The following is a 57,671-nucleotide window of genomic DNA, read 5'->3' on the forward strand; positions in this document are numbered from 1 at the left end:
AAAAATGAGAGATACCCTAAAAGAAAATCGCTTGGCTATGAGGACTTCCTTACCTGAGANNAAGCAGGCCGAAGCCTGGCTTGAAGGCAGGCTGCCTACCCCCGAGGCGTTGCTTTTTGAGGCCCGCCAACTCACCAACCCCCTCTTGCGCATGCAGGTTGCCCTGCAGCAAAAGGTGGTGCAGCTTGTAGGGCATTACCACCGCAGGCAGCTAAAGCAAGAGCTGGAGGTCGTGCAGCAGAAGCTCTTCAGCGATCCGGCCAAAAAGGAGTTTCAGGACAGCATCTATCACCTTTTCCCCCTTCCCGGCGATGATACAAGCCAGCGTAATTCCCATGGTGATTGACAACAACGGCGGCCGTGGCGAGCGGGCCTACGATATCTACAGCCTGCTGCTCAAAGAGCGCATCATCTTTCTGGGAAGCCAGATCAACGATGCGGTGGCCAATGTGGTGGTGGCACAGCTGCTCTATCTCAACAGTATTGACAGCAAGCAAACCATCAACCTGTATATTCACAGCCCGGGCGGCTCTGTCTATGCCGGCCTGGCCATTTATGATGCCATGCAGATGATCTCCGCCCCGGTTTCTACTGTATCGGTGGGTTTTTCGGGCAGTATGGGCACCTTTCTGCTAACGGCCGGCACCAAAGGCAAGCGCTATGCCCTGCCCCATGCCACCATTCACATGCACCCCACCGGGGGCGGCGCCCAGGGCTATACCGAAGATGTACGCATTGCCACCCGGGAGCAGGAGCGCCTGCAGGCCCAGCTCTTTCACCTGATGGGCAAAAATTCCGGTCATAGCTGGAAAGAAATTGAGGCCTTCTTTCTGCGCGATAAATTCCTGAGCGCTCCCGAAGCCAAAGATTTTGGCCTTATTGATGAAGTGCTGGGCGATATCAGTGATGTGATCATGCTCAACAAGACCGAGCTGGACATTAGCCTGCTGGCCAAGAAAAGCTAAGCAAGCAGCTTCCCGCTGAATTGTTTTTCCTGATCCTGTCTCAGCCGCTGCTAGTCCACCCCTTGCTGGTAGCGTACAGAAAGGAGAAGGGGGTGCAGGCATGCTGTAAGGCAAAAACCCTTTTGGCTGCAGGTGGGTTGTGTAGGTGTTTTTTACCCGAACGCCATGAACATCGTTTTTTTTAGCACCAAAGCCTACGACAAAGAATTCTTTAGCCGCGCCAATGCAACTCATGGGTTTGCGCTCCATTTTCTAGAGGTTCCCCTTAATCCCACTACCGCCCTGCTGGCGCAGGGGCATGAGGTGGTCTGTGTATTTGTAAATGATGTGGTAGGGGCCGAAACGCTGAACGTACTGGCCCGCCAGGGGGTAAAACTGCTGGCACTGCGCTGTGCCGGCTACAACAATGTGGACCTGAAGGCTGCCTCTGCCCTGGGCATACAGGTGGTACGGGTGCCCGCCTATTCGCCCCACTCGGTGGCAGAACATACGCTGGCCCTCATCCTGACGCTGAACCGCAAAACACACCGGGCCTATAACCGGGTTAAAGAAGGTAACTTCTCCCTGCACGGGCTTATGGGCTTTGACCTCTTTGGCAAAACCGCCGGCCTTATTGGCCTGGGCAAGATCGGGCTGGTGACGGCCCGCATCCTGAAGGGCTTTGGCTGCCGGGTGCTGGGCTACGATATTCAGAAGCCCCAGGAGGCCGATGCCATCGGCATTGACTTTACCTCCCTGGAAGCGCTCTATGCCCAGTCGGACATCATCTCGCTGCACTGCCCCCTTACACCGGATACCTACCACCTGATCAATGAGGAGAGCATCCGGCTGATGAAAAAGGGGGTAATGTTGATCAATACCAGCCGCGGGGCCCTCATTGACACACGGGCGGTCATTGACGGCCTCAAAAGCGAGCACATTCGCTACCTGGGGGTGGATGTGTATGAGGAAGAAGCCGATCTGTTTTTTGAGGACCTCTCCAACCGGGTCATTCAGGATGATGTGTTCATGCGCCTGCTTTCTTTCAACAATGTGCTCATTACCGGGCATCAGGCTTTTTTACCAGCAATGCCCTCAGCAGCATTGCCGAGATTACCCTCCAAAATATTGCCCAGTACAGCCGACAGGAGCAGCTGCAGAATGAGGTTACGGCAGGCTAACGTTTACCCAATCCCTGATACCCCCTTGTCATGGCCTACGTACTTGCGCTGCTCCCCATTGCCCTGCTGATTGTGCTTTCGCTGCTGCGCAGTGTAAAGGAGGCTGTACTGGTAGCGGCTGGAGTAACCAGCGGCCTGTTCTTCTACTGGGGTGCCGACCTTTCCCGTTTTATCGGTACGGTGGCTGTAGCAGCAGTTACCAGTCTCAACATTCTGATGATCGTTTTTGGAGCGGCGTTCCTCTACAACATCATGGACAAAAGCGGGCTTATTGGCCAGATCAGCCACTCGCTCGATGGGCTGCACCCCTCCCGGGAGATCCGCTTCTTTCTGCTGGCCATTTGCCTTACGGCTTTTTTTGAAGGGGTGGCCGGCTTTGGCACGCCCGGGGCCATAGTTCCCCTGCTGCTCATTGCCATGGGGTTTAATGCCGTACTGTCGGTATGTGTGGTGCTGCTCTTTGATGGGCTTGCCGCTCTCTTTGGGGCCGTAGGTACACCGGTGCTCATAGGCCTGCAGCTGCCCCTGGGCCTGGATGCAGCACAGCTGCAGCAGATCAGCCTGCTATCGGCCGGGCTGGGGGTGCTGGCGGCCGGGGCCATGCTTCTCTTTATTTTTCGCTTGTTTGCCCGCTACCAGGGGCCTCTGCAGTATAAGGGGACGGTTGTGCTGCTCTACCTGTTTTTTGCGCTGCCCTTTTGCCTATTGGCCTACTGGGTGCCGGAGCTGGCAACGGTGCTGGGTGCCCTTAGCATGCTGCTACTCTCCATCCTATTTCTGCGAAGGCCCGGCAGCCGGCTGGAACTGGCACCCTGGCTTCCTTACGGACTGCTGGCCATGCTCCTGCTGTTGCCCAAGCTTTACAACCCCCTCAGCCGCTGGATCGGCTGGGACATTGGCCTGCCCAACCTCTTTGGCAGTGGCATCAGCACCTCCTTTAAACCCCTGCAATCGCCGCTTATTCCGTTTTTGGTGGTGGGCCTTGGGGTAGCGCTTTATAAAAGAATTCCCTCGCTTTACCTGGGCGATGCGCTGCAAAAGATTCTGCGGGTGGTGGTGGTGCTCTTTCCCTCCATTCTGGTAGCTCAGCTGATGATCAACAGCGGCCAGACGCAGCCTTCCATGATCGGGCATATCTCCGAACTGCTGAGTGGCCTGGGCTCGGCCTACCCCCTGCTGGCCCCTTTTATTGGGGTGATCGGCGCCTTTATTACCGGCAGCACTACCATTTCTAATGTAGTGTTTGGTGCCTCCCAGCTACAAACTGCCCAGCTGCTGGGGCAAGACCCAGTGGTACTCCTGTCGCTGCAGCATACGGGGGCGGCCGTGGGCAATGCCATCTGCCTGTTCAACATAATTGCAGCGGCCTCTATCGCCAACCTGCAAAACTATAAAGAGGTGCTGGCCCGCAACCTGCTGCCGGCCCTGAGCGCTGCCGGGCTGGCGGGAGTGCTGGGCTGGGCTCTGCTGCTCTGGTGGTAAGCGGCTGGGCCGTGTAGGCATGCCCGTTCCGTTGACTTACTACGAACAGGTGTTGTGCAGCACCCCAACATTGGGTATCTTCCCCTTTTAGCAAATACTATGACCCCAGCCCCTCAGCTTCATATACTCACTGGCGATGCACTGCTCGAGGCGTTTCCGCAGGAGGCATTGCCCGGCAAACGGCTGGTTTTTCGGGAATGCCTGATCGAAGGCCCCCTTGAGATAAGCAGCGAGCAGACCTTTTGGCAGGAGCGGGCCCGCTTTCTACAGCGGGCCTATGGGGTAGCTCCGCAGGAGTATGAACAAAAAACCGTGCAGGAGCTTCGGCAGGTAGCGAATACCGCGCCCGGAAGTGAGATCAATCTGTGGTTTGAAGATGATCTTTTCTGCCAGGTAAATTTGTGGTTTTTGCTATCCTACCTGAAAGCCAGAGGGGTAGAAAAACAGCTATACAAGGTATTTCCCCTGCAAAAGAGAGGGGAAAGCCCCTGGGCAGGCTTTGGTTGGCATAGCGCCGAAGAATTGCAGCAGTGTTATGCCCGGCGGCTGCCCCTCAGCTCGCAGGAGTTGGACCTGGGCATCGCCCTCTGGCAGGCATATGCCCGGCAGGATGCAGCGCAGCTAAAGGCTCTGTCCAGCCAGCCAACGGCGGCATTTCGCCAATTGCCGGAGCTGATCCAGGCCCAACTTGCACGAAACCCGGAGGGCGGGCTGCCTGGCCTCCCCCAACAACAGCTGCTGGCGCTGCAGCAGGAGGGGTATTTGGATTTTCCAGCCCTGCTGCAGGAGTTCAGCCGCCGATACCCGGTCTGGGGTTTTGGCGACTGGCAGCTTAAACGACTGCTGGTTAGCCTTCCCCCCAAAGGCAAAGAGGCGGGGCGTATATAGTACAGAGAACACTTCTTTTTAGAGAAAAAAAGCATGCGGCAGTTCTCCCCTCCAGGTGGGAATACCTGCCTCAGCATAGGCACTTCCAGCCCAATTTTTCATACTACTCCACAATTCTTTTCCAGAATCTCACTTATTGATAAGTTGGTTAAAGTCGTCATTCCGGCGCAGGCCGGAATCTCTCACTCTCTGAAGAGAATAGGCTCTATTTATCGCTAGAGCAGGCTGATTCCGACCTACGCCGGAATGATGGGATCAGGATTGCCACTTAATGGATTGGTTTCAAATCAGGGTGATAAAATAGCTTAGAGAGATTTTTTGCAAAATCATTAGGAAAAATATAAGGAAAGAACGATGTTTGATGAAATTACTTAAGTTAAACTTTTTCATCTAAACCTTACATTGATTTTTCCTTAGGTGTCAGGTAAAAAGATGAGTGTTTACAACAGACATACAGCGCCAGATCTCTCCAAAAAATAATACGCATTCCGGCTACAAATTCTTTCGTTCAATGCAATCATTCTCTTACCACACCGCCGAGAACTCTTCTGCGGAAAGCGAACAGTCCACAGCTTTCCGGCTCAGGAGGACGGGCAAGCCCCATCCGCAGGTAGTCAGCGATCCTGCCCAGCTTAGGCAGATTCACCTGAGGCTGCGCTACCACATCTGGAAGCTGGCCCTGCAGCAGATGGCAAACCCCTTTAAGGCCTATGCAGCGATACAGAAGGGCCTTGGCCTGCAGCTGGCCTCGGGCAGTGCAGCCGGCAAGATCGCCCGTATTGGCAACAGCTTTCAGGCAAGTTTGCTGAGCCCCTCCTGGCCTTCGGCTGCCTTTGATGCCTACGTACGCGCCCAGCTGCAGGCAGGCAGAAGCTGCAGCAGCGCCACAGCCCCTGCCGTAGCCAGCCTGTCGGTTACCCAGCACTGCTCACCCTTTTGCCAGCCCAGGCCGGGGGGGCAGGCCCAGCCAGATCCATCGCTGGATAGCTTGAAGAAGCAGATACAGAAACTTCAGAAAGAAGGTGTACGCCAGATAGAGCTTTGCGGGGGCGAACCGATGCTCCGCTATGCCGACCTGCTGGAACTGCTGCAAACTGCCGCTGCGGGCACCGATTTCTGGCTGAGCACCTCCGGCTGGGAGCTTAGTCCCGAGCGGGCCCTGGCCCTAAAAGCCGCCGGCCTGCGGGGCGTACGCCTCAACCTGGACCACAACGACCCGGATAAGCACAATGCGCTGCGGGGCTACAAGCACTCCTATGGCTGGGTAATGCGGGCTGCCGAAAGTGCGCGCACTGCCGGACTGGGGCTGTGCCTGAACCTGTGCGTAACCCCGGACTTTGTGAGTGACGAAAATCTGATGGCCTATGCCCGCCTGGCAGCCCAGCTGGGGGCCTCCTTTATACAGATACTGGCGCCACGCGCAACAGCAGCAGGGTATGATCATGAGCTGGAGCTAAGCCCCGAGCAGATCAGCGAGCTCAATACCTTTGCCCACCGCCTGAACCACACAGCAGCCTATGCCAGCTGGCCGCTGGTAGCGTATCAGGGCTGGGTACCACAAAAAGCTGTGAGCGCCGCCTCTGGCAACCGCGTTCTGCTGATGGATGCCCAGGGAAACCTTCGCGCCTGCCGGCACTGCCAGTCCTACGACCGGCCCTATGTAAAGGACCGCAGCCCCCTGCGTAAAACCGCCTGGGCGCCTGCCGGTACTACACAAAGCCAGCCGCACCCCTAAAGACTAAAGTGCCCTGGATTGATGCTCCGGTACCCCTATACAAAGACCACCCCATTTGGCGGGGTGGTTTTTTTGTTTGTCGGGCCAGGCTGTACGCAGCCCAGCAGGGGGCTTTCCACAAACTCAAGGAAGTATAAAAACCGCCTGCGAGCCCCCTTCCGTACAGACTGGCGTTCGCACCAGCATCAGAGCGTTCTGGAGGAGGTAGCAGCTACAGTTTCCTAAATTTTCTATCTTTAGGCATGCCATCTGCTGCAGCCCCCTCTCCTTCCTCACCAGTACCGCTCAAAAAGCTGGGGGCTCTTATGCTCGGCCCGCTGTTGTTTGGGCTGGCCTGGAGCATGGAAGCACCTGCGGGCATGTCGGCCGAAGCACAGGCTGTACTTGCCTGCACGCTCTGGATCGCCAGCTGGTGGATCACCGAAGCCATTCCCATAGCCGTTACGTCCCTGCTACCGCTGGTGCTGCTGCCCCTAACAGGTGCCCTGGGGCTGGAGACTACCAGCGCCTCCTATGGCAACCCGGTCATATTTTTATTTCTGGGAGGGTTTCTGATTGCCCTGGCCATGGAAGAGTGGAACCTGCACAAGCGCATTGCCCTCTCCATCATTGCCCTGGTAGGCACCAACCAGCCGCAAATGGTGCTGGGCTTTATGCTGGCTACCGGCTTTCTGTCCATGTGGATCTCCAATACGGCTACGGCCATGATGATGCTGCCCATAGGGGTTGCCATTGTAGAGCAGCTAACCGAATTTACCGGCAGCGGAAGCCTGCAGCCCAAAAACCGATTTGGCATTGCCCTGATGCTGGGCATTGCATACTCGGCCTCCATAGGCGGACTGGCTACCCTTATTGGCACACCGGGCAATGCCATTTTTGCCGCCATCGTTCAGCAGCTGTGGGGGGTAGAGATTACCTTTTTCCGCTGGCTGCTGCTGGGCATGCCGCTCTCTTTTCTCCTGCTCCTCATCTGTTGGGCCTTTTTGGTTAAACTGGCCTATCCCCTTGAAAAAACCGATAGCGGGGGTAGCAGCGAAATTCGCAGCCAGCTGCAGGCACTGGGCCCCATACAGCAGGAGGAGCGCTGGATCATTGGCTTGTTTCTGCTTACGGCCGGCGCCTGGATCAGCCGCTCCTTTTTGCTGAACCCCCTGTTGCCGGCCCTGGACGATAGCATGATTGCCATGGCCGCCGCAGTGCTGCTGTTCATGATCCCTTCCCGGCGCAGCGGCTGGCGACAGGGCCTGCTCACATGGGAGATCTCCCGAAAAGTACCCTGGGGCATTCTGTTGCTGTTTGGTGGCGGCCTTGCCATAGCCGCTGCCTTTAAGACTTCCGGCCTGGCAGCCTACATTGGCGAAAACCTGCAGCTGCTGCAGACCCTTCCCCTCCTCCTGGTGCTGCTGGCCATTATTGCCGTTATCAACTTCCTGACCGAGCTAACCTCCAATGTGGCTACAGCCACCATGATGCTGCCCATACTGGCCTCGCTTTCCCAGGCCATTGGCATTCACCCCTTTGGCCCTATGGTAGCCGCCTGCCTGGCCTCCTCCTGCGCCTTTATGCTGCCCGTGGCAACGCCGCCCAATGCGGTGGTCTTTGGCACCGGCTACATCCGCATGCGGGACATGGTAAAGACCGGCCTCTGGCTAAACCTGATCTCCATTCTGCTCATCACCCTTTACCTGTACCTGCTGCTGCCCCTGCTCTGGAAACTGGACCCCCTGGAGTTTCCCCTCCATTTTGACTAAACAGCCCCGCGCCAGGGCCCTCCCTGCAGAACCCGGTTAAACAGTGTTCCGCCTAAACAGGTTAAAAGGCAGAACACCCCCTGGAATGGAGTACCAACAGCTAAAAAAGATCAATGCACTTCTGTTTTTTGGATTTGGGGTATGGGCGCTTCTCTATTATGGATCGGGCTTTCTGATACCGGTTACCTTTGGCATCTTTCTGGCAGCCCTGGTAAATCCGGTTCATGGCTTTCTGATGCATAAGCTTCACCTGGGCAAGATTCCCTCGGCCCTGCTCAATACCCTGCTGGTATTTGTGGTAGCCGGAGGGGTCACCTACCTTTTTCTGTACCAGCTTAGCCTGTTTGCCAGCGACTTGCCGGAGCTTAAGGAGGAGTTCAAAGGGTTTATCGCCCGTCTGCAGGATGCCCTGTCTGAGTTAATCGGCGTCTCGCAGCGGGACCAGCAACGCTTTATCTCCGAACGCTCCGATAGCCTGCTGAGCTCGCTGGAAGAGGAAGTCACCCTGCTGCTGGGCAACATGCTGGCCGTTACCCTTAAGTTTCTGCTGGTCCTCATTTATCTGTTCTTATTTCTGCTCTACCAGGACCGCTTTAAAAAAATGATCCTGCGTTTTACGGGGAAGGAGCAGGACGAAAAAGCCCTTTCCCTAATGGACAAGGGCAGTGGGGTGATCCATGCCTATCTTTGGGGCCGCCTGAAGGTAATGGCTATTCTGGCCGTGCTGTACCTGCTGGCCTTCTGGTATTTTGAGGTGCCCTATATGGTGCTGCTAACGGTCTTTGGGGCGCTGGTGACCATTATTCCCTACATTGGCCCCTTTATCAGCGGCCTTGTGCCGGTGTGCATGTACATTATCTTTGGTAATTCCGGATCTGATATTTTATTCTTTGCCGGCGTGGTGCTGGTCATACAGCTTATTGAAAGTTATGTGCTGGAACCCATCATCATCGGCAAGGAAGTATCGCTAAGTCCGCTGGCCGTTATTGTGGCCATTCTCATTGGCGGAAGTGTATGGGGCATGGCCGGCATGATCTTGTTTGTTCCCTTTTTTGCCATCCTCAAAATTGCCATTGACCACAGCAGCAAACTACGCCCGCTGGGGCTGGTGCTGCGCAACAAGTAGGCCTAATGGGACTATAGCCCCATAAAATAGCACCCCTGCTGACAGGCTCATTTTTTTTAAGGCCGGATGCTGGTTTTTGTATGTCCATTCGCAGGCAAGGCTATTGGTATACCGCTTCCGGGTAGTATCTTAGCTGAGTGTAACCATGAACGCGTCGGTTTGGCACCTTTTTCTTCTACGATAGACCCCCAACTGCTCCAGGAGCTTTATATGCAGGCCCCTATAGCCATAGGGGTATACATAGGCCAGGAGCATGTGATTGAATTTGCCAACCCCATGATGTGCCAGCTCTGGGGCCGCAGGCTTGAGCAGGTACTGAACAAACCCCTCTTTAAGGCCCTGCCCGAGGTGGGCAGCCAGGGATTTGAAGAAGTACTGGCCCAGGTGTTGCGAACTGGTGAGCCCTTTACCGGCCAGGACCTGCCCGCTACCCTTACCCGCAACGGCAAGCTGGAGCTCTGCTATTTTACCATATTATACCAACCTCTGCTGGATGAAAAAGGCCGTATACGCGGCATCATACAGACCGCCACCGAGGTAACCCAGCAGGTTAAAGCGCGCAAAGAAGCCGAACAGCAGGAAGAAATTCTGAAAATTGCTCTGGAAAGCGGCAAACTGGGTACCTGGTACCTGGATTTTGTGCAGAGCACCTTCAGCAGAAGCAGTGAGTACGACCGTATTTTTGGCTATCAGGAGAATTTGCCGCTCTTCGATTTTGATGTGTTTCTGGAGCATGTGCTACCCGAAGACCGCAAATATGCCCGGGCCAGCCATGAGCAGGGCCTGAAAAAGGGCAGCCTGCACTACGAGGTGCGCATTCGGCGGGTAGACGGGCAGGAACGCTGGGTGCAGATCAAGGGCGAAACCTCCTTTAACCTGAAAGGACAGCCCATGACCATGTCCGGCATTATCATGGACATTACCGAACAAAAACAGATTGTGCTGCGGGAACGTCAGCTGGCCGTAGAGCGGGCAGCCCGCAGTGAATCGGAGCGGCAGGGCAAAATGCTCAAGAACCTGTTGATGCAGGCACCTGCCCTCATCTGCACCCTGCGCGGGCCCGAGCTGACCTTTGATCTGGTAAACCCCCAGTACCAGCAGCTCTTTCGCGGCAGGCGCCTGGAGGGCAAACCCCTGACAGAGGCCCTTCCGGAAGTAAAAGACCAGCCCATTTACACGATACTGCGCAATGTGTATGAGACTGGAGAGCCCTTTTCTGGCAGTGAGATCCCCATGGATCTGGATCACAGCGGCAGCGGCCATCTGGAGACCAGTTACTTCAACTTTGTGTACCAGCCCATGCGGGAGGCCGATGGCAGTGTGGAGGGCATTGTGGTCTTTGCTTACGATGTAACCGAGCAGCTGCTGGCCCGCCAGCAAACCGAACATAGCGAAAATAACCTGCGCATGGCCCTGGAGGCAGGCAAAATGGGCACCTGGCACCTGGATCTGCAAAGCGGACAGGTTACCCATTCGCTGCAGCACGACCATATCTTTGGCTACAGCAAGGCCGTAGCCCGGTGGAACTACCAGACCTTGCTGGACCATCTGCTGGAAGAAGACCGGCAGATGGTAAAAGACCAGTTTGCGATGGCCCGCAAGTACGGCGATCTGCGCTTTGAGGCCCGTATAAAGGGCGCGGATGAAAAGCTGCGCTGGATACTGGTAATGGGCCACACCTACCAGGAGGGTGAGCAGCCCAGCCGCATGGCCGGTGTGATCATGGACATTAGCGAACGCAAAGCAGTAGAAGAAAAGCTAAAGGAGCTCACCGAAGAGCTGGCCTCCAATAATGAAGAACTGCAGCTGGCCAACCGGGAGATCCAGACCCATGTGCAGGAGCTTTCCCAGACCAACCACCAGCTGCAGCTTATCAATGCCGATCTGGACAATTTTATCTACACCGCCTCCCATGACCTAAAGGCGCCCATCTCCAACATTGAGGGCCTGATGCACCTGCTGATCCGCCACCTGCCCGACAAGGACCTGAAGGAAGAGATGGTGAAAAAAACGCTTGACCTCATCAGTGCCTCCATTGAGCGCTTCAAGCTTACCATCCGGGACCTGACGGATATTGCCAAGTTGCAGAAAGAAGCTGTTGAAACCTCACTCATCAACTTTAGCGAAGTGCTGGAAGAGGTGAAGATGGATCTGCAGTCCAAGATTGATGAGGCCGATGCCCAGCTGGACATTGATATAGAAGAGTGCCAGTACCTGATCTTCTCTCACAAAAACCTGCACAGCATACTCTACAACCTGCTCTCCAATGCCATAAAGTACCGCTCACCCGAGCGCAGGCCGCTGGTGCGCATCCGCTGCACAAAAAAAGGGGGGCAGATTGTGTTACAGGTGCAGGACAATGGCCTGGGCATGAAAGAAAAAGACCTCAACAAGATCTTCTCCATGTTTACCCGCCTGCATACCCATGTAGAGGGTTCCGGTGTAGGCCTTTACCTGGTGAAGCGCATCCTGGACAATGCCGGCGGCAAGCTGGAGGTTAGCAGCGAGCTGGGCCAGGGCACTACCTTTACCGTGTATTTCCCCCCGCAAAACCAGGTACACAGCTAGTCAACTATAGCCCGTTGCCCGTTTTCTCATGCCCAACCTGGTAGTATACAAAACAGGCTGGGCATCTCCCCTTTGCTGCCTTCTTGCATTAACAAATAATAACTTATAATTCCTTACATGAAGAGAAAGGCGTAGCGTTATCTATAGGCATAAGTTTTACTTTTAGCCCCTGCTAGCCTATGTAGCCCCTTTCTTTTCACCAAAACTGCGTTCCCATGCACCTCAAAGGCCTTACCCACCGCAACAGAAAGGTATTCATTGCCGCCTTTCTCGGCCTCACCCTCCTGGTTTTGGCCCTGTTCTACTTCCGGAGCCCCAAGCAGGACAGCTCGGCTTATGCCCTACCCGAAGAAGCCGCCTATAGCGCCTACATCTCGGCCTATACCGTAGGGGTGATCTCGGCCGAATCGGCCATACAGGTACGCTTTACGGCCGATATTGCGGCCGAAGAGCAAATTGGCCTGGAGCAGGAAGGCAAGGTTCTGGAGCTAAGCCCCAGCGTACCCGGGCGTGCCTACTGGGTGGATAGCCGCACCCTGGCCTTTCAGCCCGAAGGCCGCCTGGCCTCCGGCACCCTCTACCAGGCAAGCCTGAAACTGCACAAATTGATGGCAGTGCCAAAAGAAGCGGAGGTATTTACCTTCCCCATCCGCACCATGGAGCAGAACTTTGAGGTAGCCGTAGAGGGCATGCGTCCCTATGACAAAAAGGACCTGAAGAAGCAGAAATTCCTGGGCCAGATCCAGACCGCCGATGTGGCTAGCCCCGAAGCAATCGAAAGCGTACTGTCGGCCACACAAGGGGGCAAAAAACTGCTCACCAGCTGGACTCATGATGATGACCGCCGCACCCACTACTTTACCATTGAGGGGGTAGCCCGCCAGGACCAGCCCAGCGAGGTGGAGCTTAGCTGGGACGGCAAGCCCATGGGCATCAGCAAGGCCGGCACCAGCAAACTGGAAGTACCCGCCCTGGGCGATTTCAAGCTCATGGAGGGGAAAGTAGTGCAGGGAGAGGAGCAATACATCTCCCTCCAGTTCTCTGACCCCCTGCAGGAAGACCAGACCCTGACCGGCCTGGTTAAGCTGGAGGGCAACCCCAGCATGCGCTATCTCATTAACGAAAACGAGCTGAAAGTATACCCCTCGGTGCGCCAGACCGGCTCACTGCTGCTGGAGGTATCGGCCGGCATCAAAAATATACTGGGCTATAAAATGAAGGGCGGCCATGAGCTTACCCTGCTGTTTGAGCAGATGAGCCCCGCCGTTCGCCTGGTAAAATCGGGCACCATCCTCCCCTCTACCGATGGGCTGGTGCTGCCCTTTGAAGCCGTAAGCCTTAAGGCGGTAGATGTGCAGATCGTCCAGATCTTTGAAGAGAACATTGGCCAGTTTCTGCAGGTAAATGCCCTGGATGGCAAGCAGGAGCTCAAACGGGTGGGCCGCCCCCTGGTGCAAAAGACCATACCCCTCAATGCCTCGGGCATACCCGACCTGGGCCGCTGGAACCGCTTTCAGCTTGATCTGTCTGAATTTATCAAGACCGAGCCCGGGGCCATCTACCAGGTATCGCTGGGCTTTCGCAAGCAGCATTCTGCCTTTTTCTGCTCCGAAGGGGGCGATGCCGGCGAGCAGCTCACCGAGTTTGCCGCTACCGACAATACCAACTGGGACGAGGCCGACCGCCACTATTATGATGAGTATTACGACGAGGACTACTATTACGATTCCGACTACCAGTACAGCCAGCGGGACAACCCCTGCCACAGCTCCTACTACGGCCGCCGCCGCACCATCAGCACCAACATTCTGGCCTCCGACCTGGGCCTGATTGCCAAACGGGGCGAAGGGGGCAAGCTGCTGGCCGTTGTTACCGACCTTAAAACCACCCAGCCCCTGGCCGGAGTAACTATAAAAGTGCTTAACTACCAGCAGCGGGAAATCACCAGCGGCACCACCAACAGCGATGGGCAGGCCGAGCTGGCACTGGATAAAAAACCCTTTTTGCTGGTAGCTTCCTACAACGGGCAAAAGGGCTATCTGAAGCTTGATGATGGCACCGCCCTCTCCCTGAGCAATTTTGATGTGGCCGGCGAAAAGATAGAACAGGGCATTAAAGGCTTTCTCTATGCCGAGCGGGATGTATGGCGTCCGGGCGATTCGCTTTACCTGAACTTTATCCTGCAAGACCTGGAGAAGACCCTGCCCGCCAACTATCCGGTAGTGCTGGAGCTCAGCAACCCGCAGGGCCAGCTGGTGCGCAAGCTGGTAAAGGCCAATCCGGTGGGCAGCATTTATGCCTTCCACACGGCCACCAGCCCCGATGCGCCCACCGGCAACTGGACCGCCCGGGTTAAGGCCGGAGGCGCCACCTTTACCAAAACCCTTAAGATTGAAACCATCAAGCCCAACCGCCTCAAGATTCGCATGCGCCTGCCCGAGGGCCAGCTGCGGGCCGGGCAGTCTAACCCGGTAGAGCTGCAGGCCAGCTGGCTGCATGGGGCCCCGGCCAAAAACCTGAAGGCCGATGTGGAGATGTTCCTGATCCCGTCCAAAACCGAATTTAAGGGCTACAGCCAGTATGTGTTCGATGATCCTACCAAACGCTTTGAGTCCGAAAGCCAGCAGGTGTTTGATGAGCGGGTGGATGAAGCGGGCAATGCTACCTTCCGCATCAAGACCAACCGCCCGGCCGATGCGCCCGGCATGCTCAAAGCCGTACTGAAAACCCGTGTGTTTGAAGAAGGGGGTGATTTCAGCATCGACCGCCTCAGCTTCCCCTACCAGCCTTATGAAAGCTATGTAGGCATTATGGAAGTGAAAAAAGGGGGCGGCTACGAGCTGCTGGAAACCGGCAAATCGCACGAAGTGCAGCTGGTGAGCGTAGATACGGCCGGCCGCCCCGTAGGGCGCACCAATATGGAAATAGAGGTGATCAAGCTGGACTGGCGCTGGTGGTGGGACCAGAATGAGAACAACGCCAACTACATGAGCCGCCAGTACCAGAATGTGTATCAGCGGGGCACCGTAAGCACCGTAGGCGGCAAGGCCAAATGGGAGTTCTCTGTAGGCCATAACGACTGGGGCCGTTACCTGATCCGGGCCAAAGATCCTGTATCGGGCCACACCACCGGCAAGATCATTTATGTAGACTGGCCCAGCAGCTATGACCGCTCCAGCCGCCAGAACCCCGGCGGGGCCGCCATGCTGAGCCTTTCCATGGGCAAGGAAAAATACGGGGTAAAGGAAGAAGCCAGCCTGAGCTTCCCCTCTCCTGCCGCCGGCCGGGCGCTGGTAAGCATCGAGAATGGTAGCCGCATTATCCGCACCTTCTGGGCCGAGGTGCAGAAGGGCGAAACTACCGTCAATTTTCCCGTAACGGAGGAAATGACCCCCAATGCCTATGTGCATGTAACGCTGCTCCAGCCCCACAGCCAAACCACCAACGACCTGCCCATTCGCCTCTATGGGGTGGTGCCGGTGCTGGTAGAAAATGCTGCCACCCATCTGCAGCCCGAGCTCCGCATGCCTGACAAGCTGCAGCCCGAAACCCCCTTCAGCATACAGGTGAGCGAAAAAAGCGGCCGCAGCATGAGCTATACCCTGGCCGTGGTAGACGAAGGCCTTCTGGACATAACCCGTTTTAAAACCCCCGAGCCCTGGAAGGCTTTCTATAAACGCGAGGCCCTGGGCGTAAAAACCTGGGACATGTACCAGCATGTGATCGGAGCCTGGGGTGGCCGCATTGAGCGGCTGCTGGCCATTGGCGGCGACGAAGAGGGTCGTAAGGTAGAAGGAAGCAAAGTAAACCGCTTTAAGCCCGTGGTGAAATTCCTGGGCCCCTATACCCTGGACGGGGGCCAGACTAAGACCCATACCCTTGCCCTGCAGCCCTACGTAGGCTCTGTTCGGGTTATGGTGGTAGCTGCCCAGGAGGGCGCCTATGGCCAGACTGAAAAAGCCGTGCCCGTTACCCAGCCGCTGATGCTGCTGGGCACCCTGCCCCGGGTGCTAGGCCCCGGCGAGTCGGTGCGCCTGCCGGTGAGCGTATTTGCCATGGAAGAGGGGATCAAAAACGTAACCGTAGGAGTAAAGCAAAATGAATTTCTCAGCCTGAATGGTCCCTCCAGCCAGCAACTGGCCTTCTCCCGTCCGGATGATAAAACTGTTTATTTTGATCTACAGGTGAAACCCCTTGTAGGAGCCGGCAGCGTACGCCTGCAGGCTTCTTCCGGCAGCAACAAGGCGGCCTACCAGATCGATATCCCCATCCGTAACCCCAACCCGCCGGCTACTGAGGTCTACCAGACCATCATACAGCCCGGCCAGAGCTGGAACCAGGCTTTCGCGGCCCTGGGCATGGCCGGCACCAACAGTGCCGTGCTGGAGGTGTCCAACATGCCATCGCTCAACCTGGGCAAGCGCCTGCAGTACCTGATCCAGTACCCCTATGGCTGTATTGAGCAAACTACCTCTTCGGCCTTTCCGCAGCTCTATGTGCAGGTTACTACCGAGCTAGATGCCAAAACCAAAGCCCAGATGGAGCGCAACATCAAGGCGGCCATTGACCGCCTCAGGGGATTTCAGCTGGCCGGCGGCGGCTTTAGCTACTGGCCCGGCAACCAGCAGACCGACGACTGGGGCACCAGCTATGCAGGCCATTTCCTGCTGGAAGCGGCCAACCGGGGCTATGCCGTACCGGATGAGCTGCTGAAACGCTGGAAAAAACACCAGAAGCAGCGGGCCGAAAACTGGAAGAAAAGCAGCCAGTACAACGATGACCTCAGCCAGGCCTACCGCCTCTATACCCTGGCCCTGGCCAAAGCACCCGAAGCCGGCGCCATGAACCGCTTCCGGGAACAGCGGGGCCTGAGCACCGCCGCCCAGTGGCGCCTGGCTGCCGCCTATGCCCTGGCCGGCCAGAAAGAAGTGGCTACCAGCATGGTAGCCAAACTAAGCAAGGAGGTGCCTGCTTATACAGAAGCCGGCGACACCTATGGCTCCGCCCTGCGGGACCAGGCCATGATCCTGGAAACGCTGCTCCTGCTTGATAAAGAAACCGAAGCCATGGACCAGATCATGCAGATTTCCAAAGCCCTAAGCGAAGAGGGGTGGATGAGCACCCAAACCACTGCCTACTGCCTGATAGCCGGCGGCAAGCTCTACGAAAAGAATGCCCCTGCCGGAAGTATTGAGTTTGGCTATGCCCTGAATGGAAAATCAGAAAAGGGCGCCACACAACTCCCAATGGTACGCAAGGAAGTGCCTGTAGCCCAGCAGGGCAGCAACCAGCTGGCGCTTTCCAACACCGGCAAAGGCAAGCTATACGCCCGCCTGCTGGTAACAGGCACCCCCCTGGCCGGCCTTGAGACCAGTGCCGATAATAACCTGAGCCTGACGGTGGTATACCGGGATATGGCCGGCACTGTGATAGACCCCGGCTCACTGGAGCAGGGTACCGATTTTATGGCCGAAGTAACGGTAAGCAATCCCGGCCTGCGGGGCAACTATACCAACCTGGCTCTTAGCCAGATCTTCCCCTCCGGCTGGGAGATCCACAACACCCGTATGGACGAAACAGAAAGCGGCAGCAAACCCTATGACTACCAGGATATCCGGGACGATCGGGTGTATACCTTCTTCAGCCTGGGCGCCCGCCAGAAAAAAGTGTTCCGGGTACTGCTGAATGCCAGCTACAGCGGCAAGTTCTACCTGCCGGCCGTAAGCTGCGAAGCCATGTACGACAACAGCATCAGCGCCCGCAAAGCCGGCCAGTGGGTAAGCGTTGGAAAACAGGGCCTGGCCGAAAACTAAGCATCCCTTATATGAACCAACTACGCACCCTTGCCCTTTTGCTAGCGCTACTGCTGCCCTACCCCATGCTGGGCTGCGGAAATGAGTACCGGACCCAGACCCGGCCCGATGGATCCAGTATAGCCCTGTACCCGGATGAGGGCGCCACTACGCCCGGCCTGTTTCAACATGGCTTTGATACCGCCCGCCTGAACCAGCAGCGGGATTTGCTTCAGCTCCGGCTGGCGCAGGACTCCAGCTATCAGGACCTCTCCGATCTGGCGCTTATTGAACTGAAGATTGGGGATAAGTACCTGGGAGTGCAGCTGCTCGAGAAGCTGTACCAGCGCTACCCAAATGAATACCCCATTGTAGCTAACCTGGGCACCGGCTATGAACTTATCGGCAATACCGAGCTTGCCTACCGCTTCATTACCCAGGCCCTGGAGATCAATCCGGATGCTCACCAGGGGTCTGAGTGGATTCACCTGAACATTCTGGAGCAGAAGCTCAACCCCTCACCCGACTGGGCTGCCATCCTGAACCTGGAAACCGGCAGCAGCATTACGGCTTATTTTAACGGGTTGGTAGAGGAGGAGCTACAGCCGCTGCATACGCTTAAAGTACAGCTGATCTACCAGCTGCAGGAGCGCATGGCCTTTGTGGCGCCGGAAGATCCGGTCATTGGCCAGCTGCTGCTTGACCTGGCCGATCTGGTAGCCCTCACAGAATCTGTGGAGCGCGCCGCTCCCCTCTACCGGCTGGCCCGCGACTATGACCCGCGCCTTAGCCTGGTAGACAGCCGCCTGCAGGAGCTGGAAAACGCTCAGTATGTAAACCCCTTGGATGCCTACTGGCCCTGGCTCCTCGCAGGGGCCGGCCTGCTGATTGCCGGGCTCTTGATCATTTCGGTGCTGAACCGGAAAAAGAGAAAACAGGGTACCACGCGTCAGCCTGCCTGATAGACTTAGCCAGGTAGCGTATGTACCCCTTCTCCTGCACCAGCCTAAGCCGTTGTCTACAGGTGAAGCACATACATTACTAAACATAAGTAAGATTATTGTAACAATAACATGCCCCTTACCCTTTACCCTTGGACCAAGCGCTTCCGCTGGAAGTACCTGCTGGGGATAGCCTTGCTGGGGGGTGGGCTGTTTTTTGCTACTCCTCTTTCCCTCTTTCGGGTACCCTATGCCACGGTTATCACCGATGCAGAAGGCAGCCTGCTGGGAGCACAGATTGCCCCGGACGGCCAGTGGCGTTTTCCGGCAGCTGCAGCAGTACCGGATAAGTTTGAACGTGCACTGCTCACCTTTGAGGACCGGCACTTTTACCAGCACCCGGGTTTCAACCCCCTGGCCATGGCCAAAGCCCTGCGGGATAATCTCCGGGCCGGAAAAGTAGTGCGCGGGGGCAGTACCATCAGCATGCAGGTAATACGGCTGGTCCGGCAGGGGCAGCCGCGCACCCTGGGAGAAAAGCTACTGGAACTGCTGCTGGCCATAAAACTGGAGCTGCACTACTCCAAGGCCGAAATTCTGCAGCTCTACGCTACCCACGCTCCCTTTGGTGGTAATACGGTGGGCCTGCAGACGGCCTGCTGGCGCTACTATCAGCGTCCGGCCGAGGCCCTCTCCTGGGCCGAAGCAGCCACCCTGGCGGTACTGCCCAATGCGCCCGCCCTGATCTTTCCGGGCAAAAATCAGCAGCTGCTGCTCCAGAAACGCAACCGCCTGCTGGGCAGCTTGCTTGAGCAGGGTGCTCTGGACAGTACCACTTACCAGCTGGCCCTGGCCGAACCCCTGCCGGGTACTCCCCATCCCTTTCCCGCAAGCGCCCGCCATCTGCTGCTGCGCCTGCTGAAAGAAGGCCGGCAGGGCCGCCTCACCCAAACCACCCTGCAGGCGCCCCTGCAGGAGCAGCTGGTAGCCCTGGCGGACCGCCACCAATACCGCCTGTCGGGCAACCAGGTGCACAATGCCGCCCTGCTGGTGCTGGAAACGGGCACCGGCAATGTCCTGGCCTATGTGGGCAATACCAGCACCGGGACTGATCTGGAACGGGGGGCCGAGGTAGATGTGATTGCCGCCCCCCGCAGCACAGGCAGTATCCTCAAACCCTTTCTCTATGCCGCCGCCCTGCACGAAGGCAGCCTCCTGCCCGGCATGCTGCTGCCCGATGTACCCTTTTACCAAAGAGGATTCAACCCCCAGAATTTTAACAAAAGCTTTGAAGGAGCGGTGCCGGCCAACCGGGCCCTGGCCCGCTCTCTGAATATTCCCTATGTGTACCTGCTGCAGGAATATGGGGTAGAGCGTTTCCACCACCTGCTGAAGCAGGCAGGCATGACCACCCTGAAGCAGGGCCCCGGCCATTATGGGCTGGCACTGATACTGGGCGGGGCCGAAGGCACCCTTTGGGACATTACCGGCATGTATGCCTCCATGGGCCGCAGCCTGCAGCATTTTGAAGGCTACCGGCAGCAGTACGATCCGGCCGACTACCACCCTCCTACCTACCTGCAGCAGGCACAAGTACCTCCCCAGCTACAGTACAGTACCCCCCTGAACGCAGCGGCGCTCTGGCATACGCTTGAAGCCCTAACGGAGGTAAACCGCCCGGAAACGGAAGGGGCCTGGAAACAGTTTTCTTCCTCCCGCCGCATTGCCTGGAAAACCGGCACCTCCTTTGGCTTTCGCGATGGCTGGGCCATAGGGCTTACACCTGAATATACCGTAGGCGTGTGGGTAGGCAATGCCAGCGGCGAAGGACGACCGGGCCTGACCGGCATTGAGGCGGCCGCCCCCCTGCTCTTTGATGTGTTTTCCATGCTGCCCCCCACCAGCTGGTTTACCGAACCAGGCGGGGAGCTTGAAAAGAGCTGGATCTGCCGGCAAAGCGGCCATAAAGCAACCGAGCTCTGCCCTGATAAACAAGTACAGGCCATTCCCCCTTTAGGGTTGCAGTCACCCCCCTGCCCCTACCACCAGCTGGTGCACCTGGATGCCAGTGGGCAGTACCGCGTAAACAGCCAGTGCGAGTCCATAGCGCGCATGCAGCACCAGCCCTGGTTTGTGCTGCCGCCGGTGATGGAGTGGTTCTACAAAAGCCGCAATGCGCACTATGCCACCCTCCCCCCTTATAAGCCTGGCTGCGAGGCCCATAGCCAGCATAGCATGCAGCTGATCTATCCGGCTAAAGCCTCAAAGATTGTGGTGCCCCGGGAGCTTGACGGCGCCACCGGACGCACTGTATTTGAGGTGGCGCACCGTCAGCCAGGGGTTACGCTTTACTGGCACCTGGACCAGCACTATCTGGGCAGCACTACCAGCCCTCATCAGATGGCGCTACACCCCTCCGATGGCCCCCATTTGCTCGTGGTTACGGACGAGCTGGGCGAACGCCTGGAGCACCGCTTTGAGGTACTGGCAGGAGTTCGGTAAGGCCGAGTCATAAAAAAGGCTGCCTGAGGCAGTACTATAGTGCTGAAAATGGATAAAATAGCATAGCCCGATTCCGCAGATAAACCAGGGCGTACGTTCCAGCCCTTCCTACTAAAATATCCAGCCAGATGCTGTAGCCTAATTGTCTGCAGGCTTAAGCATGTTGCGCTCATTCTTAACGGGTCCGCTCTCCAATAGAGCGTGGTTCGATCAATTGGTTCTGACATGCAATGGGGTGCCCTTTCTATACACTGCTTCTCAAAAACAGGGTACATTTAAAATTTCAGGGAAGGTAAATTGGAAATAAAAAGAGCTCTGTATGCCTTCATCAGCTTTTTTTCCCTGCGGTGTCACTGGTACTCAGCAAGGGGGGGAGCGCCTTCCGGAGCGGAGTGTGTGGCCACTCAGTGAGGCCCATCCCGTGGCAATCTGGTTTGCTGCCAACAGCTCGTCAGAAGCTTACCTACGGGCAATCCATAGCGCTCCATCAAAAAATCTGTCGATTGTCTCCCTCTATGCGTCCAACATCGCCAACTTTTTCTAGGAGCATAGGGGCTATCCGCTCCCAGTCAACATCACTGATTTCATAGCGGCTCATGAATCGCTTTGGTAAAGCCAAAGGAGGAGGAATGGCGCACATTCCTCAGAGGCAATGCCCTTTTCAACTGGCTACTACTTAGAATAAAGTGGGGGATAATAGATAGCATTCTACAATATATGTATCATCTTAGTGCATCTGTTCAATAAGCTAAAAGCTGCATTTTCAATTAAACTGCCTCAGCAAGCAGTTTTAAGCACCTTGCTTGGCTAGTCATGGCTCATTATCAATTCAAGACTACCCCCCTGCTTCTACTACTTTTTCTTCTACTTGGCCATTCATCTTACAGCCAAAGGGATAGCACCCGCCACCAGTTGACCCTTTCGGGATATACAGATGTGTATGTGGCTGCATTTTCAGACTCCTTAGGCCCTAATGCGCTGCAGGCGTTTACAACTGTATCGCCCCGGGATGAGCGCTTTGGTTTAAACGTAGCCCAAATCAGTGCAGATTATCAATCTGAAAGGGTCAGAGGCAGGCTCACCCTGCACTGGGGGGATATTGCTCAAGCAACCTGGTCGGAGGAATTCAGGGCAGTACAGGAAGCACACCTAGGCTTGCTGCTGGCTAAAGACTTATGGCTTGATGGTGGCTTTTTTCACACCCATATCGGCACCGAAAGCTTTCTGCCTAAAAACAACCTGCTTTCTTCTACGGCTGTAGCCACCTACAACGAACCCTTCTTTCAAAGCGGAGCCCGGCTATCGTATGAGGGGAGCAAACGATGGGATGTTGCCCTTTGGATAGTGAGCGGATATAACTTATATCTTGATGTGAACGATGCCAAGTCTGTAGGACTTCTCCTGTCTTACAGGCTTAGTGAGCGAACGGACCTTACCTACACCAACCTTTTTGGGCGGGAGTCGCTGGATGGGGTTCAACCCAGGCAGTACCGTAGCTATCAAAACATGTATCTGACAAGCGGTCTGGGAAGTAGAATTAGGTTGATTGTGGGAGGAGATTTTGGAAGTCAAAGCCATAGCAAAGGCACTGCATTATCGCAGACAGCGCTGATGTACAATGCGCTGGCAACGATCCGCTATCAGCTACGCCCAAGCTATTCCCTTACTACCCGAGCAGAAGTTTTTCAGGATCGGGCAGGCTTTATTTCCGGCCTGCTCCCAAGCACAAACGGCAGGCCTGAGGGGCTGCAGTTGATGGGTGTAACGCTGGGTGGCGAGTACATTCCGCAGCCGGGCGCCTACCTGCGTGCAGAGATCCGGTATTTGAGAACGGCTGATCATCAACCAATCTTCTATACCGATGGGCCCACCTCCCAGCGCTGGGAGGCAATGATTACCATGGGCTATACTTTTGAAAAGCTAGTCCGTTGGTAGGGCATTACCAGGCTGTGTTTATAGGGTAGTAGTTGAAGAACCATGGATGAGGCTACAGGGTCAAATGCCAGGTAGCTATCATCCATTTTATCCTATCTGGGTAGTTTGACTGTAGTTTTCATACGGTTAAGGAACCGTTCTACCTTATCTCTGTCTTCATATACACTTTTACACAGTGGCGAAAGCCCTGATATACCCCATTCAGTTGCCCTGCCAAACTGGTAAATCCTCCCAGGGAGTTTCCCTCGGGCAATCCACGGTACGCTAATTTTAGAACTGTAGAGTGTCTGCTACTTTACGTCCTACTTCCCTTTCTCTCTCAGGGAGCATAGGTGCTATCTGCTCCCTATCTACGTACCTAGATGTAGAGCGTCTGAAGAACGGGTTTTTAGAAAACTTAAAACCCTCTAAATCATGTAAATCATGCTATTCGCAAGCAACCTCAGCTGCACAACCCAGTGATCAACCATCTTAAGATTCAGGATGATGCATGTCTGCGTGGGGGTGCATTGGTTTAGCGCCTTCCTTTCCCTTCCATATAATCCAGGGTGAGCCCCGTAAGGGTTTTAACCCCCAGGCTCAGGCCACTATCATCAATGTAAAAATCAGGGGTATGGTGAGGGGCTACCTCCGATGGCTGCTTGCCCTTTTCCATTCCCCCCACAAAGAGGTAGAGGCCTGGAATCTTTTCCTGAAAGAAGGCAAAGTCTTCGGCACCCAGTACCGCATCTGTAAGCACCACCTGCTGCTTTCCGGCTATGTGCTCCAGGGTGGGCAGCATGCGGCTGGTCAGGGCAGGATCGTTGTAGGTGATGGGGGTCATGGGTACAAACACCACCTCGGCTGTGGCGCCGGCACTCTCGGCTATTTTGGTGGCCGTGCGGCGTATGCGCGCATGGATATCTTCCCGCATCTTGGGGTCCAGCGTACGTACCGTTCCCTCCATCTGTACTTCTTCGGGAATAATGTTATTGCGCACCCCTCCATGAATCTGCCCTACGGTAACCACCGCTGCTTCTTTGGTGAGCTCGGTCTGCCGGCTGATGATGGTCTGCAGGCCGTTGATGATCTGGGCCGATACCACAATGGGGTCGGTGCCATTCCAGGGATAGGCGCCATGGGTCTGGCTTCCTTTTACCGTTATGCGCATAATGTCGGCCGCCGCCATGGTACCGCCTGGCTTGTACTTAAGTGTGCCTACCGGGGTCTGGGAGTTGATGTGCAGCCCAAAGATCACCTCAGGAGCCGGGGCTTTGGTGATCACCCCTTCCTTTACCATCAGCGAGGCACCGCCTTCTTCTCCGGCTGGAGCTCCTTCTTCGGCGGGCTGAAAGATGAACTTTACCGTTCCCTTCAGCTCGGCCTTCATGCTCACCAGTACCTCGGCGGCGCCCAACAGCATGGCAATGTGGGTATCATGCCCGCAGGCATGCATCACCCCTACTTCCTGCCCGTTGTACTCCCCCTTCTCCTTGGAAGCAAAAGGCAGGCTACTGCGCTCGGTTACCGGCAGGGCATCTATATCGGCCCGAAGGGCAACTACCGGCCCGGGCTTGCCACCCCTGAGAATACCGATTACCCCGGTTTTGGCTACGCCGGTCTCCACCTCTATGCCCAGGGCTTTTAACTGCTCGGCAATTCGGGCAGCCGTATTTACCTCCCTGTTGCTGAGCTCAGGATACTGATGAAAGTGGCGGCGGTTCTCGATCACCTTGGCGTTGATTTTATCGGCCATCTGGTTGGCCCGGGCAATGAGCTTGCTATGCTGGGCCAGCAGCGGAAGGGTGCTGCCGCCCAGCAGAAGGGCTACGGTCAACAGGCTTTTGAGTAGGGTATGGGGAGTGAGCATGGGTAAATGTAGATTCGATCTGAAAGGGGTAAATTAAGAAAAAGCGGAGAGCAAACCAGCAGCCTGAAAACAGTTAGCGAACGATTAGTATATAACTTATTAGCGAAAAATAGCATTTTTCAAATACAAGCGATATCAACGAGTGTTCTGCCATTCGTATTATATCTTAGCGATAATTTTTAAAAGCCCTATTTTTCCAATTTAATTCTAATTTAATTCGGCTTTAACGCCTCTTTAAGAATAGGATTTAATCTTTGTATCATAAACAAAGCGCTCCTATGCTTTTCTCCCCCTCACTCCGCTTGTATACCCCCCTTCTGCTGGCTGCATGCCTTTTGCTTGGCACCTCCTGTGCCAGTCTTAGGGATTCGCTGGCCTCCAAGCGGTATAAACAGACCGTAGCCGAACGCGATGGCCTGCTGGCCGACAAAGCCCTGTTACAGGCCGATACCGCCCGCCGAGGCAGCCAGTTCAGAACGCTTAGCACTGAGCACCGGCAGCTGCAAAACCGCTACAGCAAGCTGGACCAGCAGTTCCTGAACCTGAACCAGGACTACCAGGCCCTGATGAGCTCCAGCACCTCCAAGGCCGACCAGCTCAATACGGCCCTACGCCAAAAGCAGCAGGAACTGGACCGCAAAGAAGGCCTGCTGAAGGAGCGGGAGAAAGCACTGGCCGACATGCAGCTGAAGATGCAGCGCCAGGATTCGGTCACCAATGCCCTGAACAATCTGGTAAAAGGTGCCCTGCTTGGCTTTAAGGCCGATGAGCTATCTGTAGAGCAACGCAACGGTAAGGTATATGTCTCCATGTCGGATAAGCTGCTGTTCCAATCCGGCAGTGCGGCAGTAGAAAGCAAGGGCCAGGACGCCCTCAAGAAGCTGGGCGATGTGCTGGCCAAGCATCCTGACATAGACATTCTGGTAGAGGGACATACCGATAATGTACCCATTAAAACGGCCCTCTACAAAGACAACTGGGACCTGAGCGTAGCACGGGCAACCTCCATTGTACGCCTGCTAAGCAGCACCATAGCCCCCACCCGCATTACGGCCTCGGGTAAGGGCGAGTACTTTCCCATGGCGGCCAACGATACGGCAGAAGGCAAGGCCCGAAACCGCCGCACCGAAATTATCCTGTCTCCTAAACTGGACGACCTCTTCAAGCTTATTCAAAAATCTTCCTTATAAACTCACAGTAACATGATAGCAGAAAACAAAATCAAAGCAGTGGCAGCAGGGGTTACTGTAACCCTTTTCGCCTCCCTCATCGGCACCGGCATTCTTTACAGGGACAATTCTCTGCTTAAAGAGGACTTTATGGCTGAAAAAGTGCGTACCGAAAGCCTTACCGCCGAGCGAAGCTCCCTGAAAAAAGAACTGGATGCCCTGCGCACCGATCTCTCAACCTATACCATTAAAAACGGCGAGCTGGACCTGGCCATCCGCAACGCACAGCAGCAGCTCAGCGAGCGCGAGGCCAGAATAGCGCAGCTCAGCAAGGAAAACGCCAGCATTGCCCAGCTGAAGAAAGAAAATGCCGCCATCCGCAAGATTCGCCAGGATCTGGTGAGCCAGCTGGAAGGCATGCGCAGCAGCAACAGCCAGCTACAGGCCGAAATTGCGGAACTGAACCGCACCATAGCCGCCCTTCGCAGAGAAAATGACAATCTGTATGCAAAGGCCCATGCCAAAACCAGCATGGCCTACAACTTCCGCACCGAGGTGGTGAAAAAACGCAAAGACAAGCTTACGGTACGGGCCAAACGAGCACACCTGGTGAAGATCAGCTTTGATATGAGCAATCCTTCCGAGCTCAGCGGCGAGCTATATGTAAAGGTGCGCTCTCCCAAATCGCAGGATGTTGCCGGTGATCTGGTAATACTGGAAAACAGTGTGCTGCAGCAGGATGTGCTTACGGCCAGCATAGACGGCGGCTGGTCTGCCCCCACCGACTACCGCCGGGTAAGCCTGAGCTTTGATCCGGCCGACAAGCTGGAGCAGGGTGTGTACCACATCATGGTCTACAGCGGCAACAACTACCTGGGCAGCAGCCAGTTTAGCCTGGCAAAGTAAGCCGCCCCCTGCATTGTTCTTCTCCTGCATATCCATACACATATCACACCTTTTCTCTTAGCAGAAGCAGCATCTTTATGAGATGCTTCTTCTTTTTTTATAGCCCCGGAGCCGTGCACAAAAGCGAATAATTTCTTAATCTTAAGGATAGATTACTGGTTTTCTGCGGAGTTCCGGCGCCTCTACCCCAAAACGCCAAGCAATATACCCATGCCTACTGTAAAAATCCTGATTGTTGAAGACGAGCCAAAAGTAGCCAATGCCATCCAGCAGGGCCTGCAGGAAAATGGCCTGAAAGCTGATGTGGCCTATGATGGCCTGGTAGGCAAAAAAATGGCCCTGAGCGGCGGCTACAGCCTGGTGATCCTGGACATTAACCTGCCCCACATCAATGGGTATGAGCTTTGCCAGATCATTCGGGCGCATGATCCGCGCATCCCTATCATTATGCTTACGGCCCTGGGCGGAGTAGATGACAAGATTCAGGCCTTTGGCACCGGCGCCGATGATTACCTGGTAAAACCCTTTGATTTCAGGGAGCTGATGGCCCGAATTCAGGTATTCCTGAAACGCTCCAGCACACCGGAAGAGACCACCAAATCAGGCAATATTTTGCGGGTGGGCGATCTGGAGATTGACGATAACAGCAAAACCGTAGTGCGGGGCGGACAGCAGATTACCCTTACGGCCAAAGAATTTGCCCTGCTGGTGTACCTGGTGCGCAACAAAGGGCGGGTGGTCTCCCGCTCGGACATTGCCGAGAAGATCTGGGACATTACCTTCGATACCGGCACCAATGTGATCGATGTGTATGTGAACTTTTTGCGCAAGAAGATCGACAAGAATTTTCCCACCAAGCTCATACATACCCGCCAGGGAATGGGGTATATGGTGAAAGAAGAATAACATGACCATCCGCACCCGCTTAACCTGGCAGTTCACCATTATCGTAACAGCCATTGTTCTTCTGTTTTCGGTCTTCATTTACGTTTTCTATGCCGAGTTCCGCCGGGAGGAGTACTACAGCCGGCTGGAGAAAAAGGCCCTTACCACCGCCCGCCTGCTCATAGAAGTAAAGGAGATTGATATGAACCTGCTCAGGATCATCGATAACAATGCCCTTAATGCCCTGCACAATGAGCGCATCATGATCTTTAACCTGAGCAATGACCTTATCTATGCTTCAACCGATGATCTGGACCCACTGCCGGTAAGCCCCGAACTGCTGGACCGGATCCGCAGGGAGAAGAACCTGGAGTGGATCCATAACACCAATGAAACCCTGGGCCTTACCTATGACGAAGGAGATACCCATTATGTGGTGATCGCCTCGGCCTTTGATATCTACGGACGCCGCAAACTGGTGAATCTGCGTTTTATTCTCCTGGCGGGTTCGCTGGTAAGTATTGTCATCGCCTTCCTGGCGGGCCGCCTGTTTTCAGGTCAGGCCCTGCGCCCCATTACCAACATCAACCGGGAGGTATCCCAAATTAGTGGCGACAACCTGGATACCCGGGTGAACACCGGCAACGGACAGGATGAGATTGCCCAGCTGGCCACCAACTTCAATAAGATGCTGGACCGCATTGCAGCTGCTTTTTCACTGCAGAAAAATTTTGTTCACAATGCCTCCCATGAGCTGCGCACGCCACTGGCATCCATTATCAGCCAGATACAGGTAAGCCTCTCTAAAGAGCGTAAGGAGGATGAATATAAATTCCTGCTGCAATCCGTACTGGAAGATGCCCAGAACCTGACCCGCCTCTCCAATGGTCTGCTGGAACTGGCCCAGGCCGAAGCCGATACCATGCGTACCCGCATGAATCCTGTTCGAATCGATGAGGTTTTGTTCAGCGCCCAGCGGGAAGCGCTCAGGTCTGATAGCAACCGCAGCATAGAGCTTACCTTTTCGGAGTTACCCGAGAATGAAGAGGCCCTGACGGTACTGGGCCACGAGCGGATGCTGCTTACGCTCTTTCAGAACCTGCTGGACAATGCCTGCAAGTTTTCAGATGACCATAAAGCAGCTGTATCCATAGCCTTTGCCAATGGCTTTGTAAAAGTGGCCGTAAGCGACAATGGTATAGGAATCTCTGAGGAGGAAGTAGGCAGGATCTTCGTTCCTTTTTTCCGCTCAGAACCAGCCCGCCAGTTCAAAGGCCACGGGCTTGGGCTCTCCATCTGCAAAAAAATTGCCGAGCTGCACGGGGGTAGCATTCAGGTTCAATCAACCTTAGGAAAAGGCAGTACCTTTCAGGTAAGCCTGCCCCATAACTAGGCTGCACGTCACTCCTTTCCTTGCTGCATATGGCAGGATTGACCATTTCCATACCGGAGATGGTCTTTTTTTGTCATCTACACGATTACCAACAACTCCTTTTTGGCCTGCTTCCCTACATCTGCGAAGGTCAGGCAGAAGATTTTTAATTTTTTATCAAGAGTGGGCTCACTGGTAATTATCCAGAATGCAATTTTTCATAAGTATTGACTATCAGACAACTGCACGCCAAAACAGGCAATCATCGTAAAATAAGTCAATTTTAAGTTGAACGTTCCATCCACAAGATGGACCTTTAAAAAGAACTTTTTATCTGAAAATAGTACACTTATAAAAAATACCCGTACCTTGTGGCCTGCATTATTATTGCAACTTATTATTCAATTAATGAAAAAGTATTCGCAGGTAGTACTGGCACTACTCCTCTTTCTGACCTGGTCTTGTGCCACTGATGAATTGAATACGGTACACCCCCAACAGCTGGATGGGACAGCGCTTGATCTTACTCATGCAGCCGGAGGCAACGGACAGGGCCATGCCTACGGGCTGCTGCGCACCTGCTCCTCAGCAGATGTACTGGAGCGGCAACTGCAGGAAAACCCCGGGCTAGTCCGTAAAATGGAACTGTTGGAGGCTGCCATCAGCGCAAAGGGTACCAGCAAGCCATCCAAGGGTGGCGGAAAGCCAGGCAGCGGCACCGATCCCGGAACAGGTGAAACCCCTCCTGCACCTGCCTATCAACAGATTACCATACCGGTGGTTGTACATGTGCTGTACAACACCCAGCTGCAGAACATCTCTGATGCCCAGATTTTTTCACAGATTGATGTACTGAATGCTGATTTTGGCGGCACCAATCCTGACCTCTCCCAACTGCCAGGCGCCTTCAGTGGCCTGCAGGGCACGGCCAACATCCATTTTGAGCTGGCCAATGACAGAATTTACCGCAAACAAAGCAGCCGCGAAAGCTGGGGCACCCGCGATGAAATGAAATACAGCTCCAAAGGGGGTATGGATGCTGTTGATCCCGAAACACACCTCAATATCTGGGTTTGCAGAATTGGCAGCAGCATACTGGGGTATGCGCAATTCCCCGGCGGAAATCCCAAAACGGATGGTGTTGTGATCGACCCTGACTTTTTTGGCACTACCGGAAGCGTCCAGTATCCCTTCAACCAGGGCCGTACCGCTACCCACGAAGTGGGACACTGGCTTAACCTGCGCCACATCTGGGGCGATGGCCGCTGCAATGCGGATGATTTTGTGGCCGACACCCCCCTCTCCGATCGCCCCAATTATGGCTGCCCTGCCTTCCCTACCGTGCACTGCAAAACCACGGACATGACCATGAACTTCATGGACTATACCGATGATGCCTGCATGTACATGTTCTCTCAGGGACAGGTAGACCGCATGCGCGCCGTACTGCAAACAACTGCCCGCTCAGGCTACATCAAGACTGAAGCAAACTGATCTGCTCAGAACATTATCAGAAGGCAACCCCCTTGGGGTTGCTTTTTTTTGCTCCCCGCACTACCCTGGCCTAATCAAGGGGCTTCGTATGACAGGAAAGGGGCACCCGCTCAGGCGTGGGGAGGTTTTCCTGGCGTTGCGTACCGCAGGGAGAGTGAGCGCCTACGCCTTAGAGGGGATAAAAGAAGGGGATCAGCAAACTGGCTATGAGCCAGAACATGAGGTTAAGCACTGCCCCAACCTTTAAGAAATCCTTAAACCGATATTGCCCGGCACTGTAAACCATGGCATTGGTCTGATAGCCCACAGGGGTCATAAAGGAAGCCGAGGCGGCAAAGGTTACGGCCATTAAAAAAGGCATGGGATGAACGCCCATGCTGGCCGCCGTTGCAATGGCAATGGGCGCTAAAAGTGCCGCCGTTGCGTTGTTTGACATGATTTCGGTTAGCAGTGAGGTAAGCAGGTAAAGCCCTGAAACAACTACCAGGGGCCCCCAGCTTCCCAACACACCCACCAGTGAATCTGCAATGAAGGAATCCAGTCCGCTGTTGGTCATGGCTGTACCCAGGCTGAGGGAGCCGGCCAGCAAAAACACGATCTTCCAGTTTATGGCCTCATAGACTTCTTTCATGGACATGACCCCCAAAAGCGCCAGCAGCACCACCGCTGTCAGGGTTCCCTCCATAATGGGTACCAGGTTGGTAGTAGCCAGAAGCACCACCAGCACAATAGCGCCCATTACAATCAGAAAACGCTTTTTATCAAAATCAACCAGGGGTTCTTCAGAAAGCAGCACAAAAGGAAAATGCTGCTCCTGCTGCAGGCGCTTCAGCTCCTCTACGTAGTGGCTTTTTACCTCGGCCAGAATCACATCGCCCGCCTTTAGAGGCATGTCGTACAGATGCTCGTGCAATACCTCCTCCCGGTGACGAATGGCCAGGGGCACCGCCCGGAAGCGCCGCCGAAAATCAAGTCCACGCAGCGCTTTGCCGTCCAGCTCCGAGTTGGCAGTGATCACCAGCTCCACCAGTGTTGATTTTTTCCCTTTGAGCGTATCGTCTCCAATACGTACGGCGGCCGTTACCAGTACCTTGGCCCGGTCCTTTAGCGCTTTGATCTTGTCAATATTGCACCGCACTTTCAGGATATCATGCGCCTCCAGCACAAAGTCGCCCGGAGGCAGGGTAAAGGTGCTGCCCTGCCGGCGGATCTCAATAATGTCCATCTCCAGTTCGGCCACCAGCTCGGAATTCATGATGCTGCTGCCAACCGAAGCCGCTTCGGGTAGCAATTCAATCTCTGTCAGGTAATTTCCCACATCAAACTGGGCTCGCAAATCGCGCTGCCGGTTAAGGTCGGGCAACATTTTAATTCCCCACAGGATCATGTAGAGCACGCCAACTCCCAGCAGCACCAGTCCCAGGGGCGCCAGGGCAAACATGGAGATAGGGGCCAGCCCCTCCTTTTCGGCAATGCCGCTGACCAGAATATTGGTAGAGGTGCCAATGAGGGTACAGCTTCCCCCCAAAATAGAGGCAAACGATAGAGGAATCAGCATTTTGGAGGGCGAATGGCCCGCCGCATAGGCAATCTGGATGATCACCGGTATAAAGACCGCTACAACAGGGGTATTATTTACAAAGGCCGATACCAGGGCCACCAGCAGCATCATCAGCACCATGCCACTGCGGAAGCTTTTGCGAAAAATGGCCGAAAGCCTGAAGGCTACCAATTGAAGCGCACCGGTTTTAAGCAGGGCCGCACTCAGCACAAACATAAAGGCTACCGTAAGGGTAGCCTTATTGCTGAACCCCTCAATGCCTTGCTCAGGTGTTATCACCCCAAAGAAAATAAGGGCCACCACCGCCAGCAGAGCCACCAGATCAATGGAGAGGGCCTCTGTGGCAAAAAGCACCACAGCGCCAAGCAATACAAACAGGGTGATCAGCGCATCGGCACTCATGAGCAGAAAATAGGGACAAATATAGGCTTAATCTATCAATCTGGTAGAGTAGTAGCTGTATTTAAAATTCTCCGGGCAAGGGCTGGTTGCGCAGCGCCTCCTCCCGCCGCATGATCTCAGATAGGGTAGCGTTCTTTAGCAGGCGTACCGTGGCCGCTCGCACTACGGAAAACACATCCCGGATGCCGCACAGGTGTTCATTGCGGCATTCTTCGCAGCGCTCATAATACCGGTGGGCCGTGCAGGGAAGCAGGGCAATGGGCCCGTCAAACAGGCGCATTACTTCGGCCATGCTAACCTCCTGAGGCGCCCTGATGAGAAAATACCCTCCCCCCTTGCCCTTTTTGCTGGCCAGAATCTGGGCGCGCTTCAGCTCCAGCAGAATAGCTTCCAGAAATTTCTGGGGTATGGATTCTGCCCTGGCAATCTCGCTGATGAGCACCGGCCCCTGTTCCCAGCGCCTTGCCAGGTACACCAGGGCGTTGATGGCATACTTTGTCTTTTTAGAAATCATGGGTGTGCGCCGATCTTCTTTGCCTTAAAAACCCACCTGCCTGGCCGCTGGCAGCAGTCGGCTGCTGCAAACTGACCCCTGCCCCCGCACAGGCCGGCCGGCCGCAGCAGCATGCGCAAACGCTCACCTTTCGGGGAATGATCGGTTGTGTATGCAGCTGCGGATAGGGGCTTAACCGGATGCAGGCATACTACTTTTTGGAACGCATCATCTCAAACATATCCCACATCTGGGGAGTAATGCGCTCCAGGTTGTTAAATTCACCTGCGCCCTTCAACCATTCACCCCCATCGATGGTCACTACCTCGCCATTGACGTAGGCGCTGAAATCACTCATCAGATAGGCCGCCAGGTTGGCCAGCTCCTGATGCTCGCCTACCCGGCCGAGGGGTACTCTGCGGGCCGGGTCAAACTTATCGGCCAGCTCGCCGGGCAGCAGCCGGCTCCAGGCGCCTTCGGTGGGAAAAGGTCCGGGTGCAATGGCATTGCTGCGAATCTTGTACTTGGCCCACTCTACGGCCAGGGAACGGGTAAGGGCCAGTACACCGGCTTTGGCACAGGCACTGGGCACTACATAGCCCGATCCGGTCCAGGCATAGGTGGTCACTATATTTAAAATGGTGCCGGGCTGCTGGCGATCTATCCAGTGTTTGCCCAGGGCCAGGGTAAACTGGGTGGTACCCTTGAGCACAATATCCAGTACGGTATTAAAGGCCCGGTGCGACAGGCGCTCAGTGGGGCTGATAAAATTGCCGGCAGCATTGTTGAGCAGGCCATCAATGGCCCCCCATTCGGCCGCTGTTCTTTCAATGACCTGCTCTATCTGGTCCCACTCCCGCACATCGCAGGCCAGGGGTAATACCTTCCCCCCCGTTTCGGCTTCCAGCTCGCCGGCGGTCTGCTCCAGCACCTCCAGTTTTCGGCTGGTGATCACCACCTTAGCTCCCAACTGTAAAAAGTAGCGGCTCATGGCGCGGCCCAGGCCGGTACCGCCGCCGGTTACAATCAGCACCTTGCCTTGCAGCGCATCGGGCCGTAGCATGCCCTCGGTATACTTGCTCATATGTAGCGTAAAAATTTGGTTGAAGCGGAAGATACATTATTTCCGGCAGCTATGCCCCAGCCGTGCAGCTGCCTGTTGCTTTTTTATGTAAATTGTCTGCCAAACTAAGCTGATATGTTCAAGAAAACGATTCCTCTTTACCTGCTTATGGCAGCCGCTGCAACAGGCTGCGTTTCTCAAAAAAAATACGATACCCTGCTGGCCGAAAAGGTGCGCCTGGAAGCCCTGCAAACCGAATGTGAAGAAAAGCTGGCCGTAGCCAACAGCGGCATACAGCGTCTGGAACAACAACGCAGCGAGCTGGAGGCCGAGCGCAGCAAGCTTCAGCAGGAGCTTGGCCAGACCAGCCAGGACCTGCAGGCGCGTCAGAAAGCTTATAAAGAACTGGAAGACTATTACAACAATCTGGTAAACACCAGCGGCAAGCTACAGGGCGACCTGAGCGAGCAGCAGAAACGCCTGATCAGCGCCCGCGAAGAACTGGAAGCTACCCGCCGCCGTAACGAAGAACTTGCCACCAACCTTCAGGAACGGGAACGCCGCGTAAACGAGCTGGAGAAGTTGATTGCTGAGAAGGAACGGGTAGTAAGCCAGCTGCGCCAGAAAGTGAGCGATGCCCTGCTGAACTTCAAGGAGAATGACCTTACGGTAGAAGTGCGCAACGGCAAAGTATATGTCTCGCTGGCCGAGCAGCTCCTCTTTAAATCCGGCAGTACGCAGGTAGACCCTAAGGGCCAAAAAGCACTGCAGCAGCTGGCCGGTGTGCTGAAGGACAGCCGCGACATCAACATTCTGGTAGAAGGCCATACCGATAATGTTCCCATGAATAAAGCCACCGCCTGCATATCCGATAACTGGGATCTTAGTGTACTACGCGCCACCTCCATTGTAAATATTCTGCAGAAAAGCGGGGTGGGCCCCGATAGGATCACCGCCGCCGGCCGGGGCGAATTTGTGCCTGTTACGGCTAATACCACGGCCGACGGACGCGCTAAAAACCGCCGCACCGAAATTATTCTGACACCCAAGCTGGATGAGCTCTTTCAGCTGCTGGAAAGCAACTAAAAGTATAAAGCGCCCGGATATCCCTCCGGGCGCTTTTTTGTGAAACAAAAAGGCATAAAAACAAGTATATACGAGCAAGTGGCACTCTTTTTGAGAAGGCAGCTCAGTTTTTCCCCGGCCAGCCGGCAGGGAAGGCTCCTCCCCCTCCTCTTGCGCTACAGGTCCACCCCTTCTTATTTACTTGAAGCAGATACTACGCTCTAATTACTCCGCTATGAAACCATCGCTGCTGCTGTCACTGCTTATTCTGTTTGCTTCTTTTGCCTGTTCTGACAAGGAAGTAGTTCCCAGTTTTCATGAAAAAAGAGCCCTTCTGGTAGACCAGAACTGGAAAGTAGGGCTGCTATCGATCGATGATGGAGCAGATGAGTCCGCCAACTACCAACGGCTCAGCCTGGATTTTGGCGAGCAGAATTCCCTGGTGGCTACCTCTACCAATGGCCAGAGCTTTTTCGGAACCTGGGCCTACACTCAGCTGGAAACCGGAAATGATCAGCTCAGGATTCAGTTTACCGGCAGCGATCTCCTGGACCGGCTCAACCGCAACTGGCAGATTGAAAGTTTTCAGAACAGCAAGATTGAGCTGCGCTCCGAAGGCCCCGGCCAGAGCGGGCTCAGCCGCCTGCAGCTGGTGAAGCAATAGGCAGTCTACGACCCTGCCGATCGCTCTCTTCGGCCAGTTCCAGTAGCTGTATCACCTGCAGCGCTTCCTGGGCAGGTACCGGATGCTGTTTTCCTTCCCGGATAGCGGCTGCTAGTAACTGATAAAAGATGCCGTAGTCGCCCGCCAGGCTGGGATAGCATCGCTCCTCTACACTCGCCCCATTATCTACTAGTAGCGTACCCCATTGGTCGGGCCGTTCACTTCCCCACTCCGCCCCTCCAGGCTGCAGGCCGGCCCGCAGCGCGGCTTCCTGCGGGTCCATTCCCCCTTTGGTATAACTTCCCTTTGTAGCCAGCAGGCTAAAACGAGGCCATGAGGCGCTTACAAGTGAGCCAGCCGCCAGCTGCACCTGCACCTGGGGGTAATACAGAAACAACTCAAAGGCATCCGGCGTACGGGCCGCTGTTCGCTCTGTTCTGATCTGGGCATAAAGCGCCTGAGGCGTGCCAAACAAGAGCAGGGCCTGATCCAGCAGATGGGGCGCCAGGTCCCAGAAAATACCGCTGCCTGGGGCCGGCTCTTCCTTCCACCCGGCTTTGATCTGGGGCCGAAAACGGTCAAAACGGGATAGCAGCTGCACCGGTCTGCCAAGTATCCCCTCTCGTACTACCTGCTGCAGCGTTAGGAAATCCGCATCCCAGCGGCGGTTATGGTACACACTTATCACCCGCTGCTTCGCCTCGGCCAGTGCAATCAGCGCTTCAGCCTCGCCGGAGCTAAGGGCAAAGGGTTTTTCCACTACTACATGAGCCCCCGCCTCCAGGGCCAGCCTGGCCTGGGGAGCATGCAGTGCGTTTGGCGAGCAGATAATGACCAGCTCCGGCCATAAGGCCTGCAGCGCCTCCTCCGGCCTACGGAAATGAGGGACCGTAGGAAAGGCCTCCCGCCCACTGTCTCCCCTGGGCTGTACCAGTCCCACCAGCTGGTACTGGGGGTTCTGTAGCAAAAAGGGCACATGAAATGCTCTGGCAGAAAGACCATAGCCAAGGAGAAGGGTGCGAATGGGTAGCATAGCTTGCAGAAAAATAACCAAAAGTTGTAGGGAGAACAGAAAAAATCACCCGCCAGTTAGCTGACCACCAGGCTATTTGCCGGCCGGTGCCGAATTAATTTCAGGGCAGTTGTGGGCATTTCTGAGCCAATTGAGCCTATTTTACCAACCATTTTGGGCTTGGCACGTTATACCAACTGGATTTGGCAAACTTTTTGACAATTAACTTCTTGAACCAAATTTAAACGACAATTATGAAAACTACTCGCATTTCAATAGTGATGTTGCTTTGCCTAAGCATGTTCGCCTTTTCGTGTAAGAACTGGAGCAAAACAGCTCAGGGCGCAGCCGCCGGTACCGCCGCCGGTGCTGCTGTAGGCGCCGGTGTAGGTACGCTGGCCGGAAATACAGCCAAAGGCGCCATTCTGGGTGCTGTAATCGGTGGTGCCGCTGGTACAGCCATAGGGGTGTACATGGACAAGCAGGCCAGAGAGCTGGAAGAAGACCTGCCAAACGCAACTGTAGAACGTGTAGGTGAGGGTATTCAGGTGACTTTTGAAAGTGGTATCCTGTTTGGGTTTGACTCTCACACCCTTACCCCTCAGGCCCAGCAAAATATCCGGGAGATGGCCGTTACGCTTAAGAAGTATCCTGACACCAACATCCTGATCGAAGGCCATACCGACTCACAGGGTAGCGATGAGTACAACCAGCGCCTGTCCGAACGCCGCGCTCAGGCCGTAGCCAACTATGCCATTGCACAGGGGGTAAACGGTAGCCGTATCTCAACCAAGGGATATGGTGAATCGCAACCTGTTGCTTCCAACGATACCGACGCCGGCCGTGCCGAAAACCGTCGGGTAGAAGTTGCGATCTTTGCAAATGAGCAGCTGCAGCAGAAAGCAAAAGAAGGGCAGCTCCGCTAGTCTTTCTTCACTGTAAACATATATAAACCGGCCCTGGTGCCGGTTTTTTTGTTTGCTTCCAACGCATCTGCCCAATCCTGTGTCTGTATAGTAGTGCTGGCACCCGCCAGCAATTGCTTTCCAAACTTCCCTGAACCAATCAACCGGTCCCGCACAAGGCCGGTTGTTTTCTTGTGTGGATGGGCAGAAGGTCTGTTTAGTGCAGAGCCTGCCCCAGGTACTCCATCGTTACAAGTACCTTCTGTCAGTGCTATCAGCAACTGGCTGTACCTGACTGTAAGTAGCCAGCCTAAAACCAAAAGCAGCCTGCTTTGGTCTGAAGCAGGCTGCTGAATGTTCCACACCCAGGTGCGGCAAGGCCTTGTGCTTACATCATGATCTTGCCATGCTCGCCGCCCTGGTACTGCTTGCCTTTCATAATGGCCTTGGCGATCTTAAAGATCTGCGTCATTTTATTGGCAGAGGTATTCCAGTATTCGGCAGAATGCGGGATCACCTTCAGCAGGGCCAGGTTGGGATCTTCCAGGCCGCGCGGGAACCAGGCCTGCAATACGGGGCTCCACAGCTTGGTGATCATGGCCCGGTCGGTTACCAGTTCGGCAGTGCCCGATAGCGAAATATAGGTTTGCTTGCTTACATCGGCATAGGCCAGGTTTACATGGTCAAAGCGGGAAACATCCTCCACTTTCTCGGTATGATCATCGGTATAGAACCAGATGGTACCGTCTGCATCAATCTGCCGGGTAGACATGGGGCGGCTTACAATATTGCCATCAGGCTCCAGGGTACTGAACATGCAGATTTCTATATCTTCAATTTTTTTGATAAGATCCTGTACGGACTTTGTTTGCATATAGCTTTCCATAAAAAATAAGGGGTTTAGATAAAACAATCCTCTTGATTTAACGCTGGCGTGCCGTTAATTGTTTTTTGGCTTTTCCCCAACAATATCGCCCACAAAGCGGTAGTGCCACTATGAAATCCCTCCTGATAAAGTGCGCAATGCCATCCTTATTTGCCTGGCTGCTTCGGCTGCACCGGGCAGCAGGCTGGTTGCTGGCCCCCTACCTGACTTGGGTCAGTTTTGCTACCCTGCTTACCCTCAGCATTCTACTGCTGAACCAGGCCGTACTGCTGCTCTAGCTATAAAAAAAACCAGCAGCGAGGCTGCTGGTTTCTAGAATTGACAAGGAGATGCACTAGGCGGTTTCTTCCCGCAGCATTCTGCGCAGGATTTTGCCCACGTTGGTCTTGGGCAGCTCATCCCGGAATTCTACAATGCGGGGCACCTTGTAATTGGTCAGGTTCTGCCGGCAGTGGGCAATTAGCTCCTCTTCGGTAAGGCTGTTATCTTTCTTCACCACACAGATCTTTACCGCCTCGGTGGTTTTGGCATCGGTTACCCCTATGGCCGCTACTTCCAGCACCTTGGGGTGCATGGCCACTACATCTTCAATTTCATTGGGGTATACATTAAAGCCCGATACCAGGATCATGTCTTTCTTACGGTCTACAATCTTAAAGAAACCGTCCTCGTCCAGTACGCCGATATCACCGGTTCTGAACCATTCTTTGTTCAGAAATACCTTCTCGGTTTCATCATCCCGCTGCCAGTAGCCTTTCATGACCTGCGGGCCTCGGGCACAGATCTCGCCAGCCTCGCCGATGCCCAGCTGATTGCCATCTTCATCAAAAATGGCCATTTCGGTATTGGGCATGGGCAGGCCTATAGTACCCTGCCGCTCGGTGCCATCCAGGGGGTTTACACTCAGTACCGGCGAGGTTTCGCTCAGGCCGTAGCCTTCTACCAGGGGTACGCCGGTAAGGGCTTTCCAGCGCTCGGCTACGGCCTTTTGCACGGCCATGCCGCCGCCTACCGCAATTTTGAGCTTGCTGAAATCCACTGAAGCAAAGGCTTCCTGGTTCAGCAGGCCATTGTAAAGGGTGTTCACCCCGGTGATCATGCTGATGGGCTCGCGCTTGAGGTCTTTGATAAAGGCCTTCATATCCCGTGGATTGGTAATGAGCAGGCATTTGGCGCCTATGTAGGCCATAAAGATGCCGTTTACCGCCAGGACAAAGATGTGGTAGAGCGGAATGGCCGTTACCATATACTCCTGCTTGCCTTTCTCCAGCAGGGGCTTAAACCACTCATTGATCTGCAGTGTATGGGCCACCATGTTGCGGTGGGTAAGCATGGCGCCTTTGGCTACGCCGGTAGTGCCGCCTGTGTATTGCAGAAAGGCCAGATCATCGGGCTGCAGCTTGGGAGGGGTAAAGGTCAGTTTGCTTCCCTCCTTCAGCACATCGGTAAACTGCAGGGCTGTAGGCAGGCTGTAGTCGGGCACCAGTTTTTTCACCTTCTTCACCACCAGATTCACTACCCAGCCCTTCAGCCCGCCAATCATGTCGCCCAGGCCGGTAACCATTACGTGCTTGATCTTGGTTTCGGGCAGCACCTGCTGCAGGTTGTGGGCAAACATATTGATCACCAGTATGGCCGTAACGCCGGCATCATTGAACTGGTGCTTCATTTCACGGGGTGTATACAAGGGGTTGGTGTTCACTACCGTAAGGCCGGCCCGCAGTGCACCAAATAGGGCAATGGGGTATTGCAGGCAGTTCGGCATCTGTATGGCCAGCCGATCACCTTTTTTAAGCCCCAGTTTTTGCTGCAGATAAGCCGCAAACGCCCTGGACAGCTGATCTACCTCCCGAAAGGTAAGGGATTTGCCCATGCTGATATAGGCAACACGGTCCGGAAACTGCCGGAAGGCTTCTTCCAGCATGCTGGGCAGATCAGGAACATGATCGAATTTAACAGTATGCTGTATCCCTTGAGGATAATGCTTGAACCAGGGAAAGTCGGCCATAGGTATTTGAAAATTTTTCGGTTACTCCGTAAAAATAAGGTTTCAATCGTTTTCACCTAAAAAATACTCAAAATCTTTTGCCTTTCCCGCACAGCGCCGGATTTTATGCGCTCAGCGCCAGCAACATAAAAAAGTCTGCTCCAAAAGAAGCAGACTTTCCGTTAACCATTAAACCAACTTTTTACCAAAAAAGGAGAAAAAGACCATTACCGCTGCCGGACCTCGCCACCTGGTTTCAGGCAGTTTTGCCAGAACCCTTACACGCAACGAAACCGAGCCCGGGGCTTTCAGGCTTCCTGGTGCTTTATTCGGTTTCAAAGCTAATGAATGAACTCATTTTATAAAAATGTGTTAACTATGCCCCAAAAAGTTTAGAGACTATTTACTATTGCACTATATTTGTTACAAGAAACGCAAAATAGCGCCTTGGTCATGTCAAAGAATTATGAAATTGATACCATTGATCTAAAGATCCTTGCCCTGCTGTCGGAGGATGCCAAGATTCCCTATACCGAGATCGCCAAAAAGGTATTTGTATCGGGCGGCACTGTGCACGTGCGCATGCGTAAGCTTGAAGAAATGGGCGTGGTACAGGGGGCTACCCTTAAGATCGACTACAGCAAACTGGGCTACGACATTACCGCCTTTCTGGGCATTTTTCTGGAGAAAAGCTCTTACTATGAGCGGGTGGCCAGCGAACTGGAAAAAATACCCGAAGTAGTAAGCCTGCACTATACCACCGGCCCCTATAGCATGTACTGCCGCATCTATTGCAAAGACACTACCCACCTGCGGCAGGTGCTGCATGACAAGATCCAGAAGATCGATGGTGTGGAGAGAACCGAAAGCATTATCTCCCTGGAAGAGCGGGTGCAACGCACCATTCGGCTGGATGAACTGATGGAATAAGGGCTGTTGAACTATTTACAGAAGGGTTCTGCAGTGCCCTCCACAAGAAGGGCAAATATCCCCCTTTGAATTTGCTGAGCCTCAATTATTTGCCTTGCCAAGGGGAAATAAAAGGGCCCGGGGGAACATAAAATTGGGATTTCTGTTATACATTTGTAACTAATTTAGAATAATTCCAAACAACACCATCCATGGCAAAAGATACCGAAATTCTGGAGTCAATCACCAGTTCGGAATACAAGTGGGGTTGGGAAACCAAGATCGAAAACGACTCGGCTCCCAAGGGGCTGAACGAAGATATTATCCGCTTTATTTCAGCCAAAAAAGAGGAGCCCGAGTGGCTGCTGGAGTGGCGCCTGAAGGCCTACCACCAGTGGCTGAGCATGAAGGAACCCAAATGGCCGAATGTGCAGTATCCTGAAGTAGATTTTCAGGACATTATTTATTACTCTGCCCCCAAGAAAAAGCCTACAGCCAAAAGCCTGGATGAGGTAGATCCCGAGCTGCTCGATACCTTCAAGCGCCTGGGCATTTCCCTGGAGGAGCAAAAGCGCCTGACCGGTGTGGCGGTAGATGCGGTGATCGATTCGGTTTCCGTAGCCACCACGTTTAAGGCCAAACTGGGCGAGCTGGGCATCATTTTCATGAGCTTCAGCGAGGCGGTAAAGGAGCATCCCGAGCTGGTGCGCAAGTACCTGGGATCTGTAGTGCCGGTTACCGACAACTACTACGCCGCCCTTAACTCGGCGGTCTTTACCGACGGCTCATTCTGCTATATTCCCAAGGGGGTACGCTGCCCCATGGAGCTGAGCACCTACTTCCGCATCAATGCGGCCAATACCGGCCAGTTTGAGCGTACCCTCATTGTAGCCGACGAAGGCAGCTACGTAAGTTACCTGGAAGGCTGTACCGCCCCCCAACGGGACGAAAACCAGTTGCATGCTGCCGTGGTGGAGATCTATGCCGCCAAAAAGGCCGAGGTAAAATATTCCACCGTACAGAACTGGTACCCCGGCGACAAGCAGGGCAAAGGAGGGATCTACAACTTTGTGACCAAGCGCGGCATCTGCGCCGGTGATTATGCCAAGATCAGCTGGACCCAGGTAGAGACCGGCTCGGCCATTACCTGGAAATACCCCAGCTGTATCCTCAAAGGCGATTATTCGGTAGGCGAGTTCTACTCGGTAGCGGTGACCAACAACTACCAGCAGGCCGATACCGGCACCAAGATGATCCACATCGGCAAGCATACCAAGAGCCGCATTGTGAGCAAGGGCATCTCGGCCGGCCGCAGCCAGAACAGCTACCGCGGGCTGGTGCAGATCATGAAGCGGGCCGAAGGCGCCCGCAACTTCAGCCAGTGCGATTCGCTGCTGATGGGCGATAAATGTGGCGCCCACACCTTCCCTTATATAGAGGTAGAAAACCCCACGGCCAAGGTTGAGCATGAGGCCACCACCTCCAAGATTGGCGAAGACCAGATCTTCTACTGCAACCAGCGGGGGATAGATACCGAAGATGCCGTAGCCCTGATCGTAAACGGCTATGCCAAAGAAGTACTGAAACAGCTACCCATGGAGTTTGCCGTGGAGGCCCAAAAACTACTGGCGCTTACCCTTGAGGGGAGCGTTGGCTAGCACGTTCAAATGCCTTACACGGAACCATGCATGCTACCTGTATGCATGGTTCCTGTTTTTATAGCCCGGGAGATTTTACTGAAAGCAAATAGAATTTTGCGTTTTGCGCCTCCCGGACCCGGAACCGACAAAACCTGAATCAACCAGCGAATAAGCTGCTTTATAACGCACAGATACCCAAAGAATATGCTGCTGACCATAAACAACCTACAGGCCTCAATTGATGGAATGGACATCCTCAAAGGCATAAACCTGAATGTGAATGCCGGCGAAGTGCATGCCATCATGGGCCCCAACGGAAGCGGTAAAAGTACCCTGGCCTCTGTACTGGCCGGCCGGGAAGAGTATGAAGTAACCGGCGGAGAGGTGCTCTTCAATGGCAAAGACCTGCTGGAGCTGGCGCCCGAAGAGCGCGCCCGCGAGGGCCTGTTCCTGGCCTTTCAGTACCCGGTAGAAATTCCCGGAGTAAGCACCACCAATTTTTTGAAAACAGCGGTAAACCAGGTGCGGGAGCACCGCGGGCTGGAGCCGCTGGATGCCGTATCCTTTCTGCGCCTGATGAAGGAAAAAATGCAACTGGTAGAAATGAGCCAGGCCCTGCTGAACCGCTCCCTGAACGAGGGGTTCTCTGGTGGAGAGAAAAAGCGCAACGAGATCTTTCAGATGGCCATGCTGGAGCCCCAGCTTGCCATTCTGGACGAGACCGACTCCGGCCTGGACATTGATGCTCTGCGCATTGTGGCCAGTGGGGTAAACAAGCTCAAAGGCAAAGACAATGCGGTGATTGTGGTAACCCACTACCAGCGCCTGCTGGACTACATTGTACCGGATTTTGTGCATGTGCTCTACAAGGGCCGCATCGTAAAATCGGGCACCAAGGAACTGGCCATGGAGCTGGAAGAAAAAGGCTACGACTGGATCAAAGCCGAGGTGGAAGCCGGCGCCTAAACTGCGCCCCTCCCCTTCTGTTTGTTTCCATTACCATGATTTCCCATGAACCAGCATACTGCTACTACCTATACCCAAACCATTCAACAGGCCCATGCGGCTGCCAGCGGCTCGGCCAATCCCAGCCTTCGGCAGATCCGGGAGCGCGGCATACAGGCCTTTGGCAACCTGGGCCTGCCCCATCCCAAGCATGAGGAGTACCGCTATACCCCCATTGTAAAGACCCTGGAGCGGGAGTTTGCCGAAGGCTTTAGCCCGGCGCCCATTACCCTTAGCCCCGATGAGGCCAGGCAATTTTACTTTGAAGGCCTGCAGGCCAACCGTCTGGTGTTCATCAACGGGCACTTTAGCCCCGAGGCCTCCCAAATTCTGAGCCCGGAGGGCGAAATTCGGGTGCGCCCGCTGTCGGAGGTGAGCGAGCAGCTGCAAAGCAGCGTTTCTGAGCCTGAAAAAGACGGCTTTGTAGCGCTTAATACCGCCTATGCGGAAGAAGGCGCCCTGATTGAGATACCGGCCAAGGCTGAAGTAAGCCTGCCCGTAGTGTTGCACTTTCTGTCCGACAGCCGCCAGGGCAAAACGGCCGCCATGCCCCGTAACTTTATTCGCCTGGGCCGGCATGCCAAAGCCAGTGTGGTAGAGGTGTACAACACCATTGGGGAAAGTACCAGCTTTCTGAATGCCCTTACCGAAGTAGATCTGGCCGATGGTGCCCAGCTGGATTATTTTAAGATTCAGACCGAAGGCGATCATGCCCTGCAGGTAAACACCACCGAGGTGCAGCAGGCCTCTAACAGCCGTTTTAGTGCTACCACCCTTACACTAGGCGGGCGGGTTGTGCGCAACAACCTTACCATTGCCCAGAACGGGTCAAACTGCCATAGCGATATGTATGGCCTCTACATGCTGCACGGCAAGCAGCATGTGGACAACCATACGCTCATCGACCACCGCCAGCCCAATAGCACCAGTAACGAGCTCTATAAGGGCATTATGGATGATACCTCCACCGGGGTATTCAATGGCAAAATCTGGGTACAACAGGCTGCCCAAAAAACTAATGCCTTCCAGAGCAACAAGAACATATTGCTCACCAATGGTGCAACTATCTACACCAAGCCTCAGTTAGAGATTTGGGCCGATGATGTAAAATGTTCGCATGGCTGTACCACCGGCCAGCTGGACGATGAGCAGGTGTTTTACCTGCGCTCCAGAGGCATTGAGGCTTCGGCCGCCAGAGCCCTGCTGCTGTATGCCTTTGCGGCCGATATCATCGAACACATCACCATAGAGCAGCTCAAAGAGCACTTCCTGGCCCTGATCAATGATAAGCTAGAAACCCGATTCGTATGAAACCAGAAGCCGCAACCGTAGCTCCTTTAGATATAGCCCATATCCGGTCCCAGTTTCCGGTACTGCACCAGCTGGTGAACAAACACCCCCTGGTGTACCTGGACAATGCTGCCACCACCCAAAAACCACAGGTAGTACTGGATGCCCTTACGGCCTACTATACCGGCTATAACTCCAACATTCACCGGGGCGTGCATACCCTGGCCGAACGGGCTACCACGGCTTTTGAAGAAACCCGCAAAACGGCGCAGCGCTTCCTTAATGCTGCTGAGCCTGAGGAGGTCATCTTTACCAAGGGCTGTACCGATGGCATCAACCTGGTAGCCAGCAGCTTTGGCCGCAGCCACATCCAGCCCGGTGATGAGATCCTGATCAGCGGCATGGAGCATCACAGCAACATTGTGCCCTGGCAGATGCTCTGTCAGGAACGGGGTGCTACACTGCGCGTGGTACCCATCAGCGATGCCGGCGAGATGCAGATGGAGGCCTTTGACCGGCTCCTGACGGATAAAACCAAACTGGTGTCGGTAGTTCATGCGTCCAATGCGCTGGGCACTATCAACCCGGTGGAAGAAATTATCCGGAAAGCCCATGCCGTAGGGGCGGTGGTGCTGCTGGATGGCGCCCAGGCAGTCTCCCACCTGGAGGTGGATGTGCAGGCGCTGGATGTGGACTTTTATGTAATGTCGGGCCACAAGGTATACGGACCCACCGGCACCGGCCTGTTGTACGGTAAGCGGCGCCTGCTGGAGGCCATGCCCCCCTACCAGGGCGGTGGTGAAATGATCAGGGAGGTAAGTTTTGAGGGCACTACCTACAACGACATCCCCTTTAAATTTGAGGCCGGCACCCCCAACATCAGCGATATTGTAGCCCTGCGCTATGCCCTGGAATGGGTAGAGCAGCTGGGCAAAACGGCTATTGCCGCTCATGAGCAGCAACTGCTGCAGCGGGCCAATACACTACTGCAGGAAGTGCCCGGCCTGCGCCTGGTGGGCACGGCTGCCCACAATGTAAGCGTGGTATCTTTTGTGATCGATGGGGGTACATCCCTTTGATGCCGGCATGATGCTGGATGCCCGCGGCATAGCGTACGCACTGGCCACCACTGCACACAGCCCCTGATGAAACGGCTGGGCCTGGAAGGAACCGCCCGCGCCTCTTTTGCTGTTTACAATACACTGGAGGAGGTAGACCTGCTGGCCGAAGGCCTGCACTACATCGCCAAACGGATGCGCTAAGAAGCATGGAAAAAGCCCCTATCAACAGCATACAGGACGAGATCATTGACGAGTTCAGCCTCTTTGAGGATGACCGCAACGGCAAGCTGGAATACCTCATTGACCTGGGCGAAAAACTGCCCGAGCTGGAGGACGCCCATAAGCTGGACGAGAACCTGATCAAGGGCTGCCAGAGCAAGGTGTGGCTGGTTTCCGAGCCTAAGGGCGAGCGCCTCTACTACCGGGCCGATAGCAATACGGCCATCACTAAGGGCCTGATTGCCCTGCTGATCCGGGTACTGTCCGGCCAGAAGATCGGCGACATTGCCCGGGCCGATCTCTATTTTATCCGGGACATTGGCATGAATACCTTTATTGGCAGCCAGCGTTCCAATGGGTTTGCCAACATGATCAACCAAATGAAACTGGAGGCGGCCCTGGCCTACCGGGCTCTTGAAAACAAGGAGTAATGCCATGAGCGAAGAACTAAAGAATACAGCCGAAAGTAGCAACCCCACACCCCCGGAGGGCCAGCCTGCAGACAGCATGCGGGATAAGGTGCTCAATGCCATTAAATCGGTATACGACCCCGAAATTCCGGTAGATGTTTACGAACTGGGCCTGATCTACGAGATCAACATCTACCCTGTCAACAATGTCTATGTGCTGATGACCCTGACCTCGCCGGCCTGCCCCAGCGCCGAGCAGATCCCGGGTGAAGTGGAGCAAAAGCTGAAAGCCATCGAAGGGATCAACGATGTGCAGGTAGAACTAACCTTTGACCCTCCCTACAGCCAGGACATGATGTCCGAAGCCGCCAAGCTTGAACTTGGATTTTTGTAAATGGGTGTGGGGTATGGGGTATGGGGTAGAATACTGTTACCTAAACCTCGTACCTCATACCCCATACCCATACCCCATACCAAATAAACCATACAACCCTCAAAAATATGTACCCCGAACAATTAGTTGCCCCCATGCGCACCGACCTTACCCAGGTTGGCTTTAGCGAATTGCGCAGCGCTCAGGAAGTAGAAGAGCTTCTGGAAAAAGAAGAAGGCACCACCCTGCTGGTCGTGAATTCTGTTTGTGGTTGTGCCGCTGGTGCTGCCCGCCCCGGTGTTAAAAAAGCAGTTGCCCTCAGCGACAAAAAGCCGGCTAACCTGGTAACCGTATTTGCCGGAGTAGACAAAGAAGCTACGGCCAAGGCCCGGGAATATACCCTTCCCTATCCCCCATCATCTCCTTCTATCGCCCTGTTTAAAGATGGCGAGCTGGTGCACTTTATTGAGCGCCACCATATCGAAGGCCGCAATGCCGACATGATTGCCCAGCACCTGGTGCAGGTGTTTGAGGAATACTGTTAAGCAGCTGAAATACATCAAAAAAAGGGTAAGCCAGTAGCTTACCCTTTTGTCTATATAGATATGTATGAAGAGACGGTGACGTGTATCCGGACTATTCCTCGTTCAGCATGTAGTAATGGTGCGTATCCAGGCTTAAAAAACGGGTGCTTTTGCGCAGCAGGTCCCGCAGTTTTTTATTCTCTTTCAATTCTTTGCTGGTAAAGGCACCGTCCACCAGGGGCTGGTCATTCTGATCGTAAATGTGGATGTACACCTTTTCCTGAAACCAGAAGGGGGCTTCCAGATCGGGAGCGGCTTCCTCTTCTAGCTCAGTGGCTACCATCAGGCTGGCTTTGGTGGTTTTGAGGCTGTCGGTGCAGCAGCTGTCCTGTGAGGCGTCGCTGGCAGAAGGAGCGAAAAAGAGGGCGGAAAAAAGTAGGGGTAGGATGAGGGTTTTCATGGCTATAAAAAATTAAGGGGTGTTGTAAATGCGTTAATTACGTTTTTGGCGTCATGCTTTTTTTAGGTGTCTTTAGTATATAGATGCGCAAAAGGCCCAAAAAATTACAGACAAGTACCACTATTTTTCCAGCATTTGATGAGTGGCAAAAGCAGATGGCTAACCGGCAAAAATTTCGTCTGATGGCAAGGGCGTAACGCGGTGGCTTCGCCAAAAAAAGGCATTGAACTTATTTTTCCTTAATTTTGCTTTTGAGTAGGTGAATCCGCCTATCTTTGTTTAACTTTATCCCATCCTCACTAAACACACAGCATGAAAGCGGCTATTATTCGTAAAGAGCATTTTAATGCCGCCCACCGTCTGGCAAATCTGGAATGGTCGGATGAGCGGAACCGGGAGGTTTTTGGTAAATGCAGCAACCCGAATTACCACGGCCACAATTACGAACTGCTGGTGCGGCTGGTAGGCGAGATCAACCCCGCCACCGGCTATGTGTATGACATGAAAAAGTTAAGTGACCTGATCCAGGAACATGTGGTGCGCAAATTTGACCACCGCAACCTCAACCTGGATGTGGCAGAGTTTAAAGAACTAAACCCTACGGCAGAAAACATTGCCCTGGTGATCTGGAAAATTTTGCGAGATCATATTGAATCGCATTACGAGTTAAAGGTAACGCTCTATGAAACAGAAAGAAACATTGTTGAATATCCAGCCTGAGGGCAGCCTGCATATCCACGAAATGGGCGATGAGCATGTGGCCTCTTCTGCCGAGACGCCCCTGCGCCCCGATGCCTTTGAGCTGGATGATTCCCTGAAAGTAGAGCTGATCACCAGGCACTTTAAGGAGATCATGCACATCATGGGCCTGGACCTGACCGACGACAGCCTGGCGGGCACCCCCCAGCGGGTGGCCAAGATGTTTGTGCAGGAGATCTTCAGCGGCCTCAACCCAGCCAACAAGCCCGATGTGCGCCTCTTTGAGAATAAGTATCAGTACAACCAGATGCTGGTAGAAAAAGACATTACCTTCTACAGCAACTGCGAGCATCACTTTGTACCCATCATTGGCAAGGCGCACGTAGCCTACATCTCCAGTGGCAAGGTCATTGGCCTTTCCAAGATCAACCGGCTGGTGCAGTTCTTTGCCAAACGGCCGCAGGTGCAGGAGCGCCTTACGGTGCAGATTGCCCAGGAGCTTTCCCAGGCCCTGCAGACCGAAGATGTGGCCGTGGTGCTGGATGCTGCCCACCTCTGCGTAAGCATGCGGGGCATACAGGACGATAGCAGCCGCACCATCACCAGCCAGTTTTTAGGCAAATTCAGGGAAGAAGCCACCAAAGCCGAGTTCCTGAAATACATCGGCATGTAACTGTACCTACCCAAAGCTCACAGAGGACTCCTTTTCAGGGGTCCTCTTTTTTTTGCTGCAGGCCTATCGACGGAAGGAGGAGCTCACAGGTTTGTATATTCCAAGCAATTACTTTAGAAACAAAGGGCAATGAAATCGGAAATAACTGTATATTTGTTTATAGATTTATAAATAATATTACACATGATTTTTGAAGGCAAAACCATATTAGTCGTAGGAGCCAGCTCCGGGATCGGTCTGCGGCTGGCCCAACTACTGGCCGCCCAGGGTGCCAGCCTTTACACTGCCAGTCGCAGCAGGCCAGAGCTGTCTTACCCCTTTGAGCATATCCCTTTTGATGTACGCAGGGCAGAACAGTCCCTCTCCCCCCTGCCCGACCAGCTGCATGGCCTGGTATACTGTCCGGGAAGTATTTCCCTCAAGCCATTTGCCACCACCAGTCTGGAGACCTTCCGGGAAGAGCTGGAGCTGAACGTACTGGGAGCGGCCCGGGTACTGCAGGCCTGCCAGAAATCCCTCAAGGCAGCCCAGGGTGCCAGTGTAGTGCTTTTCTCCAGCATTGCCGCCCAAAAAGGTATGCCCTATCACACCACCGTGGGCATGGCCAAGGGGGCCGTAGAGGGCTTTGCCCGTTCTCTGGCCGCCGAGTGGAGCCGTGCCGCCATCCGGGTAAACTGCATTGCGCCTTCCCTGACCAATACTCCCCTGGCCAGCCGGCTGCTGAGCAGCGAGGAGAAACGCACGGCCTCCGACCAGCGCCACCCCCTGGGCCGCATTGGCCAGCCGGAAGATCCCGCACAGGCAGCTGCCTTCCTGCTCTCAGACAATAGCAGCTGGCTTACCGGGCAGGTACTGGGGGTGGATGGTGGTCTCTCCAGCCTTCAGCTTGTATAAAGATATCCTGGCTATACCTTACATGGGGTAGCAGATTGGTGATTAGGTGTTCACATTGTTTGACTGTATGTTTGAATTATTAAACAAACCAAAACCAACTATGATTGCTACCGCTCCACTCACCACCTTCACTACTGCTGAAACTACTCGACAGGCAGACATCCTTTTCAATGCCAGAACCAAAACAGCAGTGATCGTTACCAAAACTGAATACCTGCCCATGGATAAGTTCCGGGAGATCTTTGATTCCCTATCCGTACTCTTTGCGAAGCAGCCCATCAGTACGCTGATCTTTGACAAGCGCAGTCTGCGGGTATTTCACCAGCCTTCTATGGAATGGTATTATAAAGAATGGAAAACCGTGATGCTGGAAAAGTGGGGGCTGCGCAATCATTATAAATTGCTGCCGCAGGATAGCATGTTCCGCAAAAGTGTAGAGATTGGCCGCAGCAAGATCCTGTCTGATCTGCCCTCCAACTCTCCCCTGCTGCAGCTCAACATCCGGTATTTTGAAACCCTGGAAGACGCCCTTGACGCATAAGCCATGCACCATATCCTATCAGACGCGCTGCCAGGCATGGAGACGCGCTACCGCACCAACCTCATCAACAGCCTGAGCGGCTTTAAATCCCTCAATCTGGTAGGTACACACTCATCCACCAAGCAAACAAACCTGGCTGTTTTCAGCCAGGTTTTTCACATTGGGGCAGATCCTGCCCTGCTGGGGCTGCTAGTGCGCCCCCATACCGTACCCCGCCATACGCTGGAGAACATACAGGAAACGGGCGATTTTACACTCAACCACATCCGGGAAGAGTTCATGCTCCAGGCCCATCACACCAGTGCCCGCTGGGAGGAGTCGGAGTTTAGCGCCTGCCACCTCACCCCCTGGTACAGCGGGCATCTGAGCGCCCCTTATGTGGCCGAGGCCAATGTGCGCATTGGCCTGCGCCTGCAGGAAACCACGCCCCTTGCCTGCAACAATACGGTGCTGCTGATTGGCTCTGTTGAAGAGATCTGGCTGCCCACCGGCTGCCTGCTGGCCGATGGCTTTGTAGACCTGCAAAAAGCCGGTAGCCTTACCTGCTCCGGGCTTGACAGCTACCATAAAGTCTACAAAGGAATGCGGTTGAGCTATGCAAAACCCCATGCGCTTCCTAAAGTTCTAAACCAGAATCCCCTCTAGCCGTTATGCTTCTATGCATCACAAAAACCTGCTGGAGATCAACGACTGCGGCATCTACTGCCCGCAGGCCGATGTGTACATCGACCCCTGGAAACCGGTAAACAAAGCCCTTATCACCCACGCCCATGGCGATCATTCCCGCTGGGGCAATAAATTTTACCTGGCTCACCGGCAGTCAGAAGCCGTCATGCGCCTGCGCCTGGGGGCCGATATCAACCTGCAGACCGTAGCGTATGGGGAGCAGATCATCATTAATGGGGTCCGCATCAGCTACCACCCCGCCGGGCATATTACCGGCTCGGCTCAGATCCGGCTGGAGTATGGGGGCCAGGTATGGGTAGCCTCCGGCGATTACAAGACCGAGCAGGACAAGACCTGCACCCCCTTTGAGCCCGTACGCTGCCATACCTTTATTACAGAAAGTACCTTTGGCCTGCCCATCTACAGCTGGAGGCCCGAGGCCGAGATCTTTGCCGAGATGAATGCCTGGTGGCGCAGCAACCGGGAGCTGGGCTTTTCCACCCTGGTCTGCGGCTACTCCCTGGGCAAGGCCCAGCGCATCATTGCCAATGCCGATCCGGAGATTGGCCCCATTCTGCTGCATGGCGCCGTACACAATGTAACCGAAGCCCTGCGGCAGGATGGCCTGCAGCTCCCCCCTACCCGGCGTCTCACCAGCGACACTCCCAAGGAGCTGATCCGGGGCAGCCTGGTGGTAGCCCCCCCTTCCGCCCTCAATACCCCCTGGATGCGCAAGCTGCAGCCCGTACGTACCGCCATGGCATCGGGCTGGATGAACCTGCGCGGCGCCAAACGCCGCCGTGCTGTAGACAGAGGGTTTGTGCTCTCCGACCATGCCGACTGGCAGGGGCTTAACGAGGCCATCCGCCAGACCGGGGCCCAGCAGGTGCTGGTCACCCACGGCTACACGGCCGCCTTCAGCCGCTGGCTGCAAAGCCAGGGCTATGATGCCCGTGAGGTACAAACACTCTATACCGGCGAGTTAGGCGAGCTGCAGGAAGTGGATGAAGGGGCTAGCGAGGCCGAATAAGGAACACAATGCCCAGGGGCTAGCCTCCTGAGGCTTAGCCCCTTCACTCTTCCTATCAAAACCTATAGCCAAATAGCTGAATGAAAAAGGGCAATAAATTTCAATTAATCGGGAAGCCGTTTATCTTTGCGGGGCTAAATTTATAACCAAATCCTACTATATGAATAACGTCGTCTACGTAGTTCCCTTTTTAGGGATTATAGGACTGATCGTCATGGCCGTTAAGTCGAGCTGGGTGAGCAAGCAGGATGCCGGGGATGCGAACATGCGCGAACTGGCCGGCTACATTGCCCGCGGCGCCATGGCATTCCTGAGAGCCGAATGGAAAGTGCTCTTCTACTTTGCGGTGATCGCCGCCATTTTGCTGGCCTGGTCAGGCACGCTGGTAGAAAATTCCAGCCCTGTGATTGCCATTTCCTTCCTGATCGGCGCGGTGCTGTCTGCCTTTGCCGGCTATCTGGGCATGAACATTGCCACCAAGGCCAATGTACGCACCACGCAGGCGGCGCGTACCAGCTTAAAGCATGCGCTAAACGTTAGCTTTACCGGCGGTACGGTAATGGGTCTGGGCGTTGCCGGCCTGGCCGTACTGGGCATGGGTAGCCTGTTTATCCTGTTCTACAACATGTATGTAGGCGCTACCGGAAATGTAAACGGCCTGGAAATGGAGAAAGCGCTGGAAGTGCTGGCCGGTTTCTCACTGGGTGCCGAAAGCATTGCCCTGTTTGCCCGGGTAGGCGGGGGTATCTACACCAAGGCGGCCGACGTAGGGGCCGACCTGGTGGGTAAGGTAGAAGCCGGTATTCCGGAAGACGACGTACGCAATCCCGCTACCATTGCCGATAACGTAGGCGACAACGTAGGCGACGTAGCCGGCATGGGTGCCGACCTGTTTGGCTCCTATGTAGCCACCATTCTGGCCACCATGGTTCTGGGCCGCGAAATTGTATCGGCTGATGCCTTTGGTGGCATTGCGCCCATTTTACTGCCCATGCTCATTGCGGGCATCGGCTTGGTTTTCTCGATTGTAGGCACCCTCTTTGTGCGCATCAACAACGACCAGGGCAACGTACAGAATGCGCTGAACCTGGGCAACTGGTCTTCGATTGTGCTTACCGCTATTGCCTCCTACTTCCTGGTAATGTGGCTGCTGCCCGCCTCAATGGAGATCCGCGGCTTTGCTTTCTCTAACCTGGATGTGTTCTGGGCCATTGTGGTAGGTCTGATCGTAGGTGCCCTGATGAGCATCATCACCGAGTACTATACTGCCATAGGCAAACGTCCGGTAAGCTCCATTGTACAGCAGTCCAGCACCGGCCATGCCACCAACATCATTGGTGGTCTGTCGGTAGGCATGGAATCTACCGTACTGCCCATTCTGGTACTGGCAGCTGGTATCGTTATCTCCTATGCCTTTGCAGGCCTCTATGGGGTAGCCATTGCCGCTGCCGGCATGATGGCCACCACGGCCATGCAGCTGGCCATTGATGCCTTTGGCCCCATTGCCGACAATGCCGGTGGTATTGCCGAAATGAGCGGCCTGCCCGAAGAAGTGCGTGGCCGTACCGATATTCTGGATGCGGTGGGCAATACCACCGCCGCTACGGGTAAAGGCTTTGCCATTGCCTCGGCTGCCCTTACCGCCCTGGCGCTCTTTGCTGCCTTTGTGGGTATTTCCGGTATTGATTCCATTGATATCTACAAAGCCCCTGTGTTGGGTGCACTCTTTGTAGGCGCCATGATTCCCTTTATCTTCTCCTCCCTGTGTATTGCGGCTGTAGGCCGTGCTGCCATGGACATGGTGAATGAAGTGCGCCGCCAGTTCCGTGATATCCCCGGCATTATGGAATACAAGGCCAAGCCCGAGTATGAAAAATGCGTGGAGATCTCGACCAAAGCCTCCATCCGCGAAATGATCCTGCCCGGCGCCATTGCCCTGATCGTTCCTATTCTGGTTGGGTTTGGCTTCAAAGGAGTATTTGAAGATACCAGCTCGGCCGAGATCCTGGGTGGTCTGCTGGCCGGTGTAACCGTAAGCGGCGTACTGATGGGTATTTTCCAGAACAATGCCGGTGGCGCCTGGGACAATGCCAAAAAATCATTCGAAAAAGGGGTGATGATCAATGGGGTGATGGAGTACAAGGGCTCTGCCCCGCACAAAGCCTCTGTAACCGGTGATACCGTAGGTGACCCCTTCAAGGATACCTCTGGTCCGTCCATGAACATCCTCATCAAGCTTATGTCCATTGTGGCCCTGATCATAGCTCCGCACATTGCGGTGATCGATCATGAAGAGCGCATTGAGGAAGGCCTGGAAGGTGAGCCTAAAGTAGAAATGCTTGACGCTACCGCTCCAGAAGTGGCCGTAAATGTTGAAGTAGTGCAATAATCTTGCATCACACATAATTTGGGAGAAAAGGCTTCAGGAATGAAGCCTTTTTTCATTTTCTTACCTCTATCCAGCACCCTCCCCCAAAAGCCGCATTTTGCAGTCCATAGGGGGATTGATGATGCGTATGGACCTTCAATCAGAACAACAGCTAAGCAAATGGCGCAATCTGCTAGTCGTAGAGGTGTAAGGTATTACTTCAGAATTGAGTTTTCTACCCTGCAGGGCAAGATCACTTCCGGATTCTGCTTTTTAGGCGTATTTGCCGTGGTATTGATGGCCTCTGCCTACTGGGTGCTAAACCCAGCCCTGCAAAAGAGCCAGTATGTGGCCACTGTGCTACAGCCCAGCCAGTACCAGCTGCTGCAGCTTTCGGCCGGTAGTGAGCGGCTGGTAGCGCTGGCTTGGGAGCGGGTAAAGACCGATGAGCCCCTTAGCCTTTCGGAAGTTAAAGAAGCGGACCAGCTGTTGCAGGGCAGTCTTGATTCGCTCCAGGCACTAGCTGCCCACTGGCAGCTGGAAGAATCCCGGATGGACCTGAAAGTGGTAGCACTCAAGACCGGGGCCCTGCTCGGGAAGATCCATCAGCTGGCACGCACGCCCAATCCCCTGGAACAGCTGGCCATTCTGGAGCGGGAGGTAGCCTCTATCCGCGCCATCCAGACCAGCCAGATCACTAAACTACAGCAGCAGCACCTGGCAGAAGTACAGGCCGCCCAGACCCTGATCGATGCCCGGGAAGCCAACCTGATCTGGATCCTGCTGGGCTCCATGGCTTTTGCAGCGGTGATAGGCGCTACCCTGGGCACCATTATTGTCACCAGTGTGCTGCGGGAGATCCGCCGGCTCAAGCACAAGATCCTGGAGCTAAGCGAAGGCAAGCTCATCGCCCCCATCCCCCCCAGCCGCAATGAGCTTAATTCCATCAACAAAGCCGTAAATGAGCTGTCGGAAAACCTGCGGACCATTCAGGAATTTGCCCAGGAGGTTGGGCAGGGCAATTTCGATACCAACATTCAGGCCTTTGATGGCCGCAATGAACTTGGCCTGGCCCTGGCCGGCATGCGCGACAGCTTAAAAACGGTAGCGCTTGAAGAAAAACAGCGCAGCTGGATTGCCAGCGGACTGGCCCATTTTGCCACTATGCTGCGCAGCTCCTCCACCGATCTTACCCAATACTACCAACACCTCATCAGCGAACTGGTACGCTACCTGGGTGTGAATCAGGCAGCGCTCTATGTGGCCGAAGAGGATGAACTGGGCCGCCCCATGCTGCACCTGAAGGCCTGCTACGCCTGGGGAAGGCTCAAATGGGAGCAAAAAACCCTGGCACCCGGCCAGGGCATGGCCGGGCAGGTATTTCTGGAAAAAACACCCCTTTTCCTTAATACCATCCCCCAGAACTATCTGCAGATCAGTTCCGGCCTGGGCGATGCCACCCCCAACCACCTGGCCCTTGTACCCCTGCAGGTAAATGACACCTGTAATGGGGTGCTGGAGCTGGCCTCCTTCAAACCGCTGGCCCGGCACGAGCTTGAATTTCTGCTGAAACTCAGCGAGAACATCAGTGCGGCCCTGCAGCATGTGCACTCCGCCCAGACTACCGACCGCCTGCTGCAGGAGGCCCGGGAGATGGCCAGCGCCATGCAGATGCAGGAAGAAATGCTGCGCCAGAACAGCGAAGAGCTAATTGCCACTCAGGAAAAGCTGAGCCGCGACCTTAAAGAAGCCAGCCAGCTGCTGGAGGTGTATACCCACGCCCTGGGCCGGGGGCACCATCCCCAGTTCCTGCTCAGCAAAGAAGGCCAGGTACTCATGGCCAATGCAGAGGCCAGGGCGCTGCTGGAAGTGGCCATCACCGCCCAGCAGCACATCAGCAGCCTGCTGAAGCTGCCCGAGCTGGTAGAGCTGCTGCAGCGAGAAGGCAGCCAGCTGGCAGGCAGCAAGCCCTATACCCACCCCGAAAAGGGAATGTACGCGCTCCACCTGCAGCCTTTTGCCGTCCACGGAAGGGGCTACGCCATTCTGCAACTTGTTCACCAGACCTCGGCACTACCCGCATAACCTACCGGCATGAGCATTCTTACATCCACACAACGCTACCTCAGGCTCGACCAGCAAAGCATACAGGGCAAGTTCACCTCCATGCTGCTTTCCATTGCCGCTGTGGTAGGCATCCTGTTCCTGATCAATTTCTGGTATGTAGCCCAGCAACAGGAGCGCCAGCAGGAATTACTGCAGGTATGGCACCCCTCCGCTACGGCGCTGGAGAAAATTGCCATTCACCTGCAAGCCGGCAGCAGCCGGCAGGAACACTTTAGCTCCCAGCT

General features: G+C 54.7%; 45 protein-coding genes and 1 pseudogene (1 of these 46 running past the window's edge). 38 read left to right on the forward strand and 8 right to left on the reverse strand.

Annotation, left to right across the window (positions count from 1 at the left end):
• Window positions 1-311: 311 nt before the first annotated feature.
• The 12 genes from ADICEAN_RS04450 to ADICEAN_RS04505 all read left to right on the forward strand — a co-directional run bounded on the left by ADICEAN_RS04450 (window position 312) and on the right by ADICEAN_RS04505 (window position 22,845).
• Complete coding sequence (locus ADICEAN_RS04450; protein WP_009194334.1) at window positions 312-965, forward strand: ClpP family protease; 654 nt, start codon at window positions 312-314, stop codon at window positions 963-965.
• A gap of 165 nt (window positions 966-1,130) precedes the next feature.
• Complete coding sequence (locus ADICEAN_RS04455; RefSeq protein WP_009194335.1) at window positions 1,131-2,195, forward strand: 2-hydroxyacid dehydrogenase; 1,065 nt, start codon at window positions 1,131-1,133, stop codon at window positions 2,193-2,195.
• On the forward strand, window positions 2,156-3,607 hold the full coding sequence (locus ADICEAN_RS04460; RefSeq protein ID WP_009194336.1) for an L-lactate permease: 1,452 nt from the start codon (window positions 2,156-2,158) through the stop codon (window positions 3,605-3,607). Before ADICEAN_RS04455 ends, ADICEAN_RS04460 begins: the two co-directional genes overlap by 40 nt.
• Before the next feature lie 99 nt (window positions 3,608-3,706).
• Complete coding sequence (locus tag ADICEAN_RS04465) at window positions 3,707-4,495, forward strand: DUF1835 domain-containing protein (RefSeq protein ID WP_009194337.1); 789 nt, start codon at window positions 3,707-3,709, stop codon at window positions 4,493-4,495.
• A gap of 511 nt (window positions 4,496-5,006) precedes the next feature.
• Entirely contained in the window at window positions 5,007-6,230 is a 1,224-nt protein-coding gene (locus ADICEAN_RS20925; protein WP_009194338.1) for a radical SAM protein, read from the forward strand.
• Window positions 6,231-6,535: 305 nt separating this feature from the next.
• On the forward strand, window positions 6,536-7,981 hold the full coding sequence (locus ADICEAN_RS04475) for an SLC13 family permease (protein WP_009194339.1): 1,446 nt from the start codon (window positions 6,536-6,538) through the stop codon (window positions 7,979-7,981).
• Between the two features lie 85 nt (window positions 7,982-8,066).
• Complete coding sequence (locus ADICEAN_RS04480; RefSeq protein WP_009194340.1) at window positions 8,067-9,107, forward strand: AI-2E family transporter; 1,041 nt, start codon at window positions 8,067-8,069, stop codon at window positions 9,105-9,107.
• A gap of 210 nt (window positions 9,108-9,317) precedes the next feature.
• On the forward strand, window positions 9,318-11,675 hold the full coding sequence (locus ADICEAN_RS20930; protein WP_009194341.1) for a PAS domain-containing sensor histidine kinase: 2,358 nt from the start codon (window positions 9,318-9,320) through the stop codon (window positions 11,673-11,675).
• Between the two features lie 215 nt (window positions 11,676-11,890).
• Window positions 11,891-17,488 (forward strand): MG2 domain-containing protein, encoded by a 5,598-nt coding sequence (locus tag ADICEAN_RS04490; protein ID WP_009194342.1) that lies wholly within the window; start codon window positions 11,891-11,893, stop codon window positions 17,486-17,488.
• A gap of 11 nt (window positions 17,489-17,499) precedes the next feature.
• Window positions 17,500-18,429: a tetratricopeptide repeat protein gene (locus ADICEAN_RS04495; RefSeq protein ID WP_009194343.1), complete on the forward strand. Its 930-nt coding sequence runs from the start codon at window positions 17,500-17,502 to the stop codon at window positions 18,427-18,429.
• Window positions 18,430-18,540: 111 nt separating this feature from the next.
• Window positions 18,541-20,910, forward strand: coding sequence for a penicillin-binding protein 1C (gene pbpC, locus ADICEAN_RS04500; RefSeq protein ID WP_009194344.1), 2,370 nt, complete (start codon window positions 18,541-18,543; stop codon window positions 20,908-20,910).
• Window positions 20,911-21,723: 813 nt separating this feature from the next.
• Entirely contained in the window at window positions 21,724-22,845 is a 1,122-nt protein-coding gene (locus ADICEAN_RS04505) for an outer membrane beta-barrel protein (RefSeq protein WP_009194346.1), read from the forward strand.
• A gap of 514 nt (window positions 22,846-23,359) precedes the next feature.
• On the opposite strand, the gene ADICEAN_RS04510 is transcribed toward ADICEAN_RS04505, so the two are convergent.
• The gene (locus ADICEAN_RS04510) at window positions 23,360-24,694 is read right to left on the reverse strand and encodes an amidohydrolase (RefSeq protein ID WP_009194347.1); all 1,335 of its coding nucleotides are present in this window, start codon (window positions 24,692-24,694) and stop codon (window positions 23,360-23,362) included.
• 302 nt (window positions 24,695-24,996) lie between these two features.
• On the opposite strand from ADICEAN_RS04510, the gene ADICEAN_RS04515 reads away from it, so the two are divergent.
• The 5 genes from ADICEAN_RS04515 to ADICEAN_RS04535 all read left to right on the forward strand — a co-directional run bounded on the left by ADICEAN_RS04515 (window position 24,997) and on the right by ADICEAN_RS04535 (window position 30,520).
• On the forward strand, window positions 24,997-25,884 hold the full coding sequence (locus ADICEAN_RS04515) for an OmpA family protein (protein WP_201766015.1): 888 nt from the start codon (window positions 24,997-24,999) through the stop codon (window positions 25,882-25,884).
• Window positions 25,885-25,896: 12 nt separating this feature from the next.
• The gene (locus ADICEAN_RS04520) at window positions 25,897-26,769 is read left to right on the forward strand and encodes a hypothetical protein (RefSeq protein ID WP_009194349.1); all 873 of its coding nucleotides are present in this window, start codon (window positions 25,897-25,899) and stop codon (window positions 26,767-26,769) included.
• Between the two features lie 210 nt (window positions 26,770-26,979).
• Complete coding sequence (locus tag ADICEAN_RS04525; RefSeq protein ID WP_009194350.1) at window positions 26,980-27,675, forward strand: response regulator transcription factor; 696 nt, start codon at window positions 26,980-26,982, stop codon at window positions 27,673-27,675.
• A gap of 1 nt (window position 27,676) precedes the next feature.
• Complete coding sequence (locus ADICEAN_RS04530) at window positions 27,677-29,047, forward strand: sensor histidine kinase (RefSeq protein WP_009194351.1); 1,371 nt, start codon at window positions 27,677-27,679, stop codon at window positions 29,045-29,047.
• 387 nt (window positions 29,048-29,434) lie between these two features.
• On the forward strand, window positions 29,435-30,520 hold the full coding sequence (locus ADICEAN_RS04535; RefSeq protein ID WP_009194352.1) for a zinc metalloprotease: 1,086 nt from the start codon (window positions 29,435-29,437) through the stop codon (window positions 30,518-30,520).
• A gap of 169 nt (window positions 30,521-30,689) precedes the next feature.
• Here ADICEAN_RS04535 and ADICEAN_RS04540 read toward each other — a convergent pair whose 3' ends face one another.
• The 3 genes from ADICEAN_RS04540 to ADICEAN_RS04550 form a co-directional block, all read right to left on the reverse strand.
• A complete protein-coding gene (locus ADICEAN_RS04540; RefSeq protein ID WP_009194353.1) occupies window positions 30,690-32,483 on the reverse strand; it encodes an SLC13 family permease in 1,794 nt (597 codons plus the stop codon).
• Between the two features lie 61 nt (window positions 32,484-32,544).
• Window positions 32,545-32,997, reverse strand: coding sequence for an RrF2 family transcriptional regulator (locus tag ADICEAN_RS04545; RefSeq protein WP_009194354.1), 453 nt, complete (start codon window positions 32,995-32,997; stop codon window positions 32,545-32,547).
• 190 nt (window positions 32,998-33,187) lie between these two features.
• A complete protein-coding gene (locus tag ADICEAN_RS04550) occupies window positions 33,188-34,060 on the reverse strand; it encodes an SDR family oxidoreductase (protein ID WP_009194355.1) in 873 nt (290 codons plus the stop codon).
• A gap of 114 nt (window positions 34,061-34,174) precedes the next feature.
• On the opposite strand from ADICEAN_RS04550, the gene ADICEAN_RS04555 reads away from it, so the two are divergent.
• Together ADICEAN_RS04555 and ADICEAN_RS04560 are read left to right on the forward strand one after the other, a co-directional pair.
• Window positions 34,175-35,125, forward strand: a complete 951-nt coding sequence (locus ADICEAN_RS04555; protein WP_009194356.1) for an OmpA/MotB family protein — start codon at window positions 34,175-34,177, stop codon at window positions 35,123-35,125.
• Between the two features lie 214 nt (window positions 35,126-35,339).
• A complete protein-coding gene (locus tag ADICEAN_RS04560; RefSeq protein WP_009194357.1) occupies window positions 35,340-35,768 on the forward strand; it encodes a hypothetical protein in 429 nt (142 codons plus the stop codon).
• Here the strand turns inward: ADICEAN_RS04560 and ADICEAN_RS04565 are convergent.
• Window positions 35,740-36,801 (reverse strand): Gfo/Idh/MocA family oxidoreductase, encoded by a 1,062-nt coding sequence (locus ADICEAN_RS04565; protein ID WP_009194358.1) that lies wholly within the window; start codon window positions 36,799-36,801, stop codon window positions 35,740-35,742. The two genes, ADICEAN_RS04560 and ADICEAN_RS04565, sit on opposite strands and share 29 nt — an antisense overlap.
• Before the next feature lie 233 nt (window positions 36,802-37,034).
• Here ADICEAN_RS04565 and ADICEAN_RS04570 point away from each other — a divergent pair, with 233 nt between their 5' ends.
• Window positions 37,035-37,706, forward strand: a complete 672-nt coding sequence (locus ADICEAN_RS04570; RefSeq protein ID WP_009194359.1) for an OmpA family protein — start codon at window positions 37,035-37,037, stop codon at window positions 37,704-37,706.
• 367 nt (window positions 37,707-38,073) lie between these two features.
• Here ADICEAN_RS04570 and ADICEAN_RS04580 read toward each other — a convergent pair whose 3' ends face one another.
• Entirely contained in the window at window positions 38,074-38,571 is a 498-nt protein-coding gene (locus ADICEAN_RS04580) for a pyridoxamine 5'-phosphate oxidase family protein (RefSeq protein ID WP_236612865.1), read from the reverse strand.
• A gap of 110 nt (window positions 38,572-38,681) precedes the next feature.
• On the opposite strand from ADICEAN_RS04580, the gene ADICEAN_RS21705 reads away from it, so the two are divergent.
• Complete coding sequence (locus ADICEAN_RS21705) at window positions 38,682-38,849, forward strand: tryptophan-rich sensory protein (protein WP_009194361.1); 168 nt, start codon at window positions 38,682-38,684, stop codon at window positions 38,847-38,849.
• Between the two features lie 56 nt (window positions 38,850-38,905).
• Here ADICEAN_RS21705 and ADICEAN_RS04585 read toward each other — a convergent pair whose 3' ends face one another.
• Window positions 38,906-40,579, reverse strand: a complete 1,674-nt coding sequence (locus ADICEAN_RS04585) for a long-chain-fatty-acid--CoA ligase (protein ID WP_009194362.1) — start codon at window positions 40,577-40,579, stop codon at window positions 38,906-38,908.
• Between the two features lie 432 nt (window positions 40,580-41,011).
• Between ADICEAN_RS04585 and ADICEAN_RS04590 the strand changes: the two genes are divergently transcribed.
• The 8 genes and pseudogenes from ADICEAN_RS04590 (at window position 41,012) to ADICEAN_RS04625 (ending at window position 48,010) form a co-directional block, all read left to right on the forward strand.
• Window positions 41,012-41,488 (forward strand): Lrp/AsnC family transcriptional regulator, encoded by a 477-nt coding sequence (locus ADICEAN_RS04590; RefSeq protein WP_009194363.1) that lies wholly within the window; start codon window positions 41,012-41,014, stop codon window positions 41,486-41,488.
• Window positions 41,489-41,679: 191 nt separating this feature from the next.
• Complete coding sequence (gene sufB, locus ADICEAN_RS04595; RefSeq protein WP_009194364.1) at window positions 41,680-43,125, forward strand: Fe-S cluster assembly protein SufB; 1,446 nt, start codon at window positions 41,680-41,682, stop codon at window positions 43,123-43,125.
• Between the two features lie 189 nt (window positions 43,126-43,314).
• The gene (gene sufC / locus ADICEAN_RS04600) at window positions 43,315-44,073 is read left to right on the forward strand and encodes a Fe-S cluster assembly ATPase SufC (RefSeq protein ID WP_040396232.1); all 759 of its coding nucleotides are present in this window, start codon (window positions 43,315-43,317) and stop codon (window positions 44,071-44,073) included.
• Between the two features lie 45 nt (window positions 44,074-44,118).
• Window positions 44,119-45,423 carry a Fe-S cluster assembly protein SufD gene (gene sufD / locus ADICEAN_RS04605; RefSeq protein ID WP_009194366.1) on the forward strand — a complete coding sequence of 435 codons (1,305 nt, stop codon included), beginning with the start codon at window positions 44,119-44,121 and terminating at the stop codon, window positions 45,421-45,423.
• Window positions 45,420-46,664: pseudogene (locus ADICEAN_RS04610) on the forward strand (SufS family cysteine desulfurase). The gene sufD and the pseudogene ADICEAN_RS04610 overlap by 4 nt, the downstream one beginning before the upstream one ends.
• A 5-nt stretch (window positions 46,665-46,669) precedes the next feature.
• Entirely contained in the window at window positions 46,670-47,113 is a 444-nt protein-coding gene (locus ADICEAN_RS04615) for a SufE family protein (RefSeq protein WP_009194369.1), read from the forward strand.
• A gap of 4 nt (window positions 47,114-47,117) precedes the next feature.
• Window positions 47,118-47,486, forward strand: coding sequence for a DUF59 domain-containing protein (locus tag ADICEAN_RS04620; protein ID WP_009194370.1), 369 nt, complete (start codon window positions 47,118-47,120; stop codon window positions 47,484-47,486).
• A 107-nt stretch (window positions 47,487-47,593) separates the two neighbouring features.
• Window positions 47,594-48,010 carry a BrxA/BrxB family bacilliredoxin gene (locus ADICEAN_RS04625; protein ID WP_009194371.1) on the forward strand — a complete coding sequence of 139 codons (417 nt, stop codon included), beginning with the start codon at window positions 47,594-47,596 and terminating at the stop codon, window positions 48,008-48,010.
• Window positions 48,011-48,101: 91 nt separating this feature from the next.
• On the opposite strand, the gene ADICEAN_RS04630 is transcribed toward ADICEAN_RS04625, so the two are convergent.
• The gene (locus tag ADICEAN_RS04630; RefSeq protein ID WP_009194372.1) at window positions 48,102-48,449 is read right to left on the reverse strand and encodes a hypothetical protein; all 348 of its coding nucleotides are present in this window, start codon (window positions 48,447-48,449) and stop codon (window positions 48,102-48,104) included.
• Between the two features lie 312 nt (window positions 48,450-48,761).
• On the opposite strand from ADICEAN_RS04630, the gene ADICEAN_RS04635 reads away from it, so the two are divergent.
• The 9 genes from ADICEAN_RS04635 to ADICEAN_RS20940 form a co-directional block, all read left to right on the forward strand.
• A complete protein-coding gene (locus tag ADICEAN_RS04635; protein ID WP_009194373.1) occupies window positions 48,762-49,169 on the forward strand; it encodes a 6-pyruvoyl trahydropterin synthase family protein in 408 nt (135 codons plus the stop codon).
• Window positions 49,132-49,821, forward strand: a complete 690-nt coding sequence (gene folE / locus ADICEAN_RS04640; RefSeq protein ID WP_009194374.1) for a GTP cyclohydrolase I FolE — start codon at window positions 49,132-49,134, stop codon at window positions 49,819-49,821. The genes ADICEAN_RS04635 and folE overlap by 38 nt, the downstream gene beginning before the upstream one ends.
• Before the next feature lie 183 nt (window positions 49,822-50,004).
• The gene (locus tag ADICEAN_RS04645; RefSeq protein ID WP_009194375.1) at window positions 50,005-50,715 is read left to right on the forward strand and encodes an SDR family NAD(P)-dependent oxidoreductase; all 711 of its coding nucleotides are present in this window, start codon (window positions 50,005-50,007) and stop codon (window positions 50,713-50,715) included.
• A 100-nt stretch (window positions 50,716-50,815) separates the two neighbouring features.
• Window positions 50,816-51,256 (forward strand): hypothetical protein, encoded by a 441-nt coding sequence (locus ADICEAN_RS04650; protein ID WP_009194376.1) that lies wholly within the window; start codon window positions 50,816-50,818, stop codon window positions 51,254-51,256.
• Window positions 51,257-51,259: 3 nt separating this feature from the next.
• Window positions 51,260-51,901, forward strand: a complete 642-nt coding sequence (locus tag ADICEAN_RS04655) for a flavin reductase family protein (RefSeq protein WP_009194377.1) — start codon at window positions 51,260-51,262, stop codon at window positions 51,899-51,901.
• A 13-nt stretch (window positions 51,902-51,914) separates the two neighbouring features.
• Window positions 51,915-52,952 carry a ligase-associated DNA damage response exonuclease gene (locus ADICEAN_RS04660; protein ID WP_009194378.1) on the forward strand — a complete coding sequence of 346 codons (1,038 nt, stop codon included), beginning with the start codon at window positions 51,915-51,917 and terminating at the stop codon, window positions 52,950-52,952.
• Window positions 52,953-53,112: 160 nt separating this feature from the next.
• A complete protein-coding gene (locus tag ADICEAN_RS04665; protein WP_009194379.1) occupies window positions 53,113-55,341 on the forward strand; it encodes a sodium-translocating pyrophosphatase in 2,229 nt (742 codons plus the stop codon).
• A 159-nt stretch (window positions 55,342-55,500) separates the two neighbouring features.
• A complete protein-coding gene (locus ADICEAN_RS20935; protein WP_009194380.1) occupies window positions 55,501-57,405 on the forward strand; it encodes a GAF domain-containing protein in 1,905 nt (634 codons plus the stop codon).
• A 9-nt stretch (window positions 57,406-57,414) separates the two neighbouring features.
• Window positions 57,415-57,671, forward strand: the start of a protein-coding gene (locus ADICEAN_RS20940; RefSeq protein ID WP_009194381.1) for a GAF domain-containing protein. It continues 1,930 nt past the right edge of the window; only the first 257 of its 2,187 coding nucleotides appear in the window; the start codon lies at window positions 57,415-57,417; its stop codon lies off the right edge, out of view.

The organism is Cesiribacter andamanensis AMV16, from assembly GCF_000348925.1.
Classification (GTDB): Bacteria; Bacteroidota; Bacteroidia; order Cytophagales; family Cyclobacteriaceae; genus Cesiribacter; species Cesiribacter andamanensis.

Excerpts from the sequence above, each read along its gene's own strand:
- ADICEAN_RS04450 (WP_009194334.1), top strand. The coding sequence starts at position 312 with ATGATACAAGCCAGCGTAATTCCCATGGTGATTGACAACAACGGCGGC.
- ADICEAN_RS04455 (WP_009194335.1), top strand. The coding sequence starts at position 1,131 with ATGAACATCGTTTTTTTTAGCACCAAAGCCTACGACAAAGAATTCTTT.
- ADICEAN_RS04460 (WP_009194336.1), top strand. The coding sequence starts at position 2,156 with ATGGCCTACGTACTTGCGCTGCTCCCCATTGCCCTGCTGATTGTGCTT.
- ADICEAN_RS04465 (WP_009194337.1), top strand. The coding sequence starts at position 3,707 with ATGACCCCAGCCCCTCAGCTTCATATACTCACTGGCGATGCACTGCTC.
- ADICEAN_RS20925 (WP_009194338.1), top strand. The coding sequence starts at position 5,007 with ATGCAATCATTCTCTTACCACACCGCCGAGAACTCTTCTGCGGAAAGC.
- ADICEAN_RS04475 (WP_009194339.1), top strand. The coding sequence starts at position 6,536 with ATGCTCGGCCCGCTGTTGTTTGGGCTGGCCTGGAGCATGGAAGCACCT.
- ADICEAN_RS04480 (WP_009194340.1), top strand. The coding sequence starts at position 8,067 with ATGGAGTACCAACAGCTAAAAAAGATCAATGCACTTCTGTTTTTTGGA.
- ADICEAN_RS20930 (WP_009194341.1), top strand. The coding sequence starts at position 9,318 with ATGCAGGCCCCTATAGCCATAGGGGTATACATAGGCCAGGAGCATGTG.
- ADICEAN_RS04490 (WP_009194342.1), top strand. The coding sequence starts at position 11,891 with ATGCACCTCAAAGGCCTTACCCACCGCAACAGAAAGGTATTCATTGCC.
- ADICEAN_RS04495 (WP_009194343.1), top strand. The coding sequence starts at position 17,500 with ATGAACCAACTACGCACCCTTGCCCTTTTGCTAGCGCTACTGCTGCCC.
- pbpC (WP_009194344.1), top strand. The coding sequence starts at position 18,541 with ATGCCCCTTACCCTTTACCCTTGGACCAAGCGCTTCCGCTGGAAGTAC.
- ADICEAN_RS04505 (WP_009194346.1), top strand. The coding sequence starts at position 21,724 with ATGGCTCATTATCAATTCAAGACTACCCCCCTGCTTCTACTACTTTTT.
- ADICEAN_RS04510 (WP_009194347.1), bottom strand. The coding sequence starts at position 24,694 with ATGCTCACTCCCCATACCCTACTCAAAAGCCTGTTGACCGTAGCCCTT.
- ADICEAN_RS04520 (WP_009194349.1), top strand. The coding sequence starts at position 25,897 with ATGATAGCAGAAAACAAAATCAAAGCAGTGGCAGCAGGGGTTACTGTA.
- ADICEAN_RS04525 (WP_009194350.1), top strand. The coding sequence starts at position 26,980 with ATGCCTACTGTAAAAATCCTGATTGTTGAAGACGAGCCAAAAGTAGCC.
- ADICEAN_RS04530 (WP_009194351.1), top strand. The coding sequence starts at position 27,677 with ATGACCATCCGCACCCGCTTAACCTGGCAGTTCACCATTATCGTAACA.
- ADICEAN_RS04535 (WP_009194352.1), top strand. The coding sequence starts at position 29,435 with ATGAAAAAGTATTCGCAGGTAGTACTGGCACTACTCCTCTTTCTGACC.
- ADICEAN_RS04540 (WP_009194353.1), bottom strand. The coding sequence starts at position 32,483 with ATGAGTGCCGATGCGCTGATCACCCTGTTTGTATTGCTTGGCGCTGTG.
- ADICEAN_RS04545 (WP_009194354.1), bottom strand. The coding sequence starts at position 32,997 with ATGATTTCTAAAAAGACAAAGTATGCCATCAACGCCCTGGTGTACCTG.
- ADICEAN_RS04550 (WP_009194355.1), bottom strand. The coding sequence starts at position 34,060 with ATGAGCAAGTATACCGAGGGCATGCTACGGCCCGATGCGCTGCAAGGC.
- ADICEAN_RS04555 (WP_009194356.1), top strand. The coding sequence starts at position 34,175 with ATGTTCAAGAAAACGATTCCTCTTTACCTGCTTATGGCAGCCGCTGCA.
- ADICEAN_RS04560 (WP_009194357.1), top strand. The coding sequence starts at position 35,340 with ATGAAACCATCGCTGCTGCTGTCACTGCTTATTCTGTTTGCTTCTTTT.
- ADICEAN_RS04565 (WP_009194358.1), bottom strand. The coding sequence starts at position 36,801 with ATGCTACCCATTCGCACCCTTCTCCTTGGCTATGGTCTTTCTGCCAGA.
- ADICEAN_RS04570 (WP_009194359.1), top strand. The coding sequence starts at position 37,035 with ATGAAAACTACTCGCATTTCAATAGTGATGTTGCTTTGCCTAAGCATG.
- ADICEAN_RS04580 (WP_236612865.1), bottom strand. The coding sequence starts at position 38,571 with ATGGAAAGCTATATGCAAACAAAGTCCGTACAGGATCTTATCAAAAAA.
- ADICEAN_RS21705 (WP_009194361.1), top strand. The coding sequence starts at position 38,682 with ATGAAATCCCTCCTGATAAAGTGCGCAATGCCATCCTTATTTGCCTGG.
- ADICEAN_RS04585 (WP_009194362.1), bottom strand. The coding sequence starts at position 40,579 with ATGGCCGACTTTCCCTGGTTCAAGCATTATCCTCAAGGGATACAGCAT.
- ADICEAN_RS04590 (WP_009194363.1), top strand. The coding sequence starts at position 41,012 with ATGTCAAAGAATTATGAAATTGATACCATTGATCTAAAGATCCTTGCC.
- sufB (WP_009194364.1), top strand. The coding sequence starts at position 41,680 with ATGGCAAAAGATACCGAAATTCTGGAGTCAATCACCAGTTCGGAATAC.
- sufD (WP_009194366.1), top strand. The coding sequence starts at position 44,119 with ATGAACCAGCATACTGCTACTACCTATACCCAAACCATTCAACAGGCC.
- ADICEAN_RS04615 (WP_009194369.1), top strand. The coding sequence starts at position 46,670 with ATGGAAAAAGCCCCTATCAACAGCATACAGGACGAGATCATTGACGAG.
- ADICEAN_RS04620 (WP_009194370.1), top strand. The coding sequence starts at position 47,118 with ATGAGCGAAGAACTAAAGAATACAGCCGAAAGTAGCAACCCCACACCC.
- ADICEAN_RS04625 (WP_009194371.1), top strand. The coding sequence starts at position 47,594 with ATGTACCCCGAACAATTAGTTGCCCCCATGCGCACCGACCTTACCCAG.
- ADICEAN_RS04630 (WP_009194372.1), bottom strand. The coding sequence starts at position 48,449 with ATGAAAACCCTCATCCTACCCCTACTTTTTTCCGCCCTCTTTTTCGCT.
- ADICEAN_RS04635 (WP_009194373.1), top strand. The coding sequence starts at position 48,762 with ATGAAAGCGGCTATTATTCGTAAAGAGCATTTTAATGCCGCCCACCGT.
- folE (WP_009194374.1), top strand. The coding sequence starts at position 49,132 with ATGAAACAGAAAGAAACATTGTTGAATATCCAGCCTGAGGGCAGCCTG.
- ADICEAN_RS04645 (WP_009194375.1), top strand. The coding sequence starts at position 50,005 with ATGATTTTTGAAGGCAAAACCATATTAGTCGTAGGAGCCAGCTCCGGG.
- ADICEAN_RS04650 (WP_009194376.1), top strand. The coding sequence starts at position 50,816 with ATGATTGCTACCGCTCCACTCACCACCTTCACTACTGCTGAAACTACT.
- ADICEAN_RS04655 (WP_009194377.1), top strand. The coding sequence starts at position 51,260 with ATGCACCATATCCTATCAGACGCGCTGCCAGGCATGGAGACGCGCTAC.
- ADICEAN_RS04660 (WP_009194378.1), top strand. The coding sequence starts at position 51,915 with ATGCATCACAAAAACCTGCTGGAGATCAACGACTGCGGCATCTACTGC.
- ADICEAN_RS04665 (WP_009194379.1), top strand. The coding sequence starts at position 53,113 with ATGAATAACGTCGTCTACGTAGTTCCCTTTTTAGGGATTATAGGACTG.
- ADICEAN_RS20935 (WP_009194380.1), top strand. The coding sequence starts at position 55,501 with ATGGCGCAATCTGCTAGTCGTAGAGGTGTAAGGTATTACTTCAGAATT.